Source organism: Providencia rettgeri (assembly GCF_013702265.1).
Taxonomy (GTDB): Bacteria; Pseudomonadota; Gammaproteobacteria; order Enterobacterales; family Enterobacteriaceae; genus Providencia; species Providencia zhijiangensis.
Map to the genome: position 1 here is coordinate 749,729 of NZ_CP059348.1, position 57,671 is coordinate 807,399.

Genomic DNA, 57,671 nt, shown 5'->3' on the forward strand with positions numbered 1-57,671 from the left:
CAACAACAGATCATCAAACTTAATAACATCAAGCAAGCCTGCTTGAGCAAAATGTTTGTTTAGCAGGGAGCACAACCATGACGACGTTTAAAACCGAAGCACAATTTGAGCAGGCCTTTATCGAGGTGCTTACCCATAAAGGCTGGGAAAGCGAGATACTTAAAAACAAAACCGAAGCGGATTTACTGCAAAACTGGGCGAACATTTTATTTGAAAATAATCGCCAGCAAGACCGCTTAAACGATGTGCCCCTGACGGCAACGGAAATGCAGCAGATTATTGAGCAGATCAAAGAACTGAAAACCCCGCTCAAGCTTAATGGTTTAATCAACGGTAAAACCGTGGCTATTAAGCGCGATAACCCCGCCGATGCCTTGCATCTTGGCAAAGAAGTCAGCCTTAAAATCTATGACCGCCAAGAAATTGCGGCAGGCCAAAGCCGTTACCAAATCGTCCAGCAGCCGAAATTTGAACGCGGTAGCCCACTGCGTAATGACAGACGTGGTGATGTGCTGTTACTGATTAACGGTATGCCGGTTATTCATGTGGAGCTTAAACGTAGTGGCGTGCCGGTAAGCCAAGCGGTTAACCAAATTGAGAAGTATTCTAAAGAAGGTATTTTTAGTGGCTTATTTTCACTCATTCAAGTGTTTGTCGCTATGGAGCCTAATGAGGCCAAATACTTTGCCAATCCTGGGCTAGATGGCAAATTTAATCCAGACTACCAATTCAATTGGGCCGATTTTAACAACGAGCCCATGAACCATTGGAAAGACATTGCCTCGACGTTGTTATCCATCCCCATGGCGCACCAGTTAATTGGCTTTTACACCGTTGCCGATGATACCGATGGTGTGCTTAAAGTGATGCGCAGTTATCAGTATTACGCCGCCAATGCGATATCGGATAAGGTAGCCAAAACCAACTGGCAACAATTGGGTAGCGCTGCTAATAACCCAGACCGCTTGGGCGGCTATGTGTGGCATACCACGGGTTCCGGCAAAACCATGACCAGCTTTAAATCAGCACAGCTGATTGCCCAATCAAAAGATGCCGATAAAGTCATTTTTTTGATGGACAGAATCGAACTTGGCACCCAGTCGCTGGCGGAATATCGTAATTTTGCGGGCGATGGTGAAGATGTCCAAGCGACCGAAAATACTCATGTGTTGGTAACCAAGCTAAAAAGCACGTCCCCAGCCGATACCCTCATTGTTAGCTCTATTCAAAAAATGAGTAATATTTTTGAAGAAGTGGATGATGAGGGCACTGCAACAAACTCGGCAGATATTGAAAAAATCCGCGCTAAACGCTTGGTATTTATTATTGATGAGGCGCACCGTTCAACGTTTGGCGACATGCTGATCATTATTAAACGCACCTTTCCCCGCGCCTTGTTTTTTGGTTTTACTGGCACTCCGATCCAAGAAGAAAATGAAAAAAACGGCAATACTACCAGTACCGTATTTGGCAATGAGTTGCACCGCTACAGCATAGCTGATGGTATTCGAGATGGTAACGTACTCGGCTTTGATCCCTATAAAGTGCCTACTTTTAGGGACGGTGACTTAAGGCAGGCTGTCGCCCTAGAGCAAGCTAAGGCGGAATCGGTAGCGGAAGCCATGGATAATCCCGCCAAAAAGAAAAAATTTAATTATTTTATGAATGAAGTGCCTATGGCTGGCTACAAAGACGCCACAGGTAAATACCACAGAGGTATTGAAGATTATGTACCTAAAAGTCAATACCTAAGCGAGACTCACCAAGCCAAAGTGGTAGAAGATATTTTACACAAATGGGATGTGCTAAGCCAAGGCTATAAGTTTCATGCGATTTTGGCTACTAACAGTATTGCTGAAGCCATTGATTATTACCGTCTGTTAAAGGCTGCTAAGCCTGATTTAAAAGTATCAGCACTGTTTGATCCCAACATTGATAATGACGGCAGTGGTGACCGTGGGCCAACGTTTAAAGGTGATGGCCTGGATGAGATTATGCGTGACTATAATGCGCGTTATGGCCACGATTTTGATTTTGCCCGTCATGCAGCATTTAAGAAAGATCTAGCCGCACGCCTTGCTCACAAAAAACCTTATGAGCGTATTCATACCGATCCTACAAAACAGTTGGATTTATTGATTGTTGTAGACCAAATGCTCACCGGTTTTGACTCCAAGTGGCTGAATGTCTTGTATTTAGATAAGGTAATTAAATACCAAAACATCATCCAAGCCTTCTCTCGTACCAATCGATTGTTTGGCCCCGATAAGCCTCATGGTGTTATCCGTTACTATCGTTATCCGCATACGATGGAGCAACATATTAACGATGCGGTAAAACTATACTCTGGCGACAGACCCATAGGGTTATTTGTTGATAGGCTAGAAAGTAACTTAGAAGCAATGAATGAACTATTCGGTGATATTACCGAGTTGTTCATTAGTGCCGGTGTGGCGAATTTTGAAAAGCTGCCAGAAGATGTTGAGGCGTGCGCAAAGTTTGCTGAACTATTTAAAGTATTTAACCAGCATCTAGAAGCCGCGAAGGTACAAGGTTTACATTGGGAGCAGTCGGTTTATACATTCACGACGGACGCTTCAACAGGCGAAAATGGCACTGAACATGAGGTTACTCTCGCCATTAATGAACAAACCTACCTGAGCCTTGCGCTGCGTTATAAAGAGCTCGTATCAAAAGGTGATGGTGGTGGTGCGGGTGGCGGAGATGTGCCTTTTGATATTAGTGGCTATTTGACGGAAATCGACACAGGAAAGATTGATGCCGACTATATGAATAGTCGCTTCGATAAATATTTAAAAGAGCTAAATCAGCATAATGATCAAGCCAGCATTGAACTTACGCTTAACGAACTGCACAAGTCATTTTCTTCACTGACGCAAGCTGAACAAAAATACGCCAAGCTTTTCTTACATGATTTACAGCGTGGCGATGCAAAGTTAATAGAAGGCCATACTTTCAGAGATTACATCAACACCTACAAAGACAATGCTGAAAACGCCCAGATTAATGCCATTGTTAATGCGTTAGGTTTAGATAAAAGCCAGCTTATTAGCTTATTAAACGATAGTGTCAATGAGAAAAACCTTAATAATTTCGGTCGCTTTGACGCGCTTAAAGACACTGTTGATAAGGCAAAAGCCAAAGTTTATTTTGAAAAATTAGATGGCCTAAGCATTCCGCCCTTTAAGCTCAATATTCGCATCGATCAGTTTTTAAAGCAGTTTATTTTTGCTCAGGCTGATGATCTCTTGAATGATGTAGTAGATATGCTTGATGGAGTAATGGAAGAGTCATGAGTAGCCAATCTCATTCTCTTTGCACTGTTAACTTGGTTAATTCAGCTATCTCAGTGAGAGAGTGGTCGCTGTTTTTACGAAAAAGTATCCAGGAGGAAAATAATGGTCACATTTGATCAGCTTATGCTCCCGCTAATAAAGGCATTAGTTAACCTTGGGGGCTCAGGCAGCATCGACGAGATTTACGAAGAAGTTGTCGAGCTTGAGAAGTTTGATGAGGGTACTTTGGCTGTTCTGCACAACCCCGAAAAAAGTAGCCAAACAGAGGTTGGATATCGATTAGCTTGGGCTAGAACCTATCTGAAGAAAGCTGGATACCTTGAAAACTCATCTCGTGGCGTATGGGCACTTACAGATAAAGCTAGACAGGAACCGGAAATTGATAGCAGAGAAATTGTCAACTTTGTTAGAGCTCTGGACCGCAAGCCTGAACAGGCTAATGCTACGACATCTACTCCAGAACTGTCGTCAGATGACTCCCCAGAAGAGGCTATGCTTTGGCGTGAAAAACTGCATCATGTGCTAATTGAAGAAATGAGCCCGGATGCGTTTGAGCGACTAACACAGAGATTATTGAGAGAATCAGGTTTTATCCATGTTGAAGTGACTGGCCGCACGGGTGATGGTGGTATCGATGGCAAAGGAATTGCCCGAATCAACGGTTTGATGAGCTTTCATATCGCTTTTCAGTGTAAAAAGTACAAAGGTTCCGTTGGGGCTCCCGAGATCCGTGATTTTAGGGGCGCAACCGTTGGTAGAGCTGATCGTGGGATGTTTATCACTACAGGTAGCTTTACAAAAGCTGCCATTGAAGAAGCCAACCGTGATGGCGTTGCTCCGATTGACTTGGTCGATGGTGATCAGTTAGCCGATAAACTTAAGGAACTTAGTTTAGGCGTTAAAACAGAGTTGGTTGAAAAAGTAACAGTTGATCCTAGCTGGTTTTTAGGCCTTTAACTGTTAATAAGCACCAAGAGAACTCCAAAATGCATTTTCAAGTTCTTGAATATATGCGATTAAATACGGCCACTAACATAACGGGAAGTTAGAATGAATCCTGAAAAATACAATAGAAGTATAAGCTTGCTTTGCCCGACTTGTGGCTGTTCAGACTTTTCATACGAAGACGGTTGCGATGAAACAATACAAGTAATGACTTGTGCATCTTGTGACCGAGAGTTCAATAAAGATGAGCTTATTCAAGAGAATAGCGAAAATATTGATGAGCACCTTTCTGAAATCAAGGAAGAAGTTTTAAAAGACGTTCAAGACGAACTACGTAAATCTTTGAAAAAGGCTTTTTCTGGTAGCAAGAATATAAGGATTAGGTAATGCCGGTAACTATTGATGTAGGTGATGTGATAGCTGGATTAGCTTTCCTTTTATCTAGCTACGCAACATGGCAAACGGTCAGCTTTAATAAGAGGCAGAAGTCACTTGTCGAAAGCCAGGAAAAGCTAAACACCATTCTCTTGGAAAAAGAAAATGAAGATGCTCTGAAAGGAAAGCAAGCTGACCTTGGTGCATCAATTATAAAACTTGGCAGCAGTAAGTATCGGCTTAAGGTTTGGAATAAAGGTTCTGCTACTGCAAGAAACGTCAGAATTGAGTTCCCCGAAGGTAACGATTTAGTTATTGAATCAGAAGTGACTGACAAATTTCCAATGGAAAGCCTCGAAAAGTATCAAGCCGTTGAGCTAATAGCCGCTGTTCATATGCAAACGAAACGAAAGCATGTTGTTCGGCTAGTTTGGGAGGATGATGCCCAGTCTTACAATGAAAAGCTGTCTTACCCCACACTGTAATGTAACTGTCGGTTTTCTCACTAGAACGAAAACAACTACAGATAAATGCATATTTCTTTCGGCTATCTAACATCTTCAGTTGCTAAAGAACCTTCACACTATCGTGTCGGAGGTTCACTATGTTCAAAAACCTATTTTTTCAAACCAAAGCACTACCAGAGCTGTCATCGCAACTGGATACAGAAATTCCGCGCTATCCGCCATTTCTGAAGGGGTTGCCAGCAGCGTCACCCGAGGATTTGCAGTCCACACAAGACGAGCTAATAGCCAAACTGCGTCAGGTACTTGGCTTCAACCAGCGTGATTTTCAAAGGCTAATTCAACCCTGCATTGATCATCTGGCGTCCTATGTTCACTTGTTGCCAGCTTCTGAGCATCATCATCACAGTGGTGCGGGTGGTTTATTACGTCATTCGTTGGAAGTTGCTTTCTGGGCGGCACAAGCAGCTGAAGGGATCATCTTTGTTGCCAGTGGCACACCGGTTGAGAAAAAAGAGCTAGAGCCAAGGTGGCGTGTTGCAGCAGCTCTTGGCGGTTTGTTCCATGATATTGGTAAACCTGTTTCAGACTTGTCCATCACAGACGAAGATGGACGCTATCAGTGGAACCCTTTTTTAGAAACCTTATCCCAGTGGACGACAAATAATAGCATTGAACGCTATTTTATTCGCTGGCGCGACGGACGATGCAAGCGGCACGAGCAATTTTCAATTCTGGTGTTAAACCGGGTGATGACACCTGAGTTGCTCGCCTGGTTAACCCAGCCGGGCCCTGAAATTTTGCAAGCCATGCTAGAGGCAATTGGCAATACCGATCCCGAGCATGTCCTGTCTAAATTGGTTATTGAAGCTGACCAAACCAGTGTCCAGCGAGACCTGAAAGCTCAACGAATTTCCGTTGACGACAATGCCCTTGGTGTCCCAGTCGAACGCTATCTACTTGATGCCATGAGGCGATTGCTTGCCAGTTCCCAGTGGCTGGTCAATCAGCGAGACGCCAGAGTCTGGATACGAAAATCGAATCAATCAACCAATCTTTACCTGGTCTGGAAAAGCGCGGCTAAGGACATCATTGAGCTGTTGGCCAAAGACAAGATACCTGGCATCCCAAGAGATCCCGATACCCTTGCGGACATCCTCATTGAGCGAGGATTGGCCACCAAATCCGCCTCAAATGAGCGATATGAAAGCCTTGCCCCTGAAGTGCTGATCAAAGACGGCAAGCCAATCTGGCTACCCATGCTGCATATATCTGAGGCCGATTTATTGTTCAGCTCGAATGTACCAAGTTGTGTGACACTGTTTAACAAATCTGAGTGGGAAGCAACACAGCAAACACAAGCAGAGCCACAGAGTCGCTCCAGTGAGCATTCAGACTTGCCTGAAGCGTCATTATCAATCGAACTCAGTAATTCGGCTGAGTCACCATCGACAAACTCGTCCGAACAAGATGATGAACTTTGTCATGCCTGTGATGTTAATCACCTTCAGGCAACTGAAAATGCTCCAGGTGATGAATGCGAAAAGCCTAACAATTCATATGATGGCGCTATCTCAAATAACGTAAGCCAGCAAAACGAAGCAGCATTGACCCCCCCTGAATCTTTGGCGTGGCTCCCAGAGGCCAGCAGTGCGTTGGTTATAGTTGGTGAACAGATACTGATCCGCTATCCCGATGCCGTAAGACCTTGGTGTGCCCCCCGAAAACTGCTTGCTGAACTCAGCCGATTAGATTGGCTGGAATTAGATCCGGCAAACCCGACACGTAAGGCCAGAACTGTGACAACGAAAGATGGCGTTCAGGAGCAAGGGTTACTGCTTAAGGTATCGATTTCTAAAGGGCTTACTTCACTGATTGACCTTCCCAAACAAGACGCAGAATCAGCGGCAGCAATTCAGAACGAAGAGGCTTCACCGCGACCGAGTCGAACTGAGACAACCAATGCCCAAGCAAAAGAGCCCGCCAAAAGAGCGGAGCGTAAGCAAAAGCCGATTGCGCCCAATGCGAACTCAATTACAGACCCCAAACACGAACAGCGGCAAAAGATGGTTAATTTTGTGAAAGATTTGCCCATCTTACTGACCGATGGCGATTACCCAGACGTGGATCATAGTGCCGATGGTATTCGCGTCACGATTCAAACTTTACGCCAAGTCGCCAATGAGCATGGTATTCCAGCCGGGCAATTGCTTCGGGGGATCTCGGCCAGTGACCAATGCCAGTTTGATGAGGGGGAAACGGTTCTGTTTACCGCCCACGCTAAACGTTAATCCATTTGAAATTAATCGGATTGCAAACGGTTATTTTGCGGAGCATGAATGAAAGAAAACGCATACGAGATGCCTTGGCGCACGAACTATGAAGCCATGGCAGCAGCAGGCTGGCTGGTTGGGGCTACTGGGGCGATTGCGGCAGAAATGCTGACTGAGCTACCACCTGAGCCATTTTGGTGGATGACAGGGATTTCCTCGGGCATGGCGTTGTATCGCCTGCCTGAGGCTTACCGTCTTCATAAGTTACAGAAGGGATTAAAAGGCAAACCTTTGGCTTTTATGGCGCTGTCGCATTTGCAAAAAGTGATGGCAAAACATCCTGATGAATTGTGGTTAGGATATGGCTTTGAGTGGGATCAACGTCATGCTCAACGCGCTTATGAAATATTAAAGCGGGATAAGCAAACCTTGCTTAACCAAGGTCACGGCAAACAAATGGGTTCGACCTGGATCCATGGTGTTGAGCCCAAAGAAGAAGATGTGTACCAGCCAGTTGGTCACACCGAGGGGCATACCTTAATCGTCGGAACGACCGGTGCCGGAAAAACCCGATGCTTTGATGCGATGATCACTCAGGCCATTTTGCGTAATGAAGCCGTGATTATTATTGACCCTAAGGGAGACAAGGAACTTAAGGATAATGCACAGCGAGCTTGTATTGCCGCCGGTAGTCCTGAGCGATTTGTGTATTTTCATCCGGGTTTTCCAGAGCATTCAGTACGTCTTAATCCCCTGAGAAACTTTAATAGGGGCACTGAAATTGCCAGTCGTATTGCGGCATTAATCCCATCTGAAACCGGTGCTGATCCATTTAAAGCCTTTGGCCAAATGGCACTGAATAACATAGTGCAAGGTTTGTTGCTTACGTCACAACGCCCTGATCTGAAAACACTGAGACGATTCTTAGAAGGTGGCCCAGAAGGCTTGGTAGTAAAAGCCGTCACGGCTTGGGGTGAGCAGGTATATCCGAACTTTAGTGTGGAGATTAAGCGCTTTACCGAAAAGGCCAATACCTTGGCTAAACAAGCTATGGCGATGCTGCTTTTCTACTACGAACGCATTCAGCCCGTTGCCGCCAATACTGATTTAGAGGGGCTATTGAGTATGTTTGAGCATGACAGAACCCACTATTCAAAGATGGTGGCCTCATTGATGCCGGTACTCAATATGCTCACATCAAGTGAACTAGGTCCATTGCTATCACCGATTGCAAACGATGTGGATGACAGCCGGTTAATTACGGATTCTGGCCGTATTATCAACAATGCCCAAGTGGCCTATATCGGGTTGGATTCATTGACCGACGCCATGGTTGGCAGCGCCATTGGTTCGTTGCTTTTATCCGATCTCACCGCCGTGGCCGGTGACCGCTATAACTATGGTGTTGAAAATCGTCCCGTAAATATCTTCATCGATGAGGCGGCTGAAGTCGTCAACGATCCCTTCATTCAACTGCTCAACAAAGGCCGTGGCGCAAAAATGCGTTGTGTGATTGCTACTCAGACCTTTGCTGACTTTGCAGCTCGTACAGGCAGTGAAGCTAAGGCTCGCCAGGTGTTAGGTAACATCAACAACCTGATAGCTCTTCGGGTGATGGATGCCGAAACTCAGCAGTACATTACTGACAATCTGCCTAAGACTCGGTTGCAGTACATCATGCAAACTCAAGGTATGTCGTCCAACTCGGACAGCCCCGCGTTATTTACCGGCAATCATGGCGAACGCTTGATGGAGGAAGAAGGCGATATGTTTCCACCGCAGTTATTAGGCCAGCTTCCCAACCTGGAGTACATCGCCAAGCTTTCAGGTGGCCGCGTGATCAAAGGCCGCATTCCTATTTTAACCAGCTCTACACAGGCAGCATAAGGAGTCTGTATGCATCATTCTGTCTGTCTGAAAATGACAACACTTACCAGTAAAGAAATGCTCGCTCAGTGGCAGCAACATAACCCCCAGTTCAAGGAAACCTTAAGACTGCTTGAAACCGACTGGCCTCATGCTTTGGCCTCGGTGTATTGCTTGGCGGACTACTTAACGGATGCGTTCACGTTAGATGGCCATTCCATCTTTGATTTGTGTCTGTGTAATGGCTTGGGCAGTTATGAAGAAGTCAGTTGTGATGATGACAGTGTACGCCTGTGGCATTTCATTGAGGCACTGACCTGGACTGCCGCCAGTGCTTTAACGGGGATTCGCCTGCGTGATCCTGACCATTTCGAGTGGGCCGCCGTAGATGGTGTGTATTTCTACTCCTGGATTCGTAATCGTCCAAATCGAATGGGGTATCTGGCTGAAGGACGCATCGATGTGCGTTATGTCAGTGGTCATACGACGACAAAGCGGCTTCAACAAGTGATTAAAGCCCGGATTATGACGCCAACCGTTGCAGCCATGCTGGCGCGAGTAGAAGAGGATGTTTGGCATGAGCAAGCATAAGTCGGTTTGGCTGCTGTGTCTGGCACTGATGCTGGAGATTATTGCCATTGGCGTGTTAGTGCCCGGTGATTGGACTGGCCGGGTTATTAATAAAGAGAAGCAGATGATTCAAAACCAATTGGGCGCACAAACAAGCTATTGGATTGGTCAAACTAGCCATGGCTGGTATCAGTCATGGATTGTGGATACACAGATGGAGCAATCTGTGCGTGATTTTCTAATCCCCACTGAAGAGCAACGACTGCGCTCTAAAGGGATGGAGAACATGGGAGGCTTTTGGTTTGTGTGGGTAGAAGACCGTATTCAGGCATTTTTTGATGTGTTGTACCAAGTGTTCACTCGATTTGCTTTGCTGATGGTCTGGTTGCCCTTTGCGCTTATTCTCATGTTACCGGCGCTGTGGGATGGCTTAATGACCTGGAAGATTAAGAAGACAACCTTTGATTTTTCGAGCCCTATCATTCACCGCTACAGCATGATTATCCTGGGCTCAGGTGTCATTTTGCTGTTTATGGGATTGTTCGCCCCGCTGGCCATTCCACCGGTGGTGTTACCGTCGCTGATCATCGGTTTGGCATTGATGGCGGGGGTGGCGTTAAGCCACTTGCAGAAGAAGATATGAGGCCTGTCAGGCCTCATCTTGTAGAGCTAAAACCTTACGCCTACGGTATTGCCGTTCTCGTCTTCAGCAGGCAAATGGTAAGTATCAATAAGGTGACCTTGAAGCCAAATATATTGCGGCATCCAAAACGAGTACTGTCGTATAAGAGACAATACTTCTTTTAACGGTTTGTTTGCATGAGGCTCGGCAAGACGGAAGTAAATGAATGAGCAATAATCTCGAAAATACTCATGAAGCTCTGAATCCGATAGCGTTTCTTTTAGCGGCCTGTTTTGTTCGTCGTCCTCATCAGGAGAATTGGCATAAATTTCAAATAGCTGCTTTTCAGTGAGCATCTCCAAGAAGTGGTCTTCAATTAAGATCCCATCACTGGTATCGACATCCATACCATCTTTGACATCAAAAGCCATGACACATCCTGAAGATAATGCCACTTCTGATGGTTTCAGTACGTCATTAGCTTGTACAACCTGATGCCAATGATTAAAACCAGCAGATACTGCAATTTCATCGAGTGCTTGAGTGTGTGGAATAGATTTTTCACGTTTAAGCTTTCGTGCTTTTTGCTTTAAACGTTCAACCGTGGCAGAGGAAATGATTTTAGTAATTTGCATTGAGTTTCTCCTATTAGCGAATACGGTGCCCACTGCCGAGGTCGCAGAAAAAACCTAAGCAAAAAATAAATTTGATATGCATGTCGTCCCGTCCGGGTTTGCTAAAGTGGGCAGCTGGTCTCGACACGACCAATATCCCCATCATATCAACCGCATCAAAAAGATCAATTGTTAGTATTGTCTGAGTAGAACCCTCAAAACCTTCAAGAATTCGGCATCTAGCTGACCACTGAAGCTGCCAATCCCGAGGCATTCTTCACTTCTCAATTCAAACAACGAGGAGTGACTATGGAACCTGTGAGTATTCCGTCCTATATCGATGACCCGCCGCACTTCCTGCTTTGGAGTGCCGACGAGATGGCTCCCATTCTGTTGGGGCTAGTGATCGGCATTTTTACCGGTAATGCCTTGGTTTTATGCCTGTTGGGGTTGGTGACAACCAAGCTCTATCGGCGTTTTCGTGATGGTCGCCCGGATGGTTTTATTCTTCACGCCATCTACTGGGCCGGAATGTTGCCAACCAAAGCCAAGACGATCCCTAACCCATTTATCAGGAGCTATCTGCCGTGAAGTTCGACGTGTTTTTAAAATCATGGCAAGGCACGCAATTAGAGAACCGATGGCAACGGTTCCTGATTGCGGTGCTGGTGCTATCTAACTTGCTGCTTGCGGTAGCGGCATTTTCTCGCAATACCGTGGTAGCCATTCAACCACCAACTTTGTCTGAACCGGCTGAAGTGTCACGAAACCAGGCCACTCAGCCTTACTTGGAATCCTGGGGACTCTACCTGGCTGAGCTTATGGGTAACGTGACGCCAGGTAATGTGTCTTTCATCCGGGTTGCCATTGAGCCGCTACTTTCTCCAGCGGTGTACCAGCAAGTGGTCGATGCACTGGAGATTCAGGCAAGACAAATCCGCGAAGACCGGGTCACGCTCAAATTCCAACCCAGACAAGTGGAATATGAGTATGAAACCGGCCATGTCTTTGTGACCGGTTATTCCTTGGTTTCTGGGCCATCTGGAGATGAGCAGCGCCAAACTCGCACCTATGAGTTTGACATCGATATTGAGCAATACCGTCCAAAACTTAGCTGGATGGATACGTATGAGGGGCAAGCTAGAACGAAGCGCGTTCGTGAAAAGTTGACCCATGAGCAAAACCGGAGGGTGAATGATGCGAACCAAAATTAGTCGATGGATGACACCAAGCTTAATCGCAATGAGCTTGAGTGGCGTCCTGTTATCTCAAGCGTCGTATGCAGACGTGGAATTGCCGATTGTGCCAGCCAGTGTGATGAAGCAGTCTGCTACTGCAAATCCACCGGTTCAAACCAATACGGTTTCAACGGATGTGCCAACAACGCTACTGATGACACCGGGGATTAATGAACTGATCCCTGTAGCACTTGGCCATCTGAACCGGATTGTGACGCCGTTTGAATCGCCTCAGGTGAGAACAACCAGTGATGCTCAGACGCAAATCAAGGGGAATGTTGTATATGTAGCCACGGACAAAGAATCACCGGTTTCACTTTACATCACTCCGCCTGGTCAGGAAGCGCCCGCGTTATCTGTCACCTTAGTACCTCGTCGTATTCCACCGCGTGAAATCACCTTAGCTATTGATGGTCAGCAGTGGCCTATTAAGGGCGTCGTGAACCGAAAAGCCGCCACTTGGGAAACGGCTCAGCCATACGTCGATAGCTTACGTGATTTACTCAGACGCCTTGCACTAAATGAGTTACCACAAGGCTATGACATCCGTTTAGCTGGCCAAACTGACACAAGCCCGAAATGTTTTCAGCCTGGCTTAAAGTTTGGTTTTAAGCAGGGGCAAATTGTGACGGGACATTACTTCACCGTCTATGTAGGACTGGTTGAAAGCTTTGCCGATGAGCCGATAGAAGCCAGTGAAATAGCCTGTAATGCACCAGATATAGTGGCAAGCGCCTACTGGCCTCGCAATATCTTGTTGCCGGGTGAAAAGACAGAGTTGTATGTGGTTGTTCGCAATCATCGTGAAGAAGCGGTGGAAAGTCAGCGACCTTCGCTTCTTGTGGGAGGTGAATAACGATGAAAGCACAATGGGAACAAATGAGCCCGAACATGAAGCGGGGCCTATCGGTTGCAGGTATTGCTGGTGGTCTCATCCTTATGGTGATGGTGTTTTCACCTAATCCTGACGATGGCTCAAGTAGTCGGAACCGGAAGGAAACGATCAGGCACATTCTTACGGATACCAATACTCGTGATGTTGGGGTCGATAGTTTGGCTGCAAACGTAAAACTACTCAGTGAGCGCAATGAACAGTTACGTCGTGAAGTTGAGCGCTTGCGTCGTGACGTCGATTCAGGACGGCTAAGCCCAGGTTCGCCTTCTATACCAAGCGAGGTCAATGCGGAGTTGGCTCGCCTTCGAGCGGAACTTGATGATGTTCGCGCTGGAGGTGATGCAGCAGTTGAAGGCACAAATAGCCGTTTCGAAGTGCCTTTATCTGCCATGGAATTACCCAAAGACGAAAAGCCACTGCCGTCTAACCCAGACGACTATTTTGCCAATGCGCCGCTGCCTGATCCGCTCTATCAGCAGCCAGCCAATGGCCAAGGTACACGAGCTCGGGATGTTCCATTGCCGCCAATCACGATTCGTATGATTGAGCCTGAAGTGGTTGCTGAACCAGAGGTTGTTGTGCAAGAAGCGCCGCCTTTGTATCTACCGGCGGGCAGCATCATCTCAGGTACTTTGATCACAGGTTTGGATGCTCCTACTCACGAGTCCGCAAGACGCGAGCCTTTTCCTGCATTGCTGAGGATTCAAAAGGAAGCCATTTTACCCAACCGATTTAGAGCGGATATCAAAGAGTGTTTCTTGATCGCCGCAGGTTACGGTGATTTGAGCTCTGAGCGTGCTTATTTGCGAGGCGAGACCATTTCATGTGTGAGAGAAGATGGTGGCGTCATTGAAACACGACTGGATTCTTATGCCGTGGGTGAAGACGGCAAAGCCGGTATTCGTGGCCGATTAGTGTCGAAACAAGGCCAGCTGGTGGCCAAATCAATGATGGCCGGATTCCTTCAGGGCTTGGCAGGCGCATTTGATGTGAATCCTGTACCAACGATTCAGACGGGTAATGCCGGTGATACTCAGTTGTACCAGCAAGTCATGAGCCAAGAAGCATTACAAGGTGCTGCGATTAAAGGCACCGGTAAAGCATTGGATCGAGTGGCCAAGTTCTATTTGGACATGGCTGAAAATATGTTCCCAGTCATAGAGGTAGACGCTGCAAGGAAAATTGAAGTCATAGTCACTCGTGGTGCCTCGTTGTCGTTGGCTACTTCGCAAGGCGGAGGTGCAAGAAGATGAAAAAATCCTGCATGTTGCTAACCGATCGAAGTCCGTTTCAGACAATAAGATGTGTATCCAGAGGAGAGTTAACCATGACGACATCAATGCAGAACAACCCAAAGCACCAGTCAAAACAGTGGTCTAAAGCTGGATTACTTTTATTGGCAGTCGGCTCAACCTTATTGTCTGGCTGTAGTTCATTGGGTCTTGGGAGTAGTGAATATGGATGCCCAGGTATGCCTGACGGTGTGCGCTGTTTATCCGCTCGTGAAGTCTATGAGCTTACCAGCAATGGGGCTGCACCCAAGACGATTGATGCTGTGGCGACTCGAATTGGTTCTCCCTCTGGGTATTCACAATCTGATTTAGAGACAGGACTGCTGAGCCATCCGGCATTACCCGAGACGCAGCAATCTGCACCTATTCGCATTCCTTCAAGGGTAATGCGGATTTGGATTGCGCCTTGGGAGGATGACCGTGGGGATCTGAATTTATCCAGCTACGTGTTTACCGAAATTGAACCGCGCCGGTGGGATATTGGGGTGTCAGCACCTCGAACGGTTTCGCCAGTGCTACGTCCACTTCAGACTCAAAGCGATTCAGCCTCAGCGGGAGCTGATGGTAAGCGCGATAACTTGAGTATCTACGGAGAAACTAACGAATGACAAATGCAGTTCGCACCATTCAAACTCAGCGCCTAATGACCATTGGTGCGCTTGGTTTAATGGCGTTAATGATTTCGGAGCCCTCATTTGCGGGCACCGGTGGTGATGCTTTCACCGATGTGTGGGATACCCTAAAAGATTGGACCCAAGGTACTTTGGGACGGATCGTAGCGGGAGCCATGGTACTGGTGGGTATTGTGGGCGGTATCGCTCGCCAAAGCTTGATGGCTTTTGCCTTGGGCATTGGTGGCGGTATGGGTCTCTACAATACGCCAACAGTCGTTGAAAGTGTTATGTCTGCAACTTTACCTGTCGTTGCCAGCACTCAAGAAGTCATTGGCACAACAGTTCCAGCAATCAGCGCCGTCTTACTGGGCACCTGATAACAATAAAAAACGCCCAAGCGGCCAGATATCTGACGGCTTGGGCGTCATCCCACCCCGTACCCGTTTATCATGACAGCGTTTCAGTTAATAGGTTTCCCATTCACTTAGCTTGATTTCAAGCCGCGGCCATGAATACCGAAAAGAATGCTAGCGCCGCCTCTGCAAAAGGCAGTTAGCGGGGCTTTCCTTGAGGGAGCACATTCAAACAGGCTACTAGCCTGATATTTTGAGCTTTAGGCGCTCGTTCCTTTTGGGTTGGATTTACACACTACCAAACGGCAGGATATTCAACAATACCCGACACTGGGAATCCATGGTTTAAAAGAGATTGTCTGATTAAGAACGGCAACGTATTAGCATCACTTGGGTATCTGCTTAACTTTTCATTGGAATAGTGATCAATGAAATCGATTAGCTGCGTCGTAGTTAAAGGTTCGAGCACATGCGAATTCCAAACAGCATCCTCTACGCTATGATCAAGTTCTTCATTCGTATGCCTGAAAGTCAATCGACTTTGACTGACGACGCGAAACTGATCGGCCCCTTGATGGTGTACCACGAGTTTTAGCTCTGGAACTTTTTTGACCAGTTTGCCTCGTTGGTCTCTTCGCGGATCATAAAATGCTTGGCTAAGAATTACCTTCCCTTCAACACGGTAAAAGGTTTTCTCCATAGTTTCAGTGTTTAATGACCAATAAACTTTAAAACTGTTTCGACGAATTTTGTTGCCATAGATATTGAGCAAAGGCAGCAGTTGTTGTTCCGTGCCTTGTTTCGAACCTTTGTTCCAAGCACTTACGATGGATTGCTGTGTTCTGCATTTTTCGGCAATCTCTTGTTGCGTCCACCCGTCGTTCAGTGCAAGCCGAATAAGTTCTCTTGTCCATTTGAACGGTTTTTTCTTACTGTTTTTGCTCTTGTCCATGTAGTCCCTTAAAGGAAAGGGAGCATTAAGCCCCCTTCACAACTTATTTTTTCTTACCGCCATTCTGCGGATTTTGAGGGTTCATCTGCCACCCTCGATTTCCTTGGTTTTGTGAGTAAGTCTTGTTAGTACCAGACGTACCCTTATTGGCGTTTGTCATATCTGAGTTGTGATTGTTTTGCTTAGACATTTTTGTCTCCTTGTTTATGTAAAAGTACAAGGCACATGCTATCAAGGGCAAAAAATCACGCGACTGATGATTTTATGATAATTGGTGATATTCACTGATATTTTCTGATTTTTCAATTTTTCTAGGTCAACGGGAGAATAGGATGCCTAGCAAGGCACCCAATTCTTCAATCTATCTAACCGAGTCCACATAGGACAACTACATAGACTGGAGCCTCGATTTACATTAACGAGGACTCCTCATGCGAAAACTATCTCCAATTATTCTGGCGCTTGCGCTGTCTCCATTGGTTCAAGCTGAACCTGTGTCTGAAGTGTCGCCCGTTGGCAAAATTGACGGCATGGTTTCTTTGCCGGTCACGGGTATGAAAGCGGTCGAAAGCAATGGCCGTATTGTTTTCATGTCAGACAGTGGCCGGTTCGTCATTGATGGCACGCTCTATGATGCCTGGTCGAAAAAGCCGCTTACCAGCCTTGAAGAAATTCGTGAAGCGGGTAACACGCTGGACTTAAGTCGTCTTGGCTTAAAAATGGATGATTTGAATCCACTGACGCTGGGTGAAGGCAAAAAGAAAGTGGTGGTCTTTGTTGATCCCAGGTGTCCGCATTGCCATGAGCTTTTGAAACAAGCCCTACCGCTAACCAAGGAATACACCTTCCAAATTCTCCCTGTGCCAGTGCTTGGTCCTGATTCAGAGCGTCAGGTTCGCCAGCTTGGCTGTGCGCGTGACAAGAAAGCGGCCGCCGATGCATTGCTCAATGGCCGGATTGGTAACCTAGAGCAGGATGATGCCTGCAACTTAGAGCCAATGCAGCGTACCTTGGTGACCGCTCAAATTCTGGGAATTCAAGGTGTGCCTTTCATCGTCGCCAATGATGGTCGCATCAGCCGAGGCCGTCCTTATGATCTTTCTGCTTGGTTGGAGGGGCGTTAATGAAAGCCTCTCTGTATTCAGGGCAACGCGCTTCTGAGCTATTGCCAGTATTGGCCTATTCAGACGATGAGCAACTGTTTTTCATGGAAGACCAGAGTGCTGGCTTTGGTTTTCTATGTGACCCATTGCCGGGTGGTGATGAGTCTGTTGCAGACAGGGTTAATGTTCTTCTCAACAACGACTGGCCAAAAGACACTTTGCTGCAATTTGGCCTGTACGCCTCGCCTGATATTCAAACCGACCTTCAGCGCATGATGGGCTTACGGCATCGACAATCCGATCCATTACTCAGGGCGTCGATACGCAAACGTGCGGATTTTCTCGATGGGGGCACGGTTCAACCGATAGAAGAATCGACCCAGACTCAGGTTCGCAACTTTCAACTGATCGTCACCTGCAAATTGCCTTTGGAAAGTCCTATTCCGACGGAGCGTGAGTTGAGTCGAGCATCCGCGCTTCGGGCTTCTTTCTCGCAAGCGCTGGCAACGGTTGGTTTTCGCGTCACGGAGATGACTGACCGAAATTGGCTCGCAGCATTAAGTGCGCAGCTTAACTGGGGAAAAGATGCTTCCTGGCGCAATCCATCACCAATCCGCAGTGAGGCTGATAAACCACTTCGAGAGCAAGTGTTGGATTATGACCGAGCTATCAAGGTGGATAGCCAAGGTCTGATGTTGGGTGATTACCGAGTTAAAACCCTATCGTTTAAGCGCCTGCCTGAGCGGATCTGGTTTGGCCATGCCGCAAGTTTTGCGGGCGATATGATGACGGGCAGTCGCGGTTTACGCGGGAGCTTTTTGCTGAATGTCACCATTCATTTTCCCTCAGCCGAGGCGATGCGATCTCGTTTAGAGACGAAGCGTCAATGGGCGGTCAATCAGGCCTATGGCCCGATGCTCAAGTTTGTGCCGGTGCTTGCAGCCAAGAAAAAGGGGTTTGATGTTCTTTTTGAAGCCTTGCAAGAAGGTGATCGTCCTATTCGGGCAAATATGACTTTGACGCTGTTTTCACCAACGGAAGAAGCGTCCATCAGCTCTGTTTCAAATGCTCGAACCTATTTCAAAGAGCTCGGATTTGAGCTGATGGAAGACAAGTACTTCTGTTTGCCCATTTTCCTGAATGCCTTGCCATTTGGTGCTGACCGCCAGGCGATGAACGACTTGTTTCGATTCAAGACCATGGCGACACGGCATGTGATCCCACTGTTGCCTTTGTTTGCGGATTGGAAAGGCACTGGCACGCCAGTGATTAACTTTGTTTCCCGTAATGGTCAGATCATGAGTGTGTCCCTTTATGACTCGGGCAGTAATTACAACTGTTGCATCGCGGCGCAATCGGGGTCGGGCAAGTCTTTCCTGGTGAACGAAATCATCTCCTCCTACCTATCAGAAGGAGGCCAATGCTGGGTAATTGATGTTGGCCGGTCTTATGAAAAGCTGTGTGAAGTCTATGACGGTGATTTCTTACAGTTCGGGCGGGACAGTGGCATTTGCTTGAATCCGTTTGAAATCGTTGAGGACTATGACGAAGAAGCGGATGTACTGGTTGGGCTATTGGCCGCAATGGCCGCACCAACGCAGTCATTAACCGATTTTCAGATGGCCAACCTAAAGCGTCAGACCCGTGAACTGTGGGAGAAAAAAGGTCGTGCCATGTTGGTTGATGATGTGGCTGCGGCTTTAAAAAATCATGAAGACCGACGTGTGCAGGACGTGGGTGAGCAGCTCTATCCGTTTACGACACAGGGCGAATATGGCCGCTTCTTTAATGGCCACAACAATATTCGCTTCAAAAACCGTTTCACCGTTCTGGAGTTAGAAGAGCTTAAGGGGCGTAAGCATCTACAACAAGTAGTGTTGCTTCAGCTTATCTACCAAATCCAACAAGAGATGTACTTAGGTGAGCGGGATCGTCGCAAGATTGTGTTCATTGACGAAGCCTGGGATCTGTTGACTCAAGGTGATGTCGGTAAGTTTATCGAAACCGGTTATCGTCGATTTCGAAAATATGGCGGCAGTGCTGTAACGGTAACGCAGTCGGTCAACGATTTGTATGACAGCCCTACAGGTAAAGCCATCGCTGAAAACTCGGCCAATATGTACCTGCTTGGCCAAAAAGCTGAAACCATCAACGCACTCAAAAAAGAAGGCCGCTTGCCACTAGGTGAAGGCGGTTATGAATACCTGAAAACGGTTCATACCGTCACGGGTGTCTATTCCGAAATTTTCTTTATTACCGAAATGGGCACAGGGATTGGCCGCCTCATTGTCGATCCGTTTCACAAGCTGTTGTACTCGTCCCGTGCAGAAGATGTAAACGCGATTAAACAGTTAACGCGCAAAGGCCTTTCTGTTGCTGATGCCATCTCTCAGTTGTTGAAGGAGCGAGGCTATGAATAAGTCCACGCTTTGGCCATTTATGGCCTCTATTACTTTGTCTATTGCTGGTAGCGGGTTAATGACCAGCTGGCTCTTAATGAAAACACTCGAACCCATCCACAACCAGTTGGCGTTAAGTACGCCCATTGCAGTCGTGGATTTTGGGGAGGCGGTGTTGTCACTGGGCCCCAATGCCAGCGAACAAGACATCGAATCTAGGTTGCTTCAGACCAATCAGCAAATTGAAAAGTTAAAAACGGCCGGTTTTATCGTGCTGGATGCCCAAGCGGTGGTGGGTGCTGATGATTCCGTATTTGTGCCAGTAGGCTCTAAGGAGGTGTCTCATGCAGATACTCCGTAAAAGAATGCCTTGGCGGCCTTACCTCATCCGGCTGGCCATTCTTGCGTTAATCATGGCCATGGTAGGCACCTACACCATGATGCGCTACCGAATAGGTATTGATACCCAGCAAGAGCGCTGCCTGCCTGATACCACGGTGTATCTGATTGACCTATGGAATAAAGAGCCCGTTAAGGATGGTTTGTATGCCTTCCACTCAAAAGGACTCGCTCCGTTATATAACGACGGTACTCGTATGCTGAAACGCCTAACAGGGATGCCTGGGGATGAAGTCAATGTGACGTCTGAGCATGTTCTGGTGAATGGTACTGAAGTCTCAATCGGCATGGCATTAGCCCAGCGTCTTGGTGTAGCTGAAGCAGAATTTAGCCGCTCATTGACGCTGCAAGAGAACGAATATTGGTTTTCCGGTGAGGCTGCAACGAGTTTCGACTCCCGCTATTGGAATGCCGTTAAGCGCGAGCAGATTGTCGGTCGCGCTTGGCCGCTTTGGTAGGAGGTAGATGATGCAAAGACTATGTCTCTTATTTTTGTTGGTTGCTCCATTGTCTTGGGTTCAAGTGTCCTGGGCACAAGAGCCTTTTCTGTTGTCTGACGAAGACAAAAAGATCGTCGAAATGAGCCGCAGCATTTTACAAAGTGCTGTGGATGGTTCATCTGAATTTATAGAGCCTTTTGCACCGGTTGAACAACCTGCGTCGCTCAAACACAGCGATGAATGGTTGATATTTGCGTCGTCTTCACTGGGGGATTCCTCACTGAAGCAGCTTTTCAAAGAGGCCAGTGCTACCGGCGCTATTGTGTTGTTTCGGGGAATTCCTGAAGGAAAGACCTTGGGGGCGGCTATCCGTGATTGGCATATCCTGATGGCGGGACTTGATCCTGTTCCTCAGGTTCGAATCGATCCGAAAGCCTTTGTGCACTGGCGGGTGACTAGCGTGCCTGCCATTTTTCGCATAGACGATGACAAGGTGACTGCAAGTGCACTAGGGGTTTACAGCAAGGACTGGTTGCAACGCCAAATTGAAACCGGCAATACCGGTTCATTGGGTCAACGCGGTCCGATTCATTCGATTTTAGAACCGGACTTGATGCAAGTGGCGATGCAGCGATTACAGTCGATTGACCTGGGCGCATTAAAGAAAAAAGCCATTGAGCGTTTCTGGTCTCGCCAAACATTTACTGATTTACCCAAAGCCACGCAGTATCGGATAAGAACGGTTGATCCAACCATCGTCATGCAGCGGCCACTATTGGATGCCAATGGTCGAACATTGATCCCAGCAGGAACGCGTATTAACCCGCTAAAAGCCTTGCCATTTACTCAGCAGCTTGTGGTGTTTAATGCTTCGAACGCTGAAGAAGTGGACGCAGTTGCGCATTGGCTTGAGACGCAAGATAGGACACTGCGCCGCATTACGCTTATCACCACGCAGCTCGACCGTACTCAAGGTTGGAATAGCCTCAATGCGCTCGAAAAGACATTGGACAGTCCGGTTTACCTTCTCAATGCCTCGCTAGCGCAGCGCTTTGATCTGCAAGTCACCCCATCGTTTGTGCAAGCAAAGGGGCTCGCGTTTGAAATAGAAGAAATTCCAGCAAAGGAGCTTGTTCATGAAAAAGCTCAATAATACGTATCGTCTGTTGCGGACTCTCGTTGTCATGTTTGTCCTTGGCGCATCTATTCCTGCAAAAGCAGAACTGACCTGCCCAGACGCGGGTTTATTGTCGGGTAAGTTGCTGACGGATGTTTGCTGGTCATGCATTTTTCCTATCCGAGTTGCGGGTCTTCCTCTTGGCTCTGGCAGTGTCCCAAGCGGCGCATCAAACAAGTCATTTTGCTTATGTGAAGACAACTTAGGTGTGCCAAGGCCAGGTATTGTTACCAGCATGTGGGAGCCAGCGCGTCTGATTGAACTGGTCAGAACGCCTGGTTGTTCGCCTTCCCTGGGAGGGATTCGTTTACCGTTAGGTGATAGACGACTGCAAGGTGGTCATGGCGAGGGTGAATACGACACCGGTGATCTCGCTTTCTACCATTACCATTATTACGCCTTTCCGCTTTTGGTCATGCTCGATTTGTTCATGGATGGCAATTGCAATGCCGATGGTTACATGGACTTTGACTTGATGTATTTGTCCGAATTGGACCCAACATGGCTGAACGATGAACTGGCCTTTTTTACTCAGCCTGAAGCGGCTGCCGTTGCCAATCCATTGGCTATTTCGGCTTGTACCGCTGACGCTGCCTCATCGACGCTTGGTAAACCCATCGACCAGTTGTTTTGGTGTGCTGGCAGTTGGGGCCATCTCTATCCCTTATCTGGCCACACCTTAGCCTTTGGCTCATTAGCAGAAAACACCAGCCATTTAGCGGCGCGAGCAATCGCGGCTCAACATAGGCGTGGTCTTGCAAGGCGAACAATGGGGAACAGTGCGCTATGCCGACCTGTTATCGAACCCATGCTGCCGAAATCCCAATACAAGATGAGTATGTTCTTCCCTGTACCAGAAACTGAAAGTGCGCATGTCATCGGTGAAAGCACCATGAAATGGGGAGAGTGGCGAACGATCCCCGGTGCCGGTGAAGATGCGCTCTACATTTTGTGGCGCTGGCAAGACTGCTGTAACTCGGGAGGTTAAATATGAAACCAACACTTTTTACCCGAGTGTTAGCGGGTGTTTTATCAATCACTATGGCGTGCTTGCCCTTACATGGTGTGGCCGCTGATGCGCAGCGCCAATTCGGCCTAAGCGGACAACAAGATGGTAAGCAATTGCTGCAAAGCTGGACGATGCCCGCACTCAATGGCAATACATTGTCGGTGCCGAATGGCAGTGGTAATGAGTCCATTAACTTGCAAGAGCTTTTCCCTGGTATGGATCAGGGTTCATTGGATGTCTTAACGGGCGTTTATGGTTCTGATGCCAGCATGAATCAATTGGGGACGCAGCGCCAAGAGAGCATGGCATCCGAAAGTGGCGCTACGGGTGAAGCATTTCGCTCGCTACAGCAAATCAAAGACAGGTCTCGGCCAGATATGGTCAATGATCCGCTTTGGGCATTAACTGACGCGGTTCAAACTGACCCCAATCTATTAACTCAAAGCTTCCCCGGCTGTGAGTCTCAAGGTGAAGGCAGCCCAAATTACCAGCAATGTGACAGGCTCAATACAGCGGTTAACAGCTGCACTATTACTCACGATTACACGGCAGGCATTATTGAGCATGTTTCAGGGCCGATGAACCTTCGCTCTTGTGGTGAGGGGTGTCTTGAAGTTTGGATAGGACGTATTGGCGACAACTACTGGAGTGGTAGTTGTAAAGTGTTCGAACAGGCCATCACACTCAAAGTCGTGAACCCCGATGCGATTACCTCAGCTGTTCTTGAGTACGCAAAATGGGATGACTACATGCAAGTGTGGCTTGGCGATCAGAAAGTCTGGTCTGGGCCGAACAATAACTTTCCACCAGAAACGGCAGGTCGCTGCGAGCTCAGTACCAGTTGGGAGCGCAATCCAAATACTGACTTAACCGCTAAGCTCAAAGCGGTAGAGCCCGGTTTAGAAGTGCCAGTAAAAATTCGCGTATCGGTTACGGGTAGTGGTGAGGGGTATGCACGCATCAAGGTACGCTTTGATCCAACCAAGGTGGTGATGAATGATAGTTGGTCGCCACAATCCTGTATTGAACAAGCAGCGGATATCCCGGCTAAGTTTTCTGACTACAGCATTCAATGCACGGATCAGCCTTCTTCAACAAACGGATGTACGGTGGTCAACGGTGTTTCAGTCTGTGAATCCTATTTTGCCCCAAGCCCAGTGGCTGGCATATCGCCTTTGTGTCGGCGTGTACAAGTTAGTGTGGATGATGAAAGCTATAAGGGGATTGAAAATCAGGCCTGCCAAGTGCTTGAAGCGAATCCTTCCTGTGGATTCATGTCGTCAGAATGTGCCGAGACCAATGATAAAGGTGAATGCATTCGTTTTACCGATACCTATGACTGTGGATTGCAAACCAGCGATCCAAAGTGTGTGGTATCCAATCTTATGCCGAGTAGTTTTGAGGCCTGTGAGCCTACTCAGACGATCACGCCATTTACTGAAACCAAGCATGTACCCGATTACCAGGTGTGCGAGAAGATCAGCACGCTTACTCAGTGTCAGTTAGAGCGACGTGTATCCGCTGAAAATCATCAACAAAGCTGGTCCATTGAGCGCGGTTGCTTTAGCTCTGAAACGCTCAGCTTTGTTCCACAGCACAGCAGCACTATGCAAACTGGAAACGCGACGCTGAGGATTTTTGATAATCAAAATACTGAGATAAAAATCACCGAGTCGCCATCCAAGGCAAATGGTTGGAAAACGACACTCTCACTGACGGGCAATAAGGAAACGGTGACTGAGACGAAACCGTCCTTTAAATACCCTGAAATGACGTGTCCAAAAGGAACCTTGGTTGGTTCATTGTGTAAAGTCGTCAATGGGTCGATTATTTCTTGGCATGAACCCCAAGAGGTCACTCGTTCCAGATGTGAGTCCGGCTGGAACAAAGTCAATTTTGATACCTGTAGCCGAGAAGTTCAGAAGTGTTTGGCTCCTGCGAAACTGAGCGCTTCATTGACCTTCTCTGGCAAGTACTTAGAGCAAGACATTGTTCATCAATCAACTGATCCCGGTATAGACCAATGCTTGATGCAAACGGATCAGTTCACTGCGGTGCAGTGGCAGTGTTTGGATACGGGCACAAAACGAATTGAAGGGTTAACGGTTGGTAGTGGCGAGTTGGCCAATCTTGGAAGCCTTTATCCGGCGGTTGTTTCGTCTCCTGCTCATTTAACCAGTCGCGGCAGCTCTGATGGACTGGGACTCTCATGCTGGAGGGCAAGAGCAACCTACAATGCTTCGACTGCTCATCCAGAGTTCAACATGGGCAGCTCAGATAGCTGGGTAGATGCCAATGGTAATACGCAAACTATCGTCAATAACGGACAAAACACGACCACCAATACGTGTGCCGCGCTAGAGCAAAACCCAGCCTGCCAGTACGTCAGAACCGAATGCACTGAAGGCGGGGCTGGTCATGAAGGCTTCTGCTATATCCAAAGTTTGGTGTATGACTGTGGACAAAGCGTTGAAGTGCAAAATGCACGAATGGAAACTCAATTCAACTGTGAGGGCCCAGTTCGCTGTATGGGCACAGATTGTTTAGAGCCAGAGTCAATCAAGCAGGCTAACTTTGCAGAGGCCGCTGCGATGCTTAATGCGGCGCAGTTTATGACCAATGATATGTCATGCACGGGGGCTGATGGCCAAGATAACGTCGAGTGTACGGTTTTTAAAGGTAATGCAGGCCAGTGCAAAAAAGCCGTTGGCGGTATAGTGGATTGCTGTGAAAAGCCAAGTGGCGTGTCGTTATCGGACTACATCACGATGATAGTGGCGGTTAACAAGCTTGATACGGCAGTCATGGCCATGAATCCGTCTTCGGCAATCTATGGTTCGTGGAATACGCTTAGGGAACCGATCACGAGTACCTGGAGTGCAGTTAAAGAGCCTTTTGTGTCTGCATGGGACTCTCTCATGGGGGCTGGGCCATCAACGGCTGCTGGCGCGGGAGCGGAGCAAGCTGCGACTGGCTTTATGCAGGTGTTGACCAACAAAACGGCTGAGTGGGTAGGCACGACCTTTGGTTCGGGGGCGCAATCGGCACTGTTTAGTAACGTTGGTGGTGCGGTTGGAGCCGATGGTGTTGTATCGGGTGGTAACTTTGCGCTGGGTGGCGCTGCGGGCGCGGTTCTGAGTACGGTTATGACGGCCTACATGATTTATTCAGTCACCATGATCCTCATTCAGCTTATCTGGAAATGTGAGCAGAGCGAGTTTGAAATGAACGCCAAGCGGGTATTGAAGAGTTGCCACTACGTAGGCTCTTACTGCAAGTCTAAGTTCTTAGGTGCCTGTGTTGAGAAACGGCAATCATATTGCTGCTTTACTTCGCCGCTTTCACGGATCATTCAAGAACAAGTACGTCCTCAATTGGGCCTTGGTTGGGGCAGTGCCAAGTCACCAAACTGCGAAGGTTTGACCGCGAGTCAGTTAAACCAGGTGGATTGGAGCCGAGTCAATCTGGATGAATGGATAGGTATCTTATCGATCACGGGCAACCTACCCGAAGTACCGTCACTGGATCTGGAAAGACTCACAGGCTCAGGAAGTACGCTAAACGTGGATGGAAATCGTCAGAGTGCCGCAGAAAGAGCTATTGAAAGGCTAAACGGAATGGATGCCCAGAAATTACGCCAAGAGGCGACGGAAGAAATTTCGGGGAATAACTAGAAGAAAAAATCTTTGTCAGCTCCAGTATATTTTGGAGCTGACATCGCGCTAGATGTTGCATTATATGTAGTAAAGGGAACGTTTTTGAGGACGATTTATGGCTTTGCAAGTTTAATGACTTTTTAAATGTGCGTTAAATCGGTAATAAACTGTGCTGCATATTGAAGGTATTCCTGTTGTGGAGTTCGAATTACATCCCATCTTTTTGCATAGTTAAGAGGCCTGTCGCGTTGTTTTGCGTATGTAAGAACAAGCCGACGTTTGGCACGGGATACACCAACAAAGAAAGCACACCGATTAGCATCTTGATCCCCAAAGAATATTTCGTTCTCAACGGCCATAATTATCGTTGAGTCGAACTCCAATCCTTTGCTCTTATGGATAGTCAGAATACGCACAGCCTGATCATCAGAGAAACGAGTCAAGGCTTGAGGCAAATCGGGGGTAAGTTCAAGCAATTCTTCAATGCGTGCTTTGGTATCTCCCACAACTTCACCTAATCTGGCATGTGACTCATAGTCAGGCGAGAGAGCAACAAGAGTCTCCATTCCTATTTCCTTCAAAAATCCACACACAGAATCCCACCATCCTGAAAACGGTTCATCCAACAACTCGGCCATGGCTATGATTTTTCGCTGTTCCTTGAAGAAGCTTTGGAAATTTTGCCTGACGCTAGACTGCACCTCATCATCGGCAAAGGGAATCAATTGATTCATCAGCCGAATCCAGGCTTTGGGCTCTCGCTGGCCATAGAGACAGGACAAATAGTCAACAACGAGCCTTGCGGCAGGTTCGACAGTAATATCCTGCATCTCCTGCTCATTCCGGTACGGTATTCCCCTAACTTCTAATGCCACCATCAGGTGATTGGCGTAAAGATCTAGTTGTTTGGACACTAATACGGCGATTTCGGATAACGGAACCTGTTCATTTCTTATCCACCCGGCAATCAAATCGGCCAAGTACTCAGCTTCACTCTGGGCATTCTCGAATTGCCACGCGAAGACCTCTCCCTCTTCACCAGCAAGTTGGTGATCAGGCATGACGGAAGCCGGATCGAGCACGCGAATTATCTCGTTCTGCATCCGAAGCAGGCGTGGTTTTGAACGAAAGTTTCGGTACATGTTCAATGGGACCGCTGAAAAATCCCTAGCGAACGTTTGGAAAATTCCGTCCAATGCACCTGCCCATCCCATGATTTTCTGCTTGGTATCACCGACAGCAGTGAGACGAATGCTCGTACCTTGGAAGGCTACCTTCACGAGTTCATACTGCTGATCCGTGCAGTCCTGGAATTCATCCAAGAAAACATCGCTGTAAGTTTGGCGTATGGCATTTCTTGCGACAGTGGAGGCCTTAAGAATTTGAATTGCTAGCGGTACAAGATCATGAAATGTAATTTGCCTTTTTGTGACTTTTCTTTCGCCAATCGAATAATCCAGATCAAGAGCATCATTACCAGTAAGCACTACTCGGAAACGATCAATAATACGCTTTGCAAACGCATGAAATGTGTAGCTATCAAAACGGGAAGCCAATTCTTGTCCACAGCGTCGCTGGATTCGCTCCTTCAAGTTTTTGCTGGCGTCAACTTTGAAAGAGATAGCGAGTATTCTCTTCGGATAACGGCAGGTTCCGGTTCGTAGGAGGAAGTCAGCTCTTTGTGCAAGCATTTCCGTCTTGCCCGCGCCCGGCCCCGCCGTCAGTGCAAGACAGCGCGCTTGTTCCTTCGCAGCCCGCAGTGCATTGGGTTCAAGCGTTAGCCCATCCGAAGGCAGCCATGCATCTACAGCAATCACTCGGGCAGTTCCGCAAGCTTGGCGATCACGGCATCAGTGAGTCGTCCAAATGATTCAGGCATGTTCGCCAGCAAATCCGCGTTGCTTAGTTGAGCGAGAGCATCGATATGAGCAGCGGGCTTGCTGCCCAGTTTAAAAAGCTTGTGATACGTAGAGAAAAGATTTAACTCGTCATAGCTATATTGGGATGGGTCATGATGGCTCTTGCCCAACACGGCTTTAATCGTTGAGTCATCCGGAACTTCCTGTTGAACACCGTAAGCATCTGGGAAAGCAAGGAGCATTGAAAAATCCAAATCCATTGGAAATGAGAAAAACACACCACGCATTTCCAGCTCTGCAAATACACTCTTAGTACCGTTTTCAAAGAAATGGTGGGTACGAACAGGTACTTTGTCATCATTCCAATCTGATAAAGAAAAAGTATTTGGCAGAACTTTTTCAGGTTGATATAAGCCAAGTTGGTTATTTACATACTTTATTCTTCCCCAGCCCGCTTGATATCTGCCCACATCTAAATCGAGAAGGGTCAAAAATGGGATTTGCAGTGCTGATAACAGGCGCCAAAAATGGTTGACATGCCTACCTCCAAGCGGAGCAATCGTAACCGCTGACTCATCAACTGGCGCACCCTTCGCTTGGAAAAGGCGCGGTAGTACAATTTCTTCGCTATCCCCTTCACCCAACACAACCAAACGTGAGAAGTAGATCTCAGGGAATGCCTGGACAGCCTCGCGTACAAACTTGTGCGCTTCATCGGTTTTAGCGGGTAATTGGATTTTCGTAATTCTTGATTGCCGGGTTTCGGTAAGTCGAAGATATCGAATATGTTCCGGATCGACACGTCGTAACATTGACGGAGCATGCGTAGCGATTAGGGCCTGAGCATCCTCGTTGCTCGTCATGGAGTTCAGAGCGCTGACAATCCGCCCCAGATAGTGAGGCGAGAGGCTGTTCTCTGGTTCCTCAAGGGCAATCAAAGTAAAGACTGGCGGACGCAATTTTTCTGGGTCAAAAGAGCCGTCCTCACCGGCAAGGACAGCACGCCCAATTGCTTGAGATGAAAGAACCAATGACAGATAGAGCATCGACTTCTGGCCGTCACTGAGTCTGGAAAAATCGACAAGATGTTCATCATGTCCAGGCGAGAATGATACGGACAAATGACGAAGCAACGCCTCGATCTCAGATGCCACAAAAGTAATCTTGGGATCTGTAAAGTAGCTGCCTTTATGAAGGGTGCCCCATGTTTTCTTCAGGTGGGCACTAAAAGCATTGACCGATGGATTAGCAGCCAAACTCTCACTAATCTGGTCGGTGAACCCTTTGACTTCCTCCCGTTCATTTTCCCAGTTCACTGCCCGTAGCAAGCGGCCAAGCAGCGCGTTCGTTCCATATGCTATGTGGTCAGTCGGATCTCTTCTTGCGGGCAGATAGTGGACTTGTATGTGATTTCGTTCAGACCTTGGAACCGTTTGAGGATTTAGAGGCGAACCATCCGGGCCAGCTTCAAGCACATACACAAAAGTCTCATCAATATCCCCATCCAGGCCCATAGTGGCACTTAGGCGATATCGTACCCTAGGAATTCCGTCAGGGGCATCAAGGCGCATGTGACTGAAATGGGGAGCAACGGTCGAGTTATCTTCTTCATCCTCCAACTCGGGGAACACGAAGTCCGCCTCAATCCATAACTGCCTTTCTTCGGGCGCTTCTTGTTCATCGTGCGGGACATGGAAGTCTGAGCGCTGAATACGGCGTAATGATGGATCAAATGCAAACAGTCGGCACAAAGCCTGGAGTGCAGCAGTCTTGCCTGACCCGTTGGGGCCAATCAGATAGGTAATATTTTCCAGTGTCAGTTCTGTTGGTTCAGCACCAAAACTCTGAAAATTTGAAACCCGAATACTGTGCAGTTTCATTCTTTTATCCTAATACATATGGCCCGAAAAATTAAATCTTCCCGTTCCATGGGTGATTTATACAGAACAAGAATTCCCTACACTCGAGCCCGTGCACGTTCTCTCGCCTTAAGCTCTATGCGTTGTGATATTTGGCTATATAGCTGGGCTTCCTCATTCTCTCGATCAGTGACAGTCACAACCAAGGCATAGTCTTCTTGTTCGAAACTCAACGCCTCACCCCAATCTCTATCTTGTCGAGTAATTACAACAAACCACTTTTCAGAAGGCTTCGGCTGTTTAATCCGCCAAGTTGAAGATTGAACTGTACCTTTACCTCTTAATTCAGCACTTATGTCCCTATTACTTGTAGCATCATCATTTCTGGTTTTAGTTTCATCCTGAGTACTGTGATTGAAATGCCTTTGAACAGACTCAAGCGACTGATCTTTGACTAACCTAAAAGACATTTTAGTGGCCACATAGTCTATCCTAGTTGTCCTGACCGCTGGACAATAAGACAGAGTAACTCTAATTTCTCTGGAAGCACGCTGAGACCTTAAAAAATCATCGGGAAGCGGCAGTTCGAAAAAGTGATGCGAGTTGTTTTCAATTTTCTCTTCAGCCATTAAGACAACGGCATTTTGTGAAGATCTAAAAAGCTCCCCCTCATCAACAGCACCATAACCAGCTATATCTCTAAACGCATCTCGTCCATTTGCGCTCCTATAAGATTTCTTCATATCTTCAGGAAAGCTGCTTTCAATCTCCGACAGCATATTCGCATGATTAACCAGTAGTGCTCTGAGCAAATTAGCAGAAGCCTTCGGGTAGTTATTCAATAAACGACCTGCAAGATGGGTAATGTAAGGTGCCGCAAAACTTGTTCCGCTAATTTCGCTAAACAATGTGTTCCCAACGAATCGACTATTACAGGTCAGTACCCCCATGCCTCGCATAACTGCATTGAGTTCGTTGCCTGTTCTTATTGGAGAAGCCAAGTTTCCACCCATAGCTACCAGCTCGGGTTTAATTGCACCTTTAATAGTGGGACCGTGACGTGTAAATGGGGATGGTTGATTTTCTGTGGCTGGAGCCAATTGCCCAATTTCAGGATACCGTTGAGCATCGAAAGTCGCATTATGTCGAGCCAAGCTTCCCACCGTTAGAACGTTTAGTGCCGGAGCTGGATCTATGATAATACTTTCGTCAGCTAGAAGGTATTCTGGATACTCGTCTCTCCAGCTATGTCTTGGCACATCTGGATCGATAGAGCCTGAGAAGTTCCCAGCAGAAACGACAAATAAGATATTGAAGTCCCTAGCCAATTTATCCAAGACATACGCAATTCCTCGAATATGACGATTATCGTAAGGTGCATTGGAATTCCCTAACGACAAATTGAAAATCCGACATTGGTGTTCTTCGACAAAATAGGTTACAGCTTCAATGAGAGTTTTTTCGATAGAACTGGAGTCAAACTCCGCATTCTCATCAAGAATTCTACCATTGAAAATCCAAAGTTCAGGGTGCCAATAATTAGTTGAGTTACACGCTTCCAAGTCACCATACAGAGCTACACCAGCGACAGCAGTGCCATGACCATTCAAATCCATGCCACCTGTATCACCAATAAAGTCTTCACTTTCCGCAATTGCGGGTGCCAACAGGGGATGGTTAGTATTTACTCCGCTATCAAGAACACAAACCCTGGCAGCTTGATGAGTAGGGGATAGTATTCCTTCAGGAATTCTATCGATGTCACAATTCAATTGGCTATAGTGAATACCGCTCTTGGGTGGGAGATCAACCAGCCTAACATCGCTGTGATTCAGCAGTACATTCGCCTGACTAGAGTTAACCTCCAGACGGTACATTATTAAGCTATCAAGGTTAACTTTATCTGTTCGCCGTATTCCGTTATGAACTAACCAACGCTCAAATGCATCACAAGTGCTTAACCTCTCAGGATGATAAGCAACAGCCACAGGCCAAAGTTCCACATCTAAGAGAAATTTTTCTGACCTTGGTAAGCCATTTCTTCTGAGAGCCCAACTCTTCCGATCCTCACTTGTCCAGTTATCGATTCCCTCTATGGCTTCGAGAATCTGTTTGTACGTCAACTCCGCATCGTCTAAACCTAAACGTTGCAAGTGATCTGCAAACACAGCCATTCCGGTTTCATCAACAAAAACAACACACAGATGATTGTCTTCTTGGCTTACAAACTCGATACCATGTTTGTTTAGATGGGTAATATCGAGAAGTCCTGTATAACGAATTTTCAGTACAAAATTACCAGGGCGTGACGTTTGTTGACTTTGTGCGAATTTGAATGATTCAGTTAAGTCTCTGGATAATTTTTGACCATGCCCACGAAGATCACCTCGTGGATGTCTTGGAATATTGATTTTTCTTGTTCTACGTTCATTTTCAAGCAGTTCTCTTTCAATCTTAAGATGTTCATAATTAGCCATTCCTAGTCCCTTTTTTTAACTTTCTCGAGAAGCTGCTTGCTTCAAGTCCTTAACGGTCAAAAATTCCTGACTACGTAGGATCATCCTTTTTACTGCTCTACGAACAATACGTTCAATATCAGCGCCACTCTTTGTAGAAAATATCCCGAGGATAGATTTATCATCTAACTCAAATTGGCGACGTACACCACGCAATTTGAGTGAAAGAATTTGTTGTATTTGCAGCTCATCAGGTAATGGGAAGTCAATTTTTTCATCGAAGCGTCGCCAGATAGCACTGTCTAAAATGTGCTCATGGTTTGTAGCTGCTAAAATTAGACTCTTCCCTTGATAAGCGTCCATCATCTGAAGCACTGCGTTAACGACGCGGCGTAACTCGCCATGTTCGCCTGAGTCAGAACGTTCTTTGCCTATGGCGTCAAATTCATCAAATAAAACCACCATAGAATGTTCAGCAACAAAATCAAAAACTTTGCGAAGATTCGCGGCTGTTTCACCCAAAAAAGATGATACCAACGCATCGAGACGAACAATTGCAAGAGGTAAATCAAGCTCAAAAGCAATTACCTCAGCTGCTAAGGTTTTCCCGCAACCCGGAGGACCATGAAAAATAATTTTTCCAGACGGCTTCATTCCAAAACTTCTCAGCACATCGACACGGCGGTGTTCCTCAAGAAGTTCCTCGATGGGTGCGATACTAGATTCAGGTAAAACCATTTCTTCTATTGGTCGCTGAGCTTGTCGAACATCTAATAGTGGTAGTCCTCGCTCTTTATCTACAGGAGGAGTAGGCAAAGTGTTACGTCCATTTTGTTTAAGCGGTCTTAAATGCTCACCATACAATATCTGCTCAAGATCATTTGCAAGAAGGTGATGTTGCTTTTGACGCTCATCTTGAATAACAGCTTCTGAAGCAAGCCGAAAGGCCTCGGAATCACCAATGGTTCCAGCCCTAATCAACTGTCTCAGTATTTTACCGTTAGCCACTATTATTCCCCTTTGCACTGTTCATTTATAATCGAATTACTCAGTCTTTTGTCGTATTAAATACTAATTATTTCATCATATTAATAACGATTTAAAATAATCAGACGTAACTACTTAGTATTATCTGAGGCTATGATGGGGCTTAGCCCATTCGATTTTGCATAATCCAAAATTAGTATTTCTATCATAGATGCTTGAGAGCGATGTTCTTTTTCCGCTGCTGCTTTTAGCAACAGCTTGATTTCTTTAGATGTTCGTATTGACAAAGTCTCTTCTTTTGAACGCGACACTATGCTTCTCCATGATAAATAAGCAATACAATGTACTGCATTATGCGTACATTGTATACTGTTTATTGAACTCATTACGGATAGCATGGATAGCGATATAGAGCCCCTTCGAGAGGGGCTGGTTGATGGGAGCCTAGTTGGCTAGTTGGCGGGGGTATCTGTTTCCTCTTCAGTGATATCGTCATCGGTTGACGGCACCGCTTGCTCAACTTCTGCTTCTTTACCCTTAGCTTGGGCTGATTTTCGTGCTCGAATTTCGATATCAATAATGCGTCGAGCCAGTCTGATGATGCGCTGTTGCCATGCGTAGTTGCCATCAACACGTTGCTTGTTGCTAAGCACGCTAGATAACCAGAGTGTGTCCATTGAGATCATCAACGCATCGAGTTTGCGAACTAAGCCGACAAACTGGCCAACCTGAGGCGAGCTGATTTTGGCGTTGAAGGTAATCGGGTCGGTGTAGTCAGGTACTTCATCGATACCGTTGGACTCCATCAGTTTGTCCAATCGAGCTTGTTCGTTGTCTACTGCCTTAGCGCAATCCTCGATCAACTGGCTAATGATCTGTTCCACTTCATCAATTTCGTTCTCATCGCCAATGATGCGCAGGATGACATCGATTCCGTAAAGCGCACTGACCGTCCGTCTAAAAACACGGTCAACGACACGTTGCGCCTGTAAGCTATTAATTGTGAATGATTGTTCAAAGATGGGTTTTGAGTAATTGGGTTTTGCTTGGGCCATAAGATTTTGCTCCTGATATGACAATAATCAGTCCCTAGCCTAATCCTCTGTGAGGTAATGGCCTTTCAGCTAGGTGGAAGAATTGAGCATCTTTCTGACTATCCTGTCTGGATAAGACGGTTACACTGACTATCAAATATTGCTGATCTGTTTCAGTGATATCTGCGCCTGAGAGCATGAGCTCAAAGGAAGCCCGCCGCTGAGTTTTCTCAGTGGCACTAAGAGGTAGCTAGCCTCCTTAAACAAATAGCCAGCATGTTTTTACATGCTCAACCATGCGTTCGTTACGGTTCGCCTTTTCACCACCCAACTGGGGGAGTTTTCCCCAGTTGGGGGGGACTCCTTCAAAACCAACATAAGGAGTCACCAATGGAATATATCTTCGGATTTATTATCCAAATCGCAGGCATTATGTTGCTTGCAATACTGAGCTGGTCGCTTTTGCGATTGCTTGCTCGTCAATGCGTGCGCCCGTTTCGATTTGTACTTACTAAAATCAAGCGATTGCTCACACCAACACCAAAACGTCGTCCAATGGCAGTGCCTAAAGCTCCTGGTATGCCCCGTTTGACATCTGCGTTTTACAAAGAGCCACATAAGTACGACATGGCTTTACTCGAAATACCAACTTATCTGCGTCGTCAGTCTTCTTTGCCCAGCCGGGTAGAAGCGACTGTGTGCACAGAGTTCAACTAAGACGAGGAGAACATCATGAAAAACCAAGTAACACTCATAGGCTACGTTGGCTCTGAGCCAGAGACACGAGCCTATCCATCAGGTGATTTAGTGACCAGTATTTCACTGGCCACTTCTGAGAAATGGCGCGACCGTCAATCCAATGAGCTCAAAGAGCATACGGAATGGCATCGGGTCGTTTTTCGAGATCGTGGTGGATTTAAGTTAGGGCTAAGAGCAAAAGATTTGATCCAAAAAGGAGCGAAGCTTTTTGTTCAAGGGCCTCAGCGCACGCGCTCATGGGAGAAAGATGGCATTAAGCATCGATTGACCGAAGTGGACGCGGACGAGTTTCTGCTTCTTGATAGTGTGAACAAAGCATCTGAGCCATCAGCGGCGGATGATGCAGGCTCCCAAACTAATTGGGCACAAACTTATCCTGAACCAGATTTTTAACCGAGCAAAAACGCTTTAACCCAGCCGGGAGTACTTTCCCGTCAGGGGCAGACTCCCACTTTGATTGTCGGAGTCCACAATGGAAAAACCAAAGCTAATCCAACGCTTTGCTGAGCGCTTTAGTGTCGATCCAAACAAGTTGTTCGATACCCTAAAAGCAACAGCATTCAAGCAACGTGACGGTAGTGCACCGACCAATGAGCAGATGATGGCGCTCTTGGTGGTTGCAGATCAGTACGGCTTGAACCCTTTCACCAAAGAGATTTTTGCGTTCCCTGATAAACAAGCTGGAATTATTCCAGTGGTAGGTGTCGATGGATGGTCTCGCATCATCAATCAACACGACCAGTTTGATGGCATGGAGTTTAAGACTTCAGAAAACAAAGTCTCCCTGGATGGTGCGAAAGAATGCCCGGAATGGATGGAATGCATCATCTACCGGCGCGACCGTTCGCACCCAGTCAAAATCACTGAGTACCTGGATGAAGTCTATCGACCGCCTTTTGAAGGTAACGGCAAAAATGGCCCTTACCGTGTAGATGGTCCATGGCAGACGCACACTAAGCGAATGCTAAGGCATAAATCCATGATCCAGTGTTCCCGCATTGCGTTTGGCTTTGTGGGAATTTTCGATCAAGACGAAGCGGAGCGAATTATCGAAGGCCAAGCAACACACGTTGTTGAGCCATCGGTGATTCCACCCGAGCAAGTTGATGATCGTACCCGAGGGCTTGTTTACAAGCTTATCGAGCGGGCGGAAGCTTCAAACGCTTGGAATAGTGCATTGGAATACGCCAATGAACATTTTCAGGGTGTTGAACTGACGTTTGCGAAACAAGAAATATTTAATGCACAGCAACAAGCAGCCAAAGCGCTCACACAGCCTTTAGCTTCTTAGCGCCACGCATTCATTTTACTAACCCTGGCGGGATTATTCTCCCGTCAGGGGGAAGGTCTCGTCTTTTTTTTGGAGATCTTCCATGACTAAATCAGCCTCACTTTTTCGCTTGGTATTGGTTGTTGCCCTTGTCGTAGGTTCGATTCAAGCCGGTATAGCGGCAATGGATTCGGTTCAAGCAAGTGTTGTTCAGCACCAAACAGCGTTAGCACAAGCTGCAAAGTAACCACTTAACCCTGAAGGGGAGTTCTCTCCTTCGGGGGAGTCTCCCCCTCAAAGGAGACAATATGAAGGTTATCGACCTATCACAACGTACTCCTGCATGGCACCAGTGGCGCATTGCAGGGATTACGGCATCTGAAGCCCCAATTATTATGGGGCGTTCACCCTACAAAACACCTTGGCGATTATGGGCAGAAAAAACCGGATTCGTATTACCGGAAGACCTGTCGAATAATCCTAATGTACTTCGCGGTATACGGTTGGAGCCTCAAGCAAGGCGAGCATTTGAGAATGCGCATAATGACTTTCTTCTGCCGTTATGTGCAGAAGCCGATCATAACGCAATCTTTCGAGCCAGCTTTGATGGCATCAACGATGCGGGCGAACCCGTTGAACTGAAATGTCCTTGCCAGTCAGTTTTTGAGGATGTGCAAGCTCACCGAGAACAAAGCGAGGCGTACCAGTTGTATTGGGTACAAGTACAGCATCAAATACTGGTCGCCAATAGCACGCGTGGTTGGTTGGTTTTCTATTTTGAGGATCAACTGATTGAGTTTGAAATACAACGAGACGCGGCGTTCTTAACTGAGTTGCAAGAAACAGCGCTTCAGTTTTGGGAGTTAGTACAGACCAAAAAAGAACCGTCAAAATGCCCAGAGCAAGATTGTTTTGTTCCCAAGGGTGAAGCTCAATACCGCTGGACATCGTTGTCTCGCCAGTATTGCTCAGCACATGCCGAAGTGGTCCGACTGGAAAATCACATCAAATCTTTGAAAGAAGAAATGCGAGACGCTCAGTCGAAATTGGTCGCTATGATGGGTAACTACGCTCATGCCGATTATGCTGGGGTCAAACTCAGCCGCTACATGATGGCGGGTACGGTGGACTATAAGCAATTGGCCACCGATAAATTAGGCGAGCTGGACGATCAGGTTTTAGCTGCTTACCGAAAAGCGCCACAAGAGCGGTTGCGTATCAGCACCAATAAGCCAGAGCAGCCCGTTGAAACACCAATCAAAATCAGCCTTGAGCAAGAGAACTTGGTTCTGCCAGGTGACTCGCCGAGCTCATTTTATTTTTAACGTTCACTTGGAGCCGATTTCGGCTCCTTTCTAATGCGCTTATACCAAGTGCATCAGAAAGCAGTTTCACTCGTAGCCAATGCTGGGTACGAATGATAGAGCGAGCTGAACTCTTACATACACAGCCATACCACAATCAACACACCACCCGACGGGGACTTCATTCCCTGTTGGGGCATGGGGCCTCGTCAAAACTGATGAGGTTTACCATGACTGAACAATCCCCATTTTTGGTTCAAGTGAATCAAGCGTTTAATGTCCCGGCTCCTGATGCTTTCGTTCTGGAAGGATTTAGTGCCGACACTACCCATCCAAACATTCCCGTTCGCAAGGACGAGTATGTTTTTAGAAAAGAAGACTTACGTGACGTATTGGCGTTTTTGTCTAACCCAGACGGTGACGGTTTGTATATTACAGGCCCCACTGGATGCGGTAAGACCTCGCTAATTTGCCAAGTTGCTTCTCGATTGAATTGGCCTGTTCAGCAAATTACTGCGCACGGTCGATTGGAGTTGTCCGATCTTATCGGTCACCACACGCTGGTTAATGGCAACATGACCTTTGTGTATGGACCGCTGGCAATGGCTGTCAAGCATGGCCATTTGCTGATCATTAATGAAATGGATCTTGCTGAGCCTGCTGAACTGGCTGGGCTCAATGACATTTTGGAAGGTGCCCCGTTGGTCATCGCACAAAATGGCGGTGAGATCATCATGCCACATAACAAGTTTCGTTTTATCGCAACCGGCAACAGTGCGGGCAGCGGTGATCAAACGGGCTTGTATCAAGGTGTGCTTCAACAGAATTTGGCTTTTCTTGATCGCTTTAGAATCATCGAAGCGACCTATGCAGAGCCTTCTGTAGAGGAAGCCATTCTGGAGAACGTTGCGCCGGGCTTGCCAGAAGTCTTTCGCCAAAAAATGGTGAAGGTGGCTGGTGACATTCGTCGTCTTTTTATTGGGGGCGCGGATGGCGGTGCTGAGCTTAGTATCACCATGTCCACTCGGACCTTGGTGCGCTGGGCAAAGTTAACACTTGCTTTTAAAGGTGCTCCTAACGCAGTGGAGTATGCACTGGTTCGGTCTTTGACGGCTCGTGCTGAGTTGGAGCAACGTGAAGCCATTCACCGTATTGCCGCTGATGTCTTCGGTGATCACTGGGAGGATTGATGATGGAAAAGTGCTTTGCTCTTTACCGTTACAGTCATTCTGATGGGACAGCCAAAGAATGGGCCATTTATGTTGGATCAGATAACCAGGAGATTGAAGTTCGGTTTGGAAAAGCCGGTCAATTGTCGCAGCAGCGATTGATTGATTCGACTGATCCTAACGCAGAAGTAGACCGACGAATCAATGAGAAAATCAACAAGGGTTATCGATTTGTTGGACAAGTCGGCATTGATCATCAAGGGCGGCCATTTGAACTCTCAAATGCGCTTGATAGCGTCGCGTGCGCCAATAACGTCAGTTGGGAGTTTCGTACTCGCAAGGACGTCAATGGCCAAATTTCGTTGGCGCAAAAAGCGTTGTTCGATATGGCAAAGCTGCTTGAAGCCTATGGCTTGGCTGTTATTGATGATAACCAGGTCAGGATTGGAGAATGGTCATTAGGGTTTTGCAAAAGCGGATTACCTAGTACCAATCAAATCAGCATGGTGTCAGGTGAAGGCGCTGGCATTGTTAACACGGATGATGGCCCGTGGCCATTGTTGCTGTTACTGGCCTTTAAGCGTCAATTACCACCTCTGTGTTCGCTCACAGTAGCGAGTCCTGAAGGGATAGAAGTATCCGACCAACTGAAGTTGGAAAAAGATGTATTGCGGTTGCTAGGCAGTGATTTAGAGCGGGTTCGCCCGATTGCTGAAGCACTGGACTTAATGCCTGCGAAAATCGATCTCAACCAATCGTCGCCTGATTCGCAAAATTACTATTTCTGATAGTGATGTTGCCATTAGCGCGTCAACGACTACCACCCAAACGGGGGCCATTGCTCCTGTTGGGAGTGGTGCGTCCCCATCTTACATGAGGATGCACTATGAGTATTCAAACCCTCGACAAACTCTTGATTTGTCACATCGACTGTTCCATCTGGAGCGGTAGAAAAAAACTAAGGCCTGAAGATTTCAGATTAGCCAATGGCAGCCAACTTCCACCGAAGGATGTTGCCAGCTTAGGGAGTAAAAAAATTTGCGACCCAGAGGCATTGGCGAACTTTGAAAGGCTTAAGAAAGAAGCGCAGCGCTTGTGTGAGCAAGTCGGTGTGCGGTTTTTAGGTGGCTATGCCGTCCCTGAAGACCGAATTAATCAGATTGTTCCAGAGCTTGACCGGATCGGTCAGGAGTTTGCGCAGTGCAAGCAGTTGTTCTTGGACAACTATGATCAGGTGACGTTTGACTGGGTTGCAAAACACCCGGAATTTGCAGATGCAATCCGGCGTGCGCTGTCACCCATCGAAGACGTGGATCAACGGCTTCAGTTCGATTATGCCATTTATCGAATGCAACCAGCTGAACAAGCTGGTGGCTTAGATGACAAGGTCAATGGTATGGGACACACCCTCTTTAGGGAGGTGGCTCGTGATGCCAATGAACTGTTTGAGCGTTCCGTTGCAGGTAAGAATCAAATCAGTCAGCGAGCCCTTAATCCTCTCAAGCGATTAAGAGACAAGTTGGATGGTTTGTCATTCCTGGATCACCGAGTTCAGCCAATGGTTGAAGCGATGGACAATTTATTTGTTCGTCTGCCGAAGACCGGCCCTGTGACAGACAATCTCTATCACGAACTGATGGCGACCATTTTAATTTTGTCTGATCCAGACAAGATGAGAATGCACGGTGAAGGTCAATTGGATATCAGACAACTGATGCCCAAACCTGAACCTAAACCCGCACAGCCAGTATCTGCTCAGGCAGATAACTTACGTGCAATACCACAACCAACCGTCAGACCAAACCTTGGTTCGACTGTACCAAACTCATTTTATTTCTAACGTCCTTGAGGGCATGTTGCCCTGAAGGGCGAATGTCCTCTGAACTATGTAAGAGGAAATTATGCAATCAACCATCCATAACCCCAGCCAACTGAACCAGTTTGAACCACATTTTCGTGGTGTGACTGATGCTGTTGAAAGCGAATCGATACCAGAAGTGGCGTGTTGTCGAGCGTTAGTACAACGGTCGTACTCAACACATAGTGTTTTGATCCCCAAGAACCCTGTGCTGATCGCAGATGCGGACGGGCAAGGTGTTTGGGTAACGGCCATGGTATTTGTTCCAAACTTGGCATTGCAGCAAACCGCTTTTGAGCGGGCCTGGCTGCAATATCAACACGAGGTGTCTACTCAGTTACAAGACCAGTACGGTCTGACATTGGATGACATCCTGAGTTTAGACCAGCTTAAAACGTCATTTGAACAGCACGAGAGTCCAGCTCAATTGGTGGCTTGGTTAGGTCAAAAATACGACCTGGATAAGCTAAAAGCACAGGTTTAAACATCCACATTCCCAGCGGGGAAACGCTCCCGCTGAGGGAGTATTCCCCCTAATGATTAGGAGACTCCCATGAATCATCCATTAAAAAACGCCCTGCCAATCGTTGCCGCCGCTTATGGCGAAAAGTTTGGTGTGAAGGTGCTTATTCAAGGACAAGATGCGTTTACCGATGGTGAGCGGATTGTGATCCCAACAGCAAACCCAGACGACCCACACTATCAACAGATAGCTTGGGGTTATCTGGCTCATGAAGCGGCGCATATTCGGCATACTAATTTTGAAATGGTGCAGAAGGCGTCGTCCAAACCGATCCGTAAGGCACTTCTCAATATCATTGAGGACGTTCGCATTGAAAACGAATTGGCAAAGGATTATCCCGGAACCCGGCGCAGTATTTCGCAAGTGATTGAGTACATGGTGGACACACAGCAAATGTGTGTACCTGAACAGCTTGAGCCTGCATCTAACTTGCAAGCCTGGTTGTTGTTCCGCTTGAGATGCCATTTTCTGGGCCAGAAAGCGCTTACGCCTTTGTATCAAGCAGTCGATGAAAGAGTGAGACAACTCTTTCCTGCCGCAGCGATGAGCCGGTTAAGCGCCATGCTGACAGTAGTGCCTAGCCTAGCGTCTACAGGTGAAGTGCTAAAACTTGTCGATGCCATCGTTGCCATGTTGGAAGAAGAATCTCGTCCACCACAGGATGAGTCGGATGCTGATAACGGTAATGACATGGGACAAGATGCGAGTAATGACAGCAATAACAGTAGTGACAGTCAAACCCCGGAAACTCGTTCGTCTGCAATGGGGGATGCTGCTGAAACGGGGGATTCAGATAACTCTGATCAAGCTGACAATTTGCGAGAAGCCTTAGAGGCCAGTGCCGCTCAGTTTGAACCCGATACCTTTGCACAAGTGGCAGAAGTGTTGTCGGAACAAGCTGAAGGACATCAGGGCGTCACTCCACTCAGTTTGCCCCAAGCAGAGCAAGCTATGTTGGGTGACGAGGCCATCTTGACCTTGTCAGCGTCTGAGTCCGCTCAAATTCGAGCCCGACTTAGGGGCATGGTTCAGTCCAGTCAGGACAATCGGAATCATGCCAAAAGGCACGGTCTTCGAGTTGCAACCCATCGTCTTGCCGCTTCACAAGCAGGTGAGTCGAGATTGTTTATTCAAAGGCAACCTCGCATTGCGCCTAATGCTGCTGTGCACTTGCTGGTCGATATATCGGGTTCAATGGGTAAACCCATTGGCGAAGGTAATCGAAAGTACTTTCATGTTGCCAATGAAGCTGCTTTGGCTTTGACCATGGCACTGGAAGGCATACCGGGTGTTGTACCTGCGGTCAGTTATTTTCCTGGTATTCATCAGGAAGTTTCTATCGCGTTATTGCCCAAGCAATCGGTTCGACATCGGGCCGCCTGTTTTGACCAAAAACCACGAGGTTGTACGCCTATGGCACAAGCGATGTGGTTTGCGGCAAACAGTTTGTTAGCGCAAAAACAGAAGCGAAAGCTAATGATAGTGCTAACGGATGGTGACCCAGATGATTGGGCTGCCACGCATGACATTGTTGACCGGTGCAGACGAAGTGGCTTTGAGCTTCTGGGAATAGGGATTCAAACACGCAGTGTTGAGAAATTCTTTCCTCAAAGCATTGTGATTAACGATGTCAAAGATCTGAAGCGTGAGTTATTCGAAGTAACACAACAACTGTTAATTCAGTAACCACATCAACTTTACCACCCTGCGGGGACGATTCCGTCCCCGTCAGGGCATGGGTTCGTCTCCGCTTTTTTTGGAGACTCCTATGAAAAACAAAAAGTTCTTAGCTGGCGAAGAAACCGGTACTTATATCGTTCCTGAGCAAGTGACTGAAGCGGATATCTTAGATATGGCGCTCAAGCTTGCCCGTGGTCGATTAAGTAAAGGTCGAAAAATTGAACAGCCATCGTCGGCGTTCTCATACCTGCAAACACTGATGCACGAGTATGAGCACGAGGTTTTTGGTGTGCTGTTTCTTGATACAAAGCATCGCGTCATTCGATTTGAAGAGCTGTTCAAAGGCACTTTAGATGCGGCGAGCGTGTATCCAAGGGAAGTAACAAAACGAGCGCTAGAACTTAATGCGGCAGCAGTGATACTGGTTCATAACCATCCATCGGGTGATCCTGAACCCAGTGAAGCTGATAAACGCATTACTCATCGACTTCGTGACGCCTTGTCACTTGTTGATATTCGAACGCTTGACCATGTTGTGGTCGCATCCGAGGGCTGTGTTTCGCTTGCCGAACGCGGTTATCTTTGATGAATGGGCGCATTGCCCATTCTCCTCCATCACAAAAGCAGTCCCATCAACACACATCATCACAGCTCGAATTTCTATTTGAGTTTGATGATGCCCCAGTCACTTGGTCTGACACGGAAATCTGGCAGTTACGCGAAGGCATTCTATTGGATGCGATCCGTGTATTGCTGGACGGTCGTGTCAGTACTCGATTGCGAAAGGATGTGTTGTCGTGGATTCAAAATGACGAATTAACGCCATTTTGCTTTCGTGTTTGCGCAATGGCTGCGGTTGTCGATCCTGATGTGCTTCGTGACTCCATCATGTGGCTATTAAGACGACATGGTATCCAGCTTGACTAACGTTCCTGCATTAACCAAACGGCTCAATGCAGGCCCAGAGCTGACTTTTATCACTTGTGGTAGGAGTCGGCTTTTTACTTAAGGAGGTTATATGGCGTTACCTTTACAAATTGAAACAGTAAGGCCATATCTTAATGGCCAATGGCTTCAAATACTGGCGGCGTTGGTGCCAGAACTTGATGCCGCTATTGCTCGAAAAGGCCGTCATGTGGCTTGTCCTGTTCATGGCGGTCGTGATGGCTTTAGGCTGTTCAAAGATGCTGAATATACCGGAGGTGGCGTTTGTAACACCTGCGGTATCTTTCATGATGGTTTTGAACTGTTGTCTTGGATTAATGGATGGAACTTTGCTCAGTCTATTGAAGCAATCGGCCAGGTTCTTGGTATTCAACCCGGACAAATACAAGCGCCTATTCGGCCAATACCGAGTAACGCAGTTGATTGGAAGGCTAGAAAGCAGGACGAGGACAAAGCGATTATCCATCGCTTGAATCAAACCTGGGGAGAAACGTTTTCTCTTGCAGATACTCGTGCGCAACCAGTTTGGAACTACATGCATCGTCGTGGCATTGTTACCCGGCTTCGTCCTGAATGGGATTCGGTGCTGAGGTATCATCCAAACTTGCCTTACCATGATGAAGATGGCTTGTTTATCGATAGCTACCCAGCGCTGCTAGGTAAAATCGTTACTCAGCAAGGGCGTTCGGCCACGTTTCATCGGATCTACCTAAGTGAAGATGGATTCAAAGCGCCGGTTGAAAAGCCTAAAAAGATGATGCCGATACCAAGTGACAGAACAATCACTGGTGGTGCCATTCCGATAGGTGAGCCTGGTGAGGTATTAGGTGTTTCTGAAGGCATCGAAACAGCTTTAGCGGTTACCAGAGCTACGGGACAGACATGTTGGTCGGTTGTGAATGCAACGCTACTGGCTAGGTTTGAACCACCAAGTAATGTGAAAATGCTGTACATCTGGGCAGATCACGATCTCTCTGAGACCGGCCTGAATGCAGCGAATGAACTCAAGAAAAAAGCCTGGCAAAAAGGCATTCTGACACAAGTTCTGATCCCTCCGATACCAACGTCACTTGGCGTGAAAAGTTGGGATTGGAATGATGTGCTGAATGTTTACGGAGCCATGGGCTTTCCGAAAGTTCATATCTGATCTAAGGGGCTTCGGCCCCTTTTTTTGCGCCTTGCATATTTGAAAAATCATGGAGAATGAAAAATAGATAACCAATAGGAGAAACAAACATGATGGTATTAACCCTGTTAACAAAGCAGATTGATGGTGAGTTTACGGTTTACTGGAAGACCGGCCTTCGAAGAGGTGGTGAACTAAAGGTCGATTTAGGTGAGCAATACGACAAGCTAACTGAGCAGCAAAAGCCAATTGCAGCTGAGCTCTATGCGATTCATCACCTACTGTCAGTGAAAGAGGTGATGGGGAGTAACCGAAGCGGTAATGGGCTTCAAATCCGGGTCAGTAAAGGAGCTATCAAAAAGTTACAGAAACAACGCTCAACTCAGCATTCACTTTACAGCCTGACTAGGTTTTTGCTCACTCGATACCAGGAAGCACAGATATCGGTAGAGAAACGGGAAGATTGGCTCTCATATTCCTTCGAAGAATACAGCGTCGATAATGCTACCGTGAGAGAAATCGATGAGGTCATCAACGTTCCGAACATTGGACCTGTCGTGGTGACTCGTCATGCACTGGAACGGTTTGTGGAACGGCTTTCAGACGGTGCTCCTAAGCATCCTTGGAAGGCTTTGTGCACAAAGCTGCTATGCTCTGGGCTAACTAAAGCCCAGTTACCAGAAAGCGTCGCTATCCAAAAAACAAAAAAATATGCACAAGAGGCCGAGTTCTGGCAGCATGTTGGTAGCAAAATGAACTTTGTTATGGTTCCGGGTGACTCAATTAAAACGTTGGTTACGGTTTTTGCAGTAAATTGAGTTAATGTAGTATTCAAAATTTCTGAATATTACTTACGTGCCGATAGCAGAACTTCAGTAACTAATCATACTAACTAGTTGAATCTAAATTGCTTGACGTTATTACTTAGAAAGGCTCTTCTTCTTCAAGAGCATATGTTCCTTCTGCTTATCGGGCATAAAGAGTACACGATTGTCCTTTAATGACTCGGGATACTTGTTTAAACCTGTCGAAATGATAACTTGAAAGTCAGCTCCATAATTTTTCAATTCTTCCAACTGACGAATACAGTTAATCAGATACTCTAATTCGATTCCGGCAGTTTCAGGTGTGTCAATAAGTAAAAAGCGCGGGAATGTCACTGATTCATCAGACAAAGCTAAATGCATGAGAGTGATAAAGTACATCATTCGAATTGAAACAAGTGAACTTGTTTCTCGATAGAGACCATCATTAATTGAAGGCAAATAGTTATCAAGCGCAATCTTTGCCGATCTGCAATCAGGCAAAGTATTTTTCATCAGCTCATCATACTTTTTACTAAACGCATTTACCTTCGAAGTTACATCCTGTTGAGCTTTAATCTCAAGCCCTTTCCTCTTTAACTCAGCGTCTTTTGCTTTAGAGCTAACCAGATCAAAATCTTTTTGGATACGTTCCAGCTTTGATTCAATCTCCAACAATCGATTCAAATTCGCAACATCTTCTCTAAGCTGCAATATTTTATCGTCAATATCATTTAGGCTTTCAATGTCAACAATTTCATCGACCCGCCCAAGCATTTCTTGTAGCTTTTCACGGAAAGTCACCGACTTTTTCTCTATCAACTCAATTTCTTTTTTAATCTCTTGAACTTCAGAGTCACAATCATCATATGCGGTTTTAATTGTTGACAGTGCCTTAAGTTTCGTTTTCAGAATATCTTTATACTCTTTTGATGTGTAGAAAAACCTCTCATATTGTTCTTCTTCTATCGAAGCGCCACAAACACAATGCCCTTCCACACGATCCACGTGACTTAAGCAGTATGGACAAGTATCAGATGTAAAAAGGTTTAGATGATCGTGTGAAAAAATAACTTTTTCAATGCGTCTAATTTCTGAAGCAGATTCATTTCTAACTACGTTTAATTTGTACCGTTCATCAAGAGCTGAAACCAGATTTTCTTTTAATCGGCTTAATCTAAGTTCACAATCAATTAATTCTGATTTGCACGACTCAATATCTTGATTAATTGTATTTGATCCAGTTCGATTTCGCTTGAATGCCTGTCTGGCATCATGCAACTTGTCAATTTGCTGCTCTTTATCAGAGATTTCTTTCTGTAAAAAACTGACATTTTTAGCCCCGCCATTTTTTCGCATTTTGTCGGCTAAAAGCGTGTACTCATTCACAACCGCTTTAGCCAAGCTTTTCTCTCTCGACAGCTTCTTTTCCTCGACAATAGAGTCGTAGTAATCAGAATAGGCTTTACCAACTAAGAGTTCAAAAATAGCTTTTCGAACCAACTCAGAATCAGAAACATACGTTGAATTAGTATCTGGCTTTTTATAAATACCCTCTGGGTTCGGCTGTTGATCGTGATAAATCAGCCGCATCAAGTCTGATATATTAATTTTAAATGTATTATATCCATGAAAAAGCTCGACCACAGATATTTCCAATTTCTCGAGAATCCAGTCAGAAAAAACGTATGAATCTTTGCTTCTGTTTACGGGATATATTTCAGTCTTATCTTCCGAAAGAGAAAATCTTACCTTCTCTTTAATTAAAGTATTTTTATCTTCTGAATATATCTTCTCAACCACCCGCTCATAGGGGATTACTGTTACTTCATTATCTCCAAAGTAGCGCCTTAGTAAATAACTGCCATCATTGATTGAGATATAAAGATCAACATAGTTATCACTATCAGAAGTTATTTCATCGTGGCGCTTATCATTATTTCTTCGAAATATTGGAACCTCTCCACCCAATGCAAAATAAATCAAATTACAGAAGGTGCTTTTCCCTGTTCCATTATCGCCCTCAATTAGGATGATATTTTCGTCGAACTCTTTAGACTCGAAAAAATACTTGCTTCCTTCATAAATAAGCTTATTAACTCGCATCAGACCCATGTTCGAACTCCATTTTCAACATAAATTTTACCTAACATGGTATCCAGAGTTAGCGATGCCAACCGTCCCACTTTCTTTGATATATTTATTATATTCTTAGATTCCGACTCGAAAACATTGCTGTTCAAAAAGTCATTGGGAAGGTTATCCTTAGTCAAAGTAACATCAATTTCTTGTGCTTTACCTCGATTCAAAGTCACATAGCCTCTCTTCTCAAGAACAAACAACAACTTAAGAATTTCACTTCTTCTAGTTAATCCATTCGAATAGCTGTCAAGTAAACACTCATAATCTTTCGGGTTCAGTTTTTCTCCTGAAGAATGAGAAACCACATAGACTGTTTTATCATTACTGATAATGTCAGTTAAAAAAGCCAACTTCCTGTAGTCTCTAAAAAATTTCCCATCACGACAACCTAAAGAATCCAAAATAACAAGAACGGAATAGCAATAAAGATAGAAATCTTCACCGCTTAAGTACATTAGCCTTTTCTTTGTACTTACATCACTCATCACTACACTCATCAAAAGCTAAAAAACACCCATCAAATAAATTCCAAATAATTCCTTCTATTGTTTTATCATTAGAAATCGTATATTTGTAATCGGTCTTTAACTTAGAAATATCTTCTACTGCTTTTGATAAGAGCGTTTGAAGAACAGCATCCAAGTCGTTGCCGCTTTCAGGGGCTACATATCCATCATCTGAAAAATATTCTTCACAAGCTTCAAAAACACGATACTTCAAAGACAAAAAAGACTTGTCTGCTTCACGCTCTTCATACTTAGAGCCACTTGCTTTTCTAGCTAACAGTCTAATTCGACGATCTGAAATATCCTCAATTACTGAAAGTACTTTTTCCTTCAGATTTCGCTTGTCGGTCACATCCTTTTCAAGCTCGGCGATATAGCGCCAAGTAGGGTCTATACTCTCGTCTGGAATTTGAGACTCTGCTTCTTTAAAAATCAGTTTTACATCTGAACTATGAACCAACTTATCGACTAAGTTTTTACTATTTTGCTTTTCACTCAGCTTATCCATTAACAAACAAAATATTATTTTTTCTTTGCCTATATGCGCATTGTTGTGAAGTGGTGAATTTTCAATATCCGTTAAAACTGTCTGCTTGAGTGCATCCTCATCTTCCTGACCGAAATGCCATAAAATTTTCCTCAAAAACTCTTTAAACATATCAGCATTTAGACCCCGAAGCGTTTCTAAGTTTCCTGACTTAGGCTTTTCTTTATATTGGGAAGCGTACTCTTCAACAAGAATTTCTTTTACTAAATTAATTGTATCGTCTGAAACATCATCAAACGATTGAAGAATTTCTAAAATTGGTTTTTCTGGTAGAGCTATTTCTTTACCGCTATTGAGCTTGGATTTTCTTTCCTTACCGACATCCCTCGTCGTGTAAAAGCCCAAATATACGCTGTTGCTGGTGCGAAATTGATCTACATAGATGTCATAAAAACTGACCAACGTATTTATAACCGGAGGACTAAAAATTGTGAAATTGCCATTCAAGTCATAATTCTTGTCTTCTTCGAAGTAATTACTGACTTCTCCATCTACAATAGTCTGATGGGAAACATCTTCGAGATTTTCCACCGCAGTAAAAAATACAGTACTTCTATCCTGCTGAATCGTTTGCAGCATGAGCTTAATCGCCCTTATGAGCTGTAATCTAAAGCCTTTGCCAGAGTCTCCAGCTTCCCTATTGATAGTCTCTACTGCCATAAAAAAGTGTCATCTTGATTTAATCTGGCCAATGTACACGATCACTCTTTAAAAGTTAACCCACAGCTATATTTCCTCTGCAAAGTTTGATAGTTCGATGTCCGCTCCTAGCTCAAAACGGAAAACCATATTTTTGGCTCATTAAAGTTAGCTGTTACTGGTCAAGACAGCTAGTCAGAAACACACACGATTCATTCATCTATCTGGCTAATCGCCCTGACGGGGATCTTTAGCATGTTAGCTCTATGAAATTTTCTGGAGCTGACAATGAGAACCCCCTTGTTCCCTTGGTTCATCCTATGGGTGACCATCCCAATCATTATTTTCTTGCTATTCATCTTGCCCGCCCATGCCAGTGATGGACCATTCTATCAGCGTGGTCAGGAAGGCTGGTTTTGGTATCAGGTTATTCCTGAACCTGAGCAGCCTGATGAGCTGATAGAGCCGGAAACTGGTGTCGTGGAGTCCAGTCAGAGCGAACTAAAGCCCTTCAGTGCCGCATGGTTCCGAGAGCATATGCAATCGTTCATGGACAAGGCAATTGATGAGCCGACGAATGAGAACGTCAGAGCCTATCTGTATCTCCAGCGAGTCATGATGGATAAGGGCTCACAGTTTGCTGATGTTAGTCAGCAGGTGGTCATGGGCGATCCTGTTTTGGATGAAATCAGTCGCAGACCCTTGGCGACCTACGCTGCTAATCGGATGGACCGAGAAGCTGGCGCTCAACGGGATGTTGCTTTAGGTGAAGTAGCAAAGCGAGCAGGCTTGTTCTTTTTCTATCGTTCAGATTGCCCTTACTGCCATGCTCAAGCGCCTATCATCGAATCCATGGCTTTGAACTACGGTTTCGAGGTATTTGCTATTGCTGTCGATGGCTTGCCTTTACCGGGTGGAGAGTTTCCCAATTTCAAAGTCGATTCAGGACAAGCTCAATCGTTGTCCGTTACGACTGTCCCTGCCGTGTTCTTAGTTGATCCACCTAATGTCATCACTCCCATTGGCCAAGGTGCAATGAGCCTTGATGAGCTCAATAATCGAATTATTCTCGCAGCCCATCAAGCCGGTTGGATTGACGATCAAACTTACTATGCCACCCGACCTGTTCAACCCGGCGTGTCACTCGCGATGTCAGCCCAAGAGCTTAACGAAAAGATATTACAGGACCCTGAGTTCCTTGTTCGCTATCTGCGTGCACAAGGAGGGTTATAACGATGAAAAAAGTATTCCGAGTATCGCTAATCGCCTGTGCGATTGGTTTTTCATCTATGAGCCAAGCAAGCTTGCAACAGGAGATGAACCAGTTGTTTGGTTCAATGACCAACACCACTGCGCCTGGTGTATTCGAGAGTCAACGTCGTGGTGTGATATCTGGCGGAAGCGTTGTTGTTCGTAACAGGATCATGAACGAAAACCTCGTCTCTATGGTGCCTCCGTCATTCCAAGCTGGTTGTGGCGGGATTGATATGTTCGCTGGAAGTTTGTCATTTGTTAATGCGGATCAGTTTGTTCAATTACTTCGCTCTGTTGCTGCAAACGCCAAGGGGTACGCATTCCAATTGGCGCTCAGTGCTATGTGTGAGAAATGCTCCCAGCACATGGAGACACTGCAAAAGAAAATCCAGCAGTTGAACGAGTATTTTGGCAATTCCTGTCAAATGGCTCAGGGAGTCGTGAACGATACCCTGGCTGCTTTTGGTAAAAAGGGGCAAACAGAAGCCAGCATGTTGAGCTCACTTAAAGGGGCTGGAGACATTTTTACCAGTTGGAGTGAGTCCAACGGTAAGAACCCTTATGAGAATGCTTCAAGTGTCGCAGCATCGGATGTGAACAAAACGATTAAAGGTAACTTGGTCTGGCGAGCACTGAAACGTCACTCGGCATCAAGCTGGTTTGCATCGGGGGATGACCGTTTTCTTGAAGCGGTTATGTCGGTGACTGGTTCGATCATCGTTGGTGATTTAGCGAATGCCGCTGATGGCCAAGGTAAAGCCCCGAAACTGACCAGACTGAATGGCAATAAAGTGACTATTGAGCATCTAATTCACGGCGGTAACGTCGCTATGTACCGATGTGACACAGTGACACAAGACGGCTGTCTGAATCCGACAATCACTAACGTGACCCTGACGGGGTTATCAACCCAAGTAGAAAATTTACTTCTTGGTACAGGTTCCAGTAACGGCATTATTTTTAAGTTTGCTCGAAATACAGGAGCTGCTAGCACCACCGAAAAGGCTTTTATGACCTCGGCTCCTGCCAGCATTGGGGGCATGATTCGAACTCTTTCTGCATTAAATGAAGGGGCCGCTAGGTCGTTTGCTTCACGAGCGGCACCATTTATTGCTGTTGAGATGGCCCGAGCATTAGTTGAAGACATGCTCAATGCAGCTAGAAGTACCTCCGGTGTGGAAGATCATGCCTATGCGAAGTTATTAACGGAAGACCTTGAACGTGCACGTCGCCAAATCAATGAGGAGTACGCCGCGTTGCAGCGAAGATACGGCTCAGAGCAAGAGTTGCTGGCACATTTTAACCAGGTGATACAGACCATTCGCAAACAGCGTTATTACACCGTTAAATCTACGGCGCTGGGGGAATAGGTCATGTGGGAAATCTATTCCATCGGGGATTCGGCTTTTTTAGAGCAGGTCCTGAACGCTGTCGCGATGATCACTGGTACAGGCGATTTTACTTCAATGGTTCGCATTGGCTTGCTCATTGGGGTATTGATGGTCTCTGTCCAGGCCTTAATGCAAGGCGGTCGTGGGATTAACTTTCAACACGTTTTAGTCTCATGGCTAGTCTTTGCAACCATGTTTGGACCCAGTACCCGAGTGAGCATTGAGGATGCGTACACCGGACAAGTTCGAGTGGTTGATAATGTGCCCATCGGTGTTGCTGCCGCAGGTAGTACGATTTCGACTGTTGGCTTTCAAATCACGCGATTGTTTGAAACCGCCTTCTCAACTCCCGCGATGACGGAATACGGCTTTGCATCCAGTTTACAGTCACTGATTAAAGTGAGAAAACAGGTGATGGATCGCTCTGGGTTGGGTGATGCAAATCGTGTCGGCGGCTCGGACATCGAGCAATCGTGGTTTAACTACATCAAAGAGTGCACCTTGATTGGTATCGACATCGGCCAAAAGAACCTCGATCAGGTGCTGAGTGATCCTAACCCGATGACAGCGATTAGGTTTGATTCGCGCATTTATGGCACTCGAATCATGCTCAGTGGTAGCAGTAGCGATCTGGACTGCACCGATGCCTATAGCCAACTGAAACTCATGACAGAATCAACCTTCATTCCAAGGCTTAAACAGGTTCTGTCAGCCTCATTGGGGACTTCGTCAGCAACGGACACTGATGACGTGATCCGAAATGCACTGAATAACCTTGGTTTGGCTTCGGTTAACACCCAAGAGTATATGACCGCGTCAGTGCTTTTGCCTATTTATGAGCAAAGCGTGACGGGCAAGTATATGGATGATCAAGCTTTCACCGCAGCCGTTATGGTTAACCAAGCGATTGAGCAGCGTAATACGCAATGGGCGGCGGAGCAGACCCTGTTCCAGAGTATCGTTCGTCCGATGATGACGTTTTTTGAGGGGTTCATTTACGCCATCACCCCATTGATGGCCTTTGTGATAGCCCTTGGCCAAATCGGGATGCGAATGGCTGGGAAGTACTTGTTAATCCTGCTTTGGATTCAACTTTGGATGCCTGTCATGGCCATCATTAACCTGTATATTCATTTAACCGTTGCAGGGAAAATGTCTGCTCTTGATGCCTTTGCAGGTACAGAAGTGCCATCTTTTGCTGGGATGATGCAGATGGATTCAGTGCTGCAAACCTGGATAGCTACTGGCGGCATGTTGGCGTCGAGTGTTCCGGCGATTTCGCTCATGCTCGTTTATGGCTCAGCAATAACCGCTACCCACTTGGCTGGGCGTCTACAAAACGGTGATGCCATTGATGAAAAGCTGGCAAGTCCAGATGTCGCGAAAAATGCCCCGGTAATGCAATCACAGTCAATGTTCCAAAATTCAGCCCTCACTGGTTCTGCTATGACCGGCGCGTCAAACCTACTAAGCAGTTTCTCTGTCGGAAACGCAGTGGGTTCAATGGTCGGCTCTGCAAAAGAATCCATGACTCAGGCAACTCAAGCCTTTAGCCGTCAGGTTGGCAATACCATGAGTCGAACCTTTGGTGAAAAGCTAAGTTACGACAACCTTTCTTCGGTTGGACGTCAGATTGGTTCTTCTAACTCCGCATCTAGCGCCGTTGTTAATCAGGTTACTGATGACCTGCAAACTCGGTATGGTTTTGGAGACGATAAAAAAGATGCTGTACGTGGCTTGGTATCGGGCGTGCTATCGGGAGGCCTAAGGGTCGGTGGCGATGGAACCATTACTAATCCCGGTGAGAAAGAAGTTGCTGATAAGGGCTTTCTTGGAAGGCTTCTTGGTACTGGCGGCAATGATTCTCCACAGGGCAACTTGCCAGGAGTCGATAAGCCAGACTCATCTCGTGTACCAAAACTATCAAGGGTACGAGCAGGGCTGGATTTAGGTGGTAACTTTAGTGGCCAAGTTGAGTCGTCAGAAGGCAGTTCTCGATCTACGACCGCAAATACGCTCACTGGGGAGATGCAAAGCTTGGCATTAAGTGATTCACGACGTGCTGAGTATCGCGATGCGATGGTTAAGGACCTTTCAGATTCAAGACGTTCTGGCGTTGAAATGTCGTTGTCTAACCAAGACTATCAGTCACTTCAGAGTTCAGCACAAGACGTTGTCACGGCATCAAATCGCTTTAGTGAGCTTGATCAGGCCAGCTACAGTCTATCAGGACAAAGAAATACTGATGGTGCGACGTTAACCCGATTAGCGGCGGACAATCCTGAAGTCATGGATTATTTAGGTCGCTATATGAACCAGCATGTTGAAGCAGGTAACCGTTTACGTGAAAACCTTCCAATGTATCAGCGCTTGCTACCTGATGATAATCAGGCGTATGTAGCGGCAGCTATGGAGTCTTTAACCTATAGCAACTCTTCAACGCCCGCTGAACGCGACAATGATTATCAAGCTGCAATGACGGTTATGGCCATGGCTACCGGAGCCGATTTACGATCAATTCAGCCGCGCTCAAATGAAGGCTTGTCATCAACTGCACCTACTTTTGGTGGTACTCAAAGCCAAGTTGAATCGGGTGTATTGGGCGGCTACGAGGATGCAGCAACAGTTCAAACTCAGTTCAACGCAGCTCAATCGGCTTACCAAACCAATCTGTCTGGTATAGATGGACAGTTGAATGCGCATCAGCAGCAAGCTCAGCAGGCCGTAGCTACTGACACAAGTACCTATCAATCTGGACTAAACAGTGAAGCTGGATCTCAGTGGCGATCACGCATTATGGCTGATGATAGCGGAGTTTCTGGTGCTGAAATGTTCTTCAACAGCGCCAGTGCTATTGGTGATTTCAGTGGCAAGCATACTGATGCAGCTCTGCATACCTTGAATCACTTTGGCGAAGACTATGAGAGTTACAAAGAACAAGCGCTTGAAGATCCTGGCTCACGAGGTTTCTTGCACAACGCAACGGTGGCCAGCAAATCAACCTGGGATGGGTTAAAAGCCGCCGTTGATGCCGGAACCTCTTTGGAAAATCCATTGACGGCGTTTAATGATGCATACAGTGGATCGAGTTCGCAGTATGCCTCCGAAGTAAACTGGGGCACTAAGTCTGAAGCCATGTTGGCGGGGGCATTTGGTGCGGCAGTTAACAATCGATATGGTGAGTTCTTAGAACAGTATGCCGATGATTTCAAACAGGAAGCATACAGCGAAGGGCAGAGAATGGGATTGACCCCGATTCAAAGTCAAGTGTTCGCTCAAGCTTTCAATGAAGGTTTGGCGGGACGCGTATTCAACTCTGAAGACTCATCGAGTTGGTCGCCTGAAATGCTAGGTCTAAGGGAGCAAATGCTAAATGAGTATCGTCAAAAGGATGAGAGTGGCGCTTACATCCCTGACAGTGTGTCTGAAGAAGATAAAGCATTTGTGGATAAGCAGATAGCGGTGATCTCAAATGCATCGCTTGCGGGAGATTATGCTCAGAACAACTTGATCGATATTAGGGCTTATAACCAGGCATCAGGAAGGAACTGAAAATAGAAGGTAGCCAGCTTGTGGTTGGCTGGCTATTTTTTTGGCTTTTTGGGATACCTTGGATAAAAGCCATCAAAAAACGAATGGAGCTTATACCAATACCATTTTTCTTCAATGCTCAAAGTTCTACCCGAATCTTTAACTTGGCTACTCAAGAATCTAATTCCAGTACAAATAGCTAAGAAAGAGAGTCCCAAACCAACAATTGTCCAACTCGCTTGCCAATATGCGATTGCTACAAGCATAGTGATTATGGCTATAAGTCCGATGGGATTACAGGTCGCTTTGAAACCCAAGTAGCTGAAAAAAACGACGGTGCAGAACAGAAATGGCAAAGCCGCTAACTTGGCAGATGCCGTTAATATTTCTGAAGGAAAGAAATGAGCCGCAGCCAAAGTCGCCAGAAAAAGCCCCAGTGATATAAACCAGCAGCGTGCTGGTAAAGATTTAAGTAAGTTTGTCATCTTCTTAGTACTCTCAAAGTGCACGGGAGGTGCACAATCAAATCATGCATCTGCATGTTAGTTCTCAAAAAGTGCTCTAGTGGTTTGCTCGGCCATAATCTCACACACAGGACATTTAAGCTGAATGCGCTGTTGTGATACCGTCAAATACAGACTGCCGCATCGACACCGGTGTAAGGATGCAAGCTGTGATCTTAAATCACGAGCTAGAACCCAACCTTCATTGATGGTCAGTTTTTTCCAGGGGATCTCAGCTGGAAGATCTGCTTCTTTTCTTGCAACCAAATACGCATCGTAAGCCTTCATCAAAGCATCGATATTTAATTGCTTGTAGACATTATCACCACCAATATTGACATAAAGCGCCATAAGCAGGGAGCCTTCAACTAATGCTCTTCTGCTTTTGACGATGGCATCAGATTCTGGCAATTGACCAGGACAAGGTGACTTGCCAGTCACTTCTTTGTGGAGCCTTCTGATAATGTGGATTGGCAAACCTGTATCGAGCGCGATAATGGTTGTTCGAAATCCGTATTTAATAAGCAGCGAGGCTCGGGTAAATAGCTCACTTTTGGACAGGTTATCAATCATGCATCCCCCTTGTTGTTTAGGGTTGATAATAAATAAGCGATTCTTGGGATACCTGTGCCTTTGCTCTTCACCATCTCAATCAGTTGGCTTTGGTTACCCCTTGGTTGAAACAGCATGAATGATGAGGTCGCCACTCGTTGCAGGTCGTCAACACCAGCATTAATCAGAGCATCAACCACGTCGCGTGTAAGTCCAAAGCGCAAGACGGCCTCTTGCGGATCAATTCGCGCCAATTCTCGTGCTGCGTGTAGGTACGCCAAATTTAATTGATAGAAGTCTTGTTGATTGGTTGTCATTGACGGACCTCCAGTTCATGTAAAATATTGCGATAGATAGAAAGCACTCTTTGCCCATACCAGCGTGCACGCTCTTCGTTCCAA

The 57,671-nt window shown here is 46.4% G+C and carries 56 protein-coding genes (2 of these 56 running past the window's edge); 39 read left to right on the top strand and 17 right to left on the bottom strand.

All coding sequences use genetic code 11. The features are described from left to right. From H0913_RS03340 to H0913_RS03380, 9 genes are all read left to right on the top strand, one after another. A protein-coding gene (locus H0913_RS03340) for a restriction endonuclease subunit S (RefSeq protein WP_025611181.1) crosses the window boundary here: on the top strand, window positions 1–63 show its 3' end. It extends 1,167 nt beyond the left edge of the window; the window shows 63 of its 1,230 coding nt (coding positions 1,168–1,230); its start codon lies beyond the left edge, outside the window; it ends in the stop codon at window positions 61–63. Between the two features lie 14 nt (window positions 64–77). Next, on the top strand, window positions 78–3,317 hold the full coding sequence (locus H0913_RS03345) for a type I restriction endonuclease subunit R (RefSeq protein ID WP_140133279.1): 3,240 nt from the start codon (window positions 78–80) through the stop codon (window positions 3,315–3,317). Window positions 3,318–3,419: 102 nt separating this feature from the next. Beyond that, window positions 3,420–4,274 carry a restriction endonuclease gene (locus H0913_RS03350; RefSeq protein ID WP_025611289.1) on the top strand — a complete coding sequence of 285 codons (855 nt, stop codon included), beginning with the start codon at window positions 3,420–3,422 and terminating at the stop codon, window positions 4,272–4,274. 93 nt (window positions 4,275–4,367) lie between these two features. Next, entirely contained in the window at window positions 4,368–4,649 is a 282-nt protein-coding gene (locus H0913_RS03355; protein WP_025611290.1) for an ECs_2282 family putative zinc-binding protein, read from the top strand. Next, window positions 4,649–5,122: a hypothetical protein gene (locus H0913_RS03360; protein ID WP_025611291.1), complete on the top strand. Its 474-nt coding sequence runs from the start codon at window positions 4,649–4,651 to the stop codon at window positions 5,120–5,122. Before H0913_RS03355 ends, H0913_RS03360 begins: the two co-directional genes overlap by 1 nt. A gap of 119 nt (window positions 5,123–5,241) precedes the next feature. Then, window positions 5,242–7,392 (top strand): MobH family relaxase, encoded by a 2,151-nt coding sequence (mobH, locus tag H0913_RS03365; protein ID WP_025611292.1) that lies wholly within the window; start codon window positions 5,242–5,244, stop codon window positions 7,390–7,392. A 48-nt stretch (window positions 7,393–7,440) separates the two neighbouring features. Beyond that, window positions 7,441–9,261: a conjugative transfer system coupling protein TraD gene (traD, locus tag H0913_RS03370; RefSeq protein WP_032479278.1), complete on the top strand. Its 1,821-nt coding sequence runs from the start codon at window positions 7,441–7,443 to the stop codon at window positions 9,259–9,261. Between the two features lie 9 nt (window positions 9,262–9,270). After that, entirely contained in the window at window positions 9,271–9,831 is a 561-nt protein-coding gene (locus H0913_RS03375) for a hypothetical protein (RefSeq protein WP_025611032.1), read from the top strand. After that, window positions 9,818–10,453 carry a DUF4400 domain-containing protein gene (locus tag H0913_RS03380; protein ID WP_065870893.1) on the top strand — a complete coding sequence of 212 codons (636 nt, stop codon included), beginning with the start codon at window positions 9,818–9,820 and terminating at the stop codon, window positions 10,451–10,453. Before H0913_RS03375 ends, H0913_RS03380 begins: the two co-directional genes overlap by 14 nt. A gap of 26 nt (window positions 10,454–10,479) precedes the next feature. On the opposite strand, the gene H0913_RS03385 is transcribed toward H0913_RS03380, so the two are convergent. Next, window positions 10,480–11,067: a hypothetical protein gene (locus H0913_RS03385; RefSeq protein ID WP_005396800.1), complete on the bottom strand. Its 588-nt coding sequence runs from the start codon at window positions 11,065–11,067 to the stop codon at window positions 10,480–10,482. A gap of 13 nt (window positions 11,068–11,080) precedes the next feature. Beyond that, window positions 11,081–11,320 carry a hypothetical protein gene (locus H0913_RS18840; protein WP_065870892.1) on the bottom strand — a complete coding sequence of 80 codons (240 nt, stop codon included), beginning with the start codon at window positions 11,318–11,320 and terminating at the stop codon, window positions 11,081–11,083. 35 nt (window positions 11,321–11,355) lie between these two features. Between H0913_RS18840 and traL the strand changes: the two genes are divergently transcribed. From traL to traA, 6 genes are all read left to right on the top strand, one after another. Continuing rightward, complete coding sequence (traL, locus tag H0913_RS03390; RefSeq protein WP_065870891.1) at window positions 11,356–11,637, top strand: type IV conjugative transfer system protein TraL; 282 nt, start codon at window positions 11,356–11,358, stop codon at window positions 11,635–11,637. Continuing rightward, window positions 11,634–12,260: a TraE/TraK family type IV conjugative transfer system protein gene (locus H0913_RS03395; RefSeq protein WP_065870890.1), complete on the top strand. Its 627-nt coding sequence runs from the start codon at window positions 11,634–11,636 to the stop codon at window positions 12,258–12,260. Before traL ends, H0913_RS03395 begins: the two co-directional genes overlap by 4 nt. Then, window positions 12,241–13,140 carry a TraK domain-containing protein gene (locus tag H0913_RS03400; RefSeq protein ID WP_373273830.1) on the top strand — a complete coding sequence of 300 codons (900 nt, stop codon included), beginning with the start codon at window positions 12,241–12,243 and terminating at the stop codon, window positions 13,138–13,140. Before H0913_RS03395 ends, H0913_RS03400 begins: the two co-directional genes overlap by 20 nt. Before the next feature lie 2 nt (window positions 13,141–13,142). After that, entirely contained in the window at window positions 13,143–14,432 is a 1,290-nt protein-coding gene (locus H0913_RS03405; RefSeq protein ID WP_065870889.1) for a TraB/VirB10 family protein, read from the top strand. Between the two features lie 74 nt (window positions 14,433–14,506). Further along, window positions 14,507–15,079, top strand: coding sequence for a type IV conjugative transfer system lipoprotein TraV (gene traV / locus H0913_RS18845; RefSeq protein ID WP_001944091.1), 573 nt, complete (start codon window positions 14,507–14,509; stop codon window positions 15,077–15,079). Continuing rightward, entirely contained in the window at window positions 15,076–15,462 is a 387-nt protein-coding gene (gene traA / locus H0913_RS03415; protein WP_000180225.1) for a TraA family conjugative transfer protein, read from the top strand. Before traV ends, traA begins: the two co-directional genes overlap by 4 nt. A 271-nt stretch (window positions 15,463–15,733) precedes the next feature. On the opposite strand, the gene H0913_RS03420 is transcribed toward traA, so the two are convergent. Together H0913_RS03420 and H0913_RS03425 are read right to left on the bottom strand one after the other, a co-directional pair. Beyond that, the gene (locus H0913_RS03420; RefSeq protein ID WP_025611037.1) at window positions 15,734–16,390 is read right to left on the bottom strand and encodes a hypothetical protein; all 657 of its coding nucleotides are present in this window, start codon (window positions 16,388–16,390) and stop codon (window positions 15,734–15,736) included. A 43-nt stretch (window positions 16,391–16,433) separates the two neighbouring features. Then, on the bottom strand, window positions 16,434–16,580 hold the full coding sequence (locus H0913_RS03425; protein ID WP_162838621.1) for a hypothetical protein: 147 nt from the start codon (window positions 16,578–16,580) through the stop codon (window positions 16,434–16,436). Between the two features lie 241 nt (window positions 16,581–16,821). On the opposite strand from H0913_RS03425, the gene H0913_RS03430 reads away from it, so the two are divergent. The 7 genes from H0913_RS03430 to traN are packed head-to-tail and all read left to right on the top strand — an operon-like array spanning window position 16,822 to window position 26,591. Next, window positions 16,822–17,514: a DsbC family protein gene (locus tag H0913_RS03430; protein WP_024008832.1), complete on the top strand. Its 693-nt coding sequence runs from the start codon at window positions 16,822–16,824 to the stop codon at window positions 17,512–17,514. After that, a complete protein-coding gene (gene traC, locus H0913_RS03435) occupies window positions 17,514–19,913 on the top strand; it encodes a type IV secretion system protein TraC (RefSeq protein WP_025611038.1) in 2,400 nt (799 codons plus the stop codon). Before H0913_RS03430 ends, traC begins: the two co-directional genes overlap by 1 nt. After that, the gene (locus tag H0913_RS03440) at window positions 19,906–20,253 is read left to right on the top strand and encodes a hypothetical protein (RefSeq protein ID WP_025611039.1); all 348 of its coding nucleotides are present in this window, start codon (window positions 19,906–19,908) and stop codon (window positions 20,251–20,253) included. The genes traC and H0913_RS03440 overlap by 8 nt, the downstream gene beginning before the upstream one ends. Next, the gene (locus tag H0913_RS03445; RefSeq protein WP_025611040.1) at window positions 20,237–20,749 is read left to right on the top strand and encodes a S26 family signal peptidase; all 513 of its coding nucleotides are present in this window, start codon (window positions 20,237–20,239) and stop codon (window positions 20,747–20,749) included. Before H0913_RS03440 ends, H0913_RS03445 begins: the two co-directional genes overlap by 17 nt. A 7-nt stretch (window positions 20,750–20,756) precedes the next feature. Continuing rightward, complete coding sequence (locus H0913_RS03450; protein WP_232368823.1) at window positions 20,757–21,884, top strand: TrbC family F-type conjugative pilus assembly protein; 1,128 nt, start codon at window positions 20,757–20,759, stop codon at window positions 21,882–21,884. Then, window positions 21,868–22,896: a TraU family protein gene (locus H0913_RS03455; RefSeq protein ID WP_004249369.1), complete on the top strand. Its 1,029-nt coding sequence runs from the start codon at window positions 21,868–21,870 to the stop codon at window positions 22,894–22,896. Before H0913_RS03450 ends, H0913_RS03455 begins: the two co-directional genes overlap by 17 nt. Before the next feature lie 2 nt (window positions 22,897–22,898). Further along, window positions 22,899–26,591 carry a conjugal transfer protein TraN gene (gene traN, locus H0913_RS03460; RefSeq protein ID WP_025610715.1) on the top strand — a complete coding sequence of 1,231 codons (3,693 nt, stop codon included), beginning with the start codon at window positions 22,899–22,901 and terminating at the stop codon, window positions 26,589–26,591. A 122-nt stretch (window positions 26,592–26,713) separates the two neighbouring features. On the opposite strand, the gene H0913_RS03465 is transcribed toward traN, so the two are convergent. The 6 genes from H0913_RS03465 to H0913_RS03490 all read right to left on the bottom strand — a co-directional run bounded on the left by H0913_RS03465 (window position 26,714) and on the right by H0913_RS03490 (window position 34,789). Beyond that, on the bottom strand, window positions 26,714–28,390 hold the full coding sequence (locus tag H0913_RS03465) for a UvrD-helicase domain-containing protein (protein ID WP_025610717.1): 1,677 nt from the start codon (window positions 28,388–28,390) through the stop codon (window positions 26,714–26,716). Beyond that, window positions 28,387–30,312, bottom strand: a complete 1,926-nt coding sequence (locus tag H0913_RS03470; RefSeq protein ID WP_025610718.1) for an ATP-dependent nuclease — start codon at window positions 30,310–30,312, stop codon at window positions 28,387–28,389. The genes H0913_RS03465 and H0913_RS03470 overlap by 4 nt, the downstream gene beginning before the upstream one ends. 77 nt (window positions 30,313–30,389) lie before the next feature. After that, window positions 30,390–32,768, bottom strand: a complete 2,379-nt coding sequence (locus tag H0913_RS03475) for a S8 family peptidase (protein ID WP_025610719.1) — start codon at window positions 32,766–32,768, stop codon at window positions 30,390–30,392. 15 nt (window positions 32,769–32,783) lie between these two features. Further along, window positions 32,784–33,755 carry an AAA family ATPase gene (locus tag H0913_RS03480; protein ID WP_025610721.1) on the bottom strand — a complete coding sequence of 324 codons (972 nt, stop codon included), beginning with the start codon at window positions 33,753–33,755 and terminating at the stop codon, window positions 32,784–32,786. Between the two features lie 110 nt (window positions 33,756–33,865). Next, window positions 33,866–34,045 carry a hypothetical protein gene (locus tag H0913_RS03485; RefSeq protein ID WP_025610722.1) on the bottom strand — a complete coding sequence of 60 codons (180 nt, stop codon included), beginning with the start codon at window positions 34,043–34,045 and terminating at the stop codon, window positions 33,866–33,868. A gap of 141 nt (window positions 34,046–34,186) precedes the next feature. Continuing rightward, the gene (locus tag H0913_RS03490; RefSeq protein WP_025610724.1) at window positions 34,187–34,789 is read right to left on the bottom strand and encodes a hypothetical protein; all 603 of its coding nucleotides are present in this window, start codon (window positions 34,787–34,789) and stop codon (window positions 34,187–34,189) included. Window positions 34,790–35,158: 369 nt separating this feature from the next. On the opposite strand from H0913_RS03490, the gene H0913_RS03495 reads away from it, so the two are divergent. The 14 genes from H0913_RS03495 to H0913_RS03560 all read left to right on the top strand — a co-directional run bounded on the left by H0913_RS03495 (window position 35,159) and on the right by H0913_RS03560 (window position 46,220). After that, complete coding sequence (locus tag H0913_RS03495) at window positions 35,159–35,485, top strand: hypothetical protein (protein ID WP_025610726.1); 327 nt, start codon at window positions 35,159–35,161, stop codon at window positions 35,483–35,485. Window positions 35,486–35,500: 15 nt separating this feature from the next. Further along, window positions 35,501–35,920 carry a single-stranded DNA-binding protein gene (locus H0913_RS03500; RefSeq protein ID WP_025610728.1) on the top strand — a complete coding sequence of 140 codons (420 nt, stop codon included), beginning with the start codon at window positions 35,501–35,503 and terminating at the stop codon, window positions 35,918–35,920. 79 nt (window positions 35,921–35,999) lie between these two features. Continuing rightward, window positions 36,000–36,818 (top strand): phage recombination protein Bet, encoded by an 819-nt coding sequence (bet, locus tag H0913_RS03505; RefSeq protein ID WP_000414662.1) that lies wholly within the window; start codon window positions 36,000–36,002, stop codon window positions 36,816–36,818. An 82-nt stretch (window positions 36,819–36,900) separates the two neighbouring features. Further along, window positions 36,901–37,044: a hypothetical protein gene (locus H0913_RS03510; protein WP_163000553.1), complete on the top strand. Its 144-nt coding sequence runs from the start codon at window positions 36,901–36,903 to the stop codon at window positions 37,042–37,044. 61 nt (window positions 37,045–37,105) lie between these two features. Then, window positions 37,106–38,122: a YqaJ viral recombinase family protein gene (locus H0913_RS03515; RefSeq protein WP_025610729.1), complete on the top strand. Its 1,017-nt coding sequence runs from the start codon at window positions 37,106–37,108 to the stop codon at window positions 38,120–38,122. A gap of 209 nt (window positions 38,123–38,331) precedes the next feature. After that, window positions 38,332–39,291: an AAA family ATPase gene (locus H0913_RS03520; RefSeq protein ID WP_025589991.1), complete on the top strand. Its 960-nt coding sequence runs from the start codon at window positions 38,332–38,334 to the stop codon at window positions 39,289–39,291. Beyond that, a complete protein-coding gene (locus H0913_RS03525) occupies window positions 39,291–40,058 on the top strand; it encodes a hypothetical protein (RefSeq protein ID WP_025610731.1) in 768 nt (255 codons plus the stop codon). Before H0913_RS03520 ends, H0913_RS03525 begins: the two co-directional genes overlap by 1 nt. Before the next feature lie 98 nt (window positions 40,059–40,156). Next, on the top strand, window positions 40,157–41,110 hold the full coding sequence (locus tag H0913_RS03530) for a DUF3150 domain-containing protein (RefSeq protein WP_025610733.1): 954 nt from the start codon (window positions 40,157–40,159) through the stop codon (window positions 41,108–41,110). 61 nt (window positions 41,111–41,171) lie between these two features. Then, on the top strand, window positions 41,172–41,612 hold the full coding sequence (locus H0913_RS03535) for a hypothetical protein (protein WP_025610734.1): 441 nt from the start codon (window positions 41,172–41,174) through the stop codon (window positions 41,610–41,612). A gap of 69 nt (window positions 41,613–41,681) precedes the next feature. After that, window positions 41,682–43,337 carry a VWA domain-containing protein gene (locus H0913_RS03540; RefSeq protein ID WP_181477983.1) on the top strand — a complete coding sequence of 552 codons (1,656 nt, stop codon included), beginning with the start codon at window positions 41,682–41,684 and terminating at the stop codon, window positions 43,335–43,337. An 82-nt stretch (window positions 43,338–43,419) separates the two neighbouring features. Next, window positions 43,420–43,917, top strand: coding sequence for a RadC family protein (gene radC, locus H0913_RS03545; RefSeq protein WP_025610838.1), 498 nt, complete (start codon window positions 43,420–43,422; stop codon window positions 43,915–43,917). Next, window positions 43,917–44,258, top strand: a complete 342-nt coding sequence (locus H0913_RS03550) for a hypothetical protein (protein WP_025610839.1) — start codon at window positions 43,917–43,919, stop codon at window positions 44,256–44,258. Before radC ends, H0913_RS03550 begins: the two co-directional genes overlap by 1 nt. Before the next feature lie 91 nt (window positions 44,259–44,349). Then, the gene (locus H0913_RS03555; RefSeq protein WP_181477984.1) at window positions 44,350–45,423 is read left to right on the top strand and encodes a DUF7146 domain-containing protein; all 1,074 of its coding nucleotides are present in this window, start codon (window positions 44,350–44,352) and stop codon (window positions 45,421–45,423) included. Window positions 45,424–45,512: 89 nt separating this feature from the next. Then, the gene (locus tag H0913_RS03560) at window positions 45,513–46,220 is read left to right on the top strand and encodes a hypothetical protein (protein WP_181477985.1); all 708 of its coding nucleotides are present in this window, start codon (window positions 45,513–45,515) and stop codon (window positions 46,218–46,220) included. Window positions 46,221–46,322: 102 nt separating this feature from the next. Here H0913_RS03560 and H0913_RS03565 read toward each other — a convergent pair whose 3' ends face one another. The 3 genes from H0913_RS03565 to H0913_RS03575 are packed head-to-tail and all read right to left on the bottom strand — an operon-like array spanning window position 46,323 to window position 50,060. After that, the gene (locus tag H0913_RS03565; RefSeq protein WP_024015932.1) at window positions 46,323–48,320 is read right to left on the bottom strand and encodes a hypothetical protein; all 1,998 of its coding nucleotides are present in this window, start codon (window positions 48,318–48,320) and stop codon (window positions 46,323–46,325) included. After that, window positions 48,311–48,832, bottom strand: coding sequence for a hypothetical protein (locus H0913_RS18850; protein ID WP_024015933.1), 522 nt, complete (start codon window positions 48,830–48,832; stop codon window positions 48,311–48,313). The genes H0913_RS03565 and H0913_RS18850 overlap by 10 nt, the downstream gene beginning before the upstream one ends. Further along, a complete protein-coding gene (locus H0913_RS03575) occupies window positions 48,825–50,060 on the bottom strand; it encodes a hypothetical protein (protein WP_043960473.1) in 1,236 nt (411 codons plus the stop codon). Before H0913_RS03575 ends, H0913_RS18850 begins: the two co-directional genes overlap by 8 nt. A gap of 267 nt (window positions 50,061–50,327) precedes the next feature. Between H0913_RS03575 and H0913_RS03580 the strand changes: the two genes are divergently transcribed. From H0913_RS03580 to H0913_RS03590, 3 genes are read left to right on the top strand one after another with little or no spacing between them, the layout of a single operon-like run. Then, on the top strand, window positions 50,328–51,272 hold the full coding sequence (locus tag H0913_RS03580; RefSeq protein ID WP_181477986.1) for a thioredoxin family protein: 945 nt from the start codon (window positions 50,328–50,330) through the stop codon (window positions 51,270–51,272). Window positions 51,273–51,274: 2 nt separating this feature from the next. Further along, entirely contained in the window at window positions 51,275–52,663 is a 1,389-nt protein-coding gene (locus H0913_RS03585; protein ID WP_025610843.1) for a conjugal transfer protein TraH, read from the top strand. A 3-nt stretch (window positions 52,664–52,666) separates the two neighbouring features. Then, window positions 52,667–56,236, top strand: coding sequence for a conjugal transfer protein TraG N-terminal domain-containing protein (locus H0913_RS03590; RefSeq protein WP_064497034.1), 3,570 nt, complete (start codon window positions 52,667–52,669; stop codon window positions 56,234–56,236). A 32-nt stretch (window positions 56,237–56,268) separates the two neighbouring features. Here the strand turns inward: H0913_RS03590 and eexS are convergent, their stop codons facing one another. The 4 genes in view from eexS to H0913_RS03610 are tightly spaced (at most 57 nt apart) and all read right to left on the bottom strand, a layout consistent with a single transcriptional unit that may run on beyond the window. Further along, window positions 56,269–56,700, bottom strand: a complete 432-nt coding sequence (gene eexS, locus H0913_RS03595; protein WP_024015938.1) for an entry exclusion protein EexS — start codon at window positions 56,698–56,700, stop codon at window positions 56,269–56,271. Window positions 56,701–56,757: 57 nt separating this feature from the next. Continuing rightward, a complete protein-coding gene (locus tag H0913_RS03600; protein WP_000566755.1) occupies window positions 56,758–57,291 on the bottom strand; it encodes a FlhC family transcriptional regulator in 534 nt (177 codons plus the stop codon). Next, window positions 57,288–57,587, bottom strand: a complete 300-nt coding sequence (locus H0913_RS03605) for a flagellar transcriptional regulator FlhD (protein ID WP_000210563.1) — start codon at window positions 57,585–57,587, stop codon at window positions 57,288–57,290. The genes H0913_RS03600 and H0913_RS03605 overlap by 4 nt, the downstream gene beginning before the upstream one ends. Then, on the bottom strand, window positions 57,584–57,671 hold the 3' end of the coding sequence (locus H0913_RS03610) for a lytic transglycosylase domain-containing protein (RefSeq protein WP_024015939.1). The gene runs 461 nt beyond the window's last position; 88 of the gene's 549 nt are visible here — the last part of the coding sequence; its start codon lies off the right edge, out of view; it ends in the stop codon at window positions 57,584–57,586. Before H0913_RS03610 ends, H0913_RS03605 begins: the two co-directional genes overlap by 4 nt.

Bases quoted from the DNA above. Each gene is read 5' to 3' on its own strand.
- H0913_RS03345 (WP_140133279.1), top strand. From the start codon at position 78: ATGACGACGTTTAAAACCGAAGCACAATTTGAGCAGGCCTTTATCGAG.
- H0913_RS03350 (WP_025611289.1), top strand. From the start codon at position 3,420: ATGGTCACATTTGATCAGCTTATGCTCCCGCTAATAAAGGCATTAGTT.
- H0913_RS03355 (WP_025611290.1), top strand. From the start codon at position 4,368: ATGAATCCTGAAAAATACAATAGAAGTATAAGCTTGCTTTGCCCGACT.
- H0913_RS03360 (WP_025611291.1), top strand. From the start codon at position 4,649: ATGCCGGTAACTATTGATGTAGGTGATGTGATAGCTGGATTAGCTTTC.
- mobH (WP_025611292.1), top strand. From the start codon at position 5,242: ATGTTCAAAAACCTATTTTTTCAAACCAAAGCACTACCAGAGCTGTCA.
- traD (WP_032479278.1), top strand. From the start codon at position 7,441: ATGAAAGAAAACGCATACGAGATGCCTTGGCGCACGAACTATGAAGCC.
- H0913_RS03375 (WP_025611032.1), top strand. From the start codon at position 9,271: ATGCATCATTCTGTCTGTCTGAAAATGACAACACTTACCAGTAAAGAA.
- H0913_RS03380 (WP_065870893.1), top strand. From the start codon at position 9,818: ATGAGCAAGCATAAGTCGGTTTGGCTGCTGTGTCTGGCACTGATGCTG.
- H0913_RS03385 (WP_005396800.1), bottom strand. From the start codon at position 11,067: ATGCAAATTACTAAAATCATTTCCTCTGCCACGGTTGAACGTTTAAAG.
- H0913_RS18840 (WP_065870892.1), bottom strand. From the start codon at position 11,320: ATGCCTCGGGATTGGCAGCTTCAGTGGTCAGCTAGATGCCGAATTCTT.
- traL (WP_065870891.1), top strand. From the start codon at position 11,356: ATGGAACCTGTGAGTATTCCGTCCTATATCGATGACCCGCCGCACTTC.
- H0913_RS03400 (WP_373273830.1), top strand. From the start codon at position 12,241: ATGATGCGAACCAAAATTAGTCGATGGATGACACCAAGCTTAATCGCA.
- H0913_RS03405 (WP_065870889.1), top strand. From the start codon at position 13,143: ATGAAAGCACAATGGGAACAAATGAGCCCGAACATGAAGCGGGGCCTA.
- traV (WP_001944091.1), top strand. From the start codon at position 14,507: ATGACGACATCAATGCAGAACAACCCAAAGCACCAGTCAAAACAGTGG.
- traA (WP_000180225.1), top strand. From the start codon at position 15,076: ATGACAAATGCAGTTCGCACCATTCAAACTCAGCGCCTAATGACCATT.
- H0913_RS03420 (WP_025611037.1), bottom strand. From the start codon at position 16,390: ATGGACAAGAGCAAAAACAGTAAGAAAAAACCGTTCAAATGGACAAGA.
- H0913_RS03425 (WP_162838621.1), bottom strand. From the start codon at position 16,580: ATGTCTAAGCAAAACAATCACAACTCAGATATGACAAACGCCAATAAG.
- H0913_RS03430 (WP_024008832.1), top strand. From the start codon at position 16,822: ATGCGAAAACTATCTCCAATTATTCTGGCGCTTGCGCTGTCTCCATTG.
- traC (WP_025611038.1), top strand. From the start codon at position 17,514: ATGAAAGCCTCTCTGTATTCAGGGCAACGCGCTTCTGAGCTATTGCCA.
- H0913_RS03440 (WP_025611039.1), top strand. From the start codon at position 19,906: ATGAATAAGTCCACGCTTTGGCCATTTATGGCCTCTATTACTTTGTCT.
- H0913_RS03445 (WP_025611040.1), top strand. From the start codon at position 20,237: ATGCAGATACTCCGTAAAAGAATGCCTTGGCGGCCTTACCTCATCCGG.
- H0913_RS03450 (WP_232368823.1), top strand. From the start codon at position 20,757: ATGATGCAAAGACTATGTCTCTTATTTTTGTTGGTTGCTCCATTGTCT.
- H0913_RS03455 (WP_004249369.1), top strand. From the start codon at position 21,868: ATGAAAAAGCTCAATAATACGTATCGTCTGTTGCGGACTCTCGTTGTC.
- traN (WP_025610715.1), top strand. From the start codon at position 22,899: ATGAAACCAACACTTTTTACCCGAGTGTTAGCGGGTGTTTTATCAATC.
- H0913_RS03470 (WP_025610718.1), bottom strand. From the start codon at position 30,312: ATGAAACTGCACAGTATTCGGGTTTCAAATTTTCAGAGTTTTGGTGCT.
- H0913_RS03475 (WP_025610719.1), bottom strand. From the start codon at position 32,768: ATGGCTAATTATGAACATCTTAAGATTGAAAGAGAACTGCTTGAAAAT.
- H0913_RS03490 (WP_025610724.1), bottom strand. From the start codon at position 34,789: ATGGCCCAAGCAAAACCCAATTACTCAAAACCCATCTTTGAACAATCA.
- H0913_RS03495 (WP_025610726.1), top strand. From the start codon at position 35,159: ATGGAATATATCTTCGGATTTATTATCCAAATCGCAGGCATTATGTTG.
- H0913_RS03500 (WP_025610728.1), top strand. From the start codon at position 35,501: ATGAAAAACCAAGTAACACTCATAGGCTACGTTGGCTCTGAGCCAGAG.
- bet (WP_000414662.1), top strand. From the start codon at position 36,000: ATGGAAAAACCAAAGCTAATCCAACGCTTTGCTGAGCGCTTTAGTGTC.
- H0913_RS03510 (WP_163000553.1), top strand. From the start codon at position 36,901: ATGACTAAATCAGCCTCACTTTTTCGCTTGGTATTGGTTGTTGCCCTT.
- H0913_RS03515 (WP_025610729.1), top strand. From the start codon at position 37,106: ATGAAGGTTATCGACCTATCACAACGTACTCCTGCATGGCACCAGTGG.
- H0913_RS03520 (WP_025589991.1), top strand. From the start codon at position 38,332: ATGACTGAACAATCCCCATTTTTGGTTCAAGTGAATCAAGCGTTTAAT.
- H0913_RS03525 (WP_025610731.1), top strand. From the start codon at position 39,291: ATGATGGAAAAGTGCTTTGCTCTTTACCGTTACAGTCATTCTGATGGG.
- H0913_RS03530 (WP_025610733.1), top strand. From the start codon at position 40,157: ATGAGTATTCAAACCCTCGACAAACTCTTGATTTGTCACATCGACTGT.
- H0913_RS03535 (WP_025610734.1), top strand. From the start codon at position 41,172: ATGCAATCAACCATCCATAACCCCAGCCAACTGAACCAGTTTGAACCA.
- H0913_RS03540 (WP_181477983.1), top strand. From the start codon at position 41,682: ATGAATCATCCATTAAAAAACGCCCTGCCAATCGTTGCCGCCGCTTAT.
- radC (WP_025610838.1), top strand. From the start codon at position 43,420: ATGAAAAACAAAAAGTTCTTAGCTGGCGAAGAAACCGGTACTTATATC.
- H0913_RS03550 (WP_025610839.1), top strand. From the start codon at position 43,917: ATGAATGGGCGCATTGCCCATTCTCCTCCATCACAAAAGCAGTCCCAT.
- H0913_RS03555 (WP_181477984.1), top strand. From the start codon at position 44,350: ATGGCGTTACCTTTACAAATTGAAACAGTAAGGCCATATCTTAATGGC.
- H0913_RS03560 (WP_181477985.1), top strand. From the start codon at position 45,513: ATGATGGTATTAACCCTGTTAACAAAGCAGATTGATGGTGAGTTTACG.
- H0913_RS03565 (WP_024015932.1), bottom strand. From the start codon at position 48,320: ATGGGTCTGATGCGAGTTAATAAGCTTATTTATGAAGGAAGCAAGTAT.
- H0913_RS18850 (WP_024015933.1), bottom strand. From the start codon at position 48,832: ATGAGTGATGTAAGTACAAAGAAAAGGCTAATGTACTTAAGCGGTGAA.
- H0913_RS03575 (WP_043960473.1), bottom strand. From the start codon at position 50,060: ATGGCAGTAGAGACTATCAATAGGGAAGCTGGAGACTCTGGCAAAGGC.
- H0913_RS03580 (WP_181477986.1), top strand. From the start codon at position 50,328: ATGAGAACCCCCTTGTTCCCTTGGTTCATCCTATGGGTGACCATCCCA.
- H0913_RS03585 (WP_025610843.1), top strand. From the start codon at position 51,275: ATGAAAAAAGTATTCCGAGTATCGCTAATCGCCTGTGCGATTGGTTTT.
- H0913_RS03590 (WP_064497034.1), top strand. From the start codon at position 52,667: ATGTGGGAAATCTATTCCATCGGGGATTCGGCTTTTTTAGAGCAGGTC.
- eexS (WP_024015938.1), bottom strand. From the start codon at position 56,700: ATGACAAACTTACTTAAATCTTTACCAGCACGCTGCTGGTTTATATCA.
- H0913_RS03600 (WP_000566755.1), bottom strand. From the start codon at position 57,291: ATGATTGATAACCTGTCCAAAAGTGAGCTATTTACCCGAGCCTCGCTG.
- H0913_RS03605 (WP_000210563.1), bottom strand. From the start codon at position 57,587: ATGACAACCAATCAACAAGACTTCTATCAATTAAATTTGGCGTACCTA.